Consider the following 55660-nt stretch of genomic DNA (forward strand, 5'->3'; position numbering starts at 1 on the left):
ACATCCTGGATCTGGATGTCCGGTTGCAGCGCCAGCTCAACGGCTTCAACCTTGAACATGTCGTCGTAGCGGCGGTATTTCATGGATCACCTCATCAATTGCAGAAACGAAGAGGTGTCCAATTCAGCCGGGCAAGGTCACCAGCGGAAAAGCCGGTCCGCGTTGAAGCTGTTGTTAGGAACATTCCCTATCCGGCCAAACTTTGTAGGCCCACAATGTTCTTCGTTGGATGTCACCCAATGTGTCGATACCTTCTTCTTCCGCTTCCCTGTCCGGTATCCACTTCGTCCCAACATACTTGGCATGGGTTGCATCAACCGGGCTCCACTCCCACGCGCCCAAGGAGCCCGACTTCGATTCACCCCACGGCCGCTCAAATGTGCCGTCGGGCCGCACTACGAGAAGGTCAATGTAGTCCAGGTGCAATGACGGCGCCGCTGCAACCTCCTCAAGTGCTCCAAGCTCGCCAAAAGCAAGAAAGTCCCAGTCGGACTCATCCCGAGCATTCCCGTTCGCCCGAGAGCCGATAATCCATAACTCCCGTACGCTAGGAGCAAGGAATGTGACCTTCTTCAGGTAGTCCTTAACTTCGGCTGTGAGCATGGATCATTCCTAACGATGAAGCTCAGCCGCGCCGCGTTCGCGGCGTCGGATGAAGCGCATTGTTGGGCGCGCTGTTGGCGATGCATAGCAATTAGCGCTTTGCCCTGAGTAGCTCTCGGAACTCGGCGGTGCTTTGGACGACTCGGTGGCCGTGCAGTATTTCGATCCAAGGCTCCACCTCTTTCCCTGACTCACGACTCTCTAGTCCAGCGAAGTGAGAAAGCCATCGCGCAGGGTCTGCCACACCTACGTCTCTCGTGTCCTCTTCCATAGCTGTTAACGCATTAATAATGCTCTCAAGCCGACACCCCTCCATGCCGGTCACTATCTGTCCGGCACGCCATATCTGTGTCCCCCGGCGATGAGGGTTCGGATTGGTGATCTGGACTGTGGAATGAGCCCGCTTCATTTATGCAACCTCTATCGTCTTCGCGCCTGCCGCCCAACGCATAACTAACCGGCGCGAGGTACGAGCGTCCGGTTGAGCGACATGTTGGAAGGGATCAATCATCTCGGATTATCGCCCTCACTGCCGATTCGGTAACCTGAATGCGATCTCCCCTTGACCACCCCTCGTACTCCGCTCGTGGATTCGGGCCGATGGCGACAACCTCACCCGCAAGCTGATCTCCCTCTACGGAGTGAACTTGAATGTAGAAATCAACCTCCTCTGTCACGCCGACGGTGACCGTATCACCTGCTCGGGGTGGCCCCATATCCGGCGGCTCCTTATCTACATACATGCGACCAAACCGAGGTGGGAGTGGATTTTCGAGAGTCTTATACATGTGCTTTGTCCTTCCAACAGTGATTAGGTAGCGCGCACGGATATTCAATAAACGTGCGCGCACGATATTGCAGGCTGCGGGCTTGCATTTTCCACTGTAACCCACTGATTTTATAGACCATCCGCCTCCGCGCCGCCAGGCCTGCCGCAATATCGTGCGCGCAGTTTGAGTCCGCGTCATTGATACTGTATATATATACAGTATTCAACATGGAGGTGATGTCATGGACTCGACACGCAAGCGCCGGCTGATAGATCAGGTCCGCCGGACGTTGCGGGTGTTCCTCGAATACCTGGCGGTGGAGCGCAAGGTGGCCGCGGCGACTGCGTCGGTGATAGCGGATTCGGGAGACACCCTCTCCCCCAGCCCCTCTCCCGTGAAGGGAGAGGGGTGAACGGTGGGTCGCGCCTTGCTGGGGCGGGCGGGTCGTTCGGCTGCCGGGTGAGTGCGTGCGGATTTCGGGGACGCCCGCTCCCCTGGCCTCTCTCCCTTGCAGGGAGAGGGGTGAACGGCGGATCGCGCTCTGGTGGGGCGGACGGGCTGATCGGCTGCCGGGCGGGTGCGTGCGGATTTCGGAGAGACCCTCTCCCCCGGCCCCTCTCCCTGAAGGGAGCGGTGAGCGGCTGCTCGGCAGTCTGTCCACCGGGGACTGGCGTCCCCGGGCTAGTTGTGCGCGCTGCCGTCCGTGGCTGATGTCCATTCCCTCATCCCCTCACCCCCTGGTGTGCCGGCGCACGCCCGGTTAGCTCAAGGCTGCCCCGGCCGGCATGGTGCTATCCAGTCGGCCGGGGCGATCCCGCGCGGGATCGTCACCCGCACTTGGAGTCACCGCAGTTGAGGCAGGTCAGGCAGCCGTCCATGACGACCATGGCCTTGGTGTGGCACTTGCCGCAGAGCTGGGCGCCCTCGGGGTAGGCGTCGGTGCTGTCGTCGCAGTCGGCGGCGGTCGGCTCCGGGGCGGCCTTGGCCTCGGCCTCGGCGCGCTTCTGCTCGATGAACGCCTTCTGGTGCTCGTCGAGGCCGTCCTGCTCCATCATGCCGATCTTCTTGAGGTGCTGGTCGATGACGTCGCCGATCTCGGCCACCAGCGAGGGCATGAACCGGCCGCCGCGCTTGAAGTAGCCGCCGCGGGGGTCGAACACGCTCTTGAGCTCCTCGACGAGGAAGGTGCAGTCGCCGCCCTTGCGGAACACGGCGGAGACGATGCGCGTGAGCGCGACGATCCACTGGAAGTGGTCCATGTTCTTGGAGTTGATGAAGATCTCGAACGGCCGCCGGATCTCGTGCTCCGTGCCCTGGTTGAGCACCACGTCGTTGATGGTGACGTAGAGTGCGTGCTCGGACAGCGGGGTCTTGATCTTGTAGGTCGACCCCTCGAGCATTTCCGGCCGCTCGATACGCTCGTGCATGTGCTGGATCGACGACTCCGCCGGCGCTTCGGACTGCTGCCCCTGAGTCTGGTTCGCCGCCTCGGGTTTCACCACCTCGTAGTCAACGATCTTGCTGCCGATGTGGATCGCCATGGTCTCTTCCCCGTCGGGCGCGTCCGCGCCGATGTTGTCCTGTCGTGCTGCCATCGTACTCGCTCGCTCGGTTGGCCCGCACCCGAGGGTGCGGACCGTGTGTGCGTCAGAAACGGCCGTAGTAGCCTTCCTTGAGGGCGTCGTAGAGGTTCGCCGCGGTATGGATCTCGCCGTCGTACTCCACCTCGTCACCGCCCTTGGCCTCGACGACGCTGCCGTCATCCAGAACGAAACGGTAGGTGGTGTTGGCGAGGTCGCTGTCCTTGACGAGCACGCCCTGGAACGCCTCCGGGTTGAAGCGGAAGGTGGTGCAGCCCTTCAGCCCCTGCTCGTAGGCGTAGCGGTAGATGTCCTTGAAGTCCTGGTACGGGTAGTCCGTGGGGACATTGGCCGTCTTGGAGATCGAGGAGTCGATCCAGCGCTGCGCGGCGGCCTGGATGTCGACGTGCTGCTTGGGCGTGACGTCGTCCGCGGTGATGAAGTAGTCCGGGAGATTGCGCGTCTCCGGATCGGTGCTCGGCAGCGCCTCCGGGTCGACGAAGTAGCGGTACGCGAGCAGCTCGAAGCTGTAGACGCCCACGCTCTCCTTGGACTTTTTGCCCTCGCGGATGACGTTGCGCGTGTAGTGATGCGCGAAGCTCGGCTCGATGCCGTTGGCGGCGTTATTCGCCAGCGACAGCGAGATCGTGCCCGTGGGCGCGATGGAGCTGTGGTGGGTGAAACGCGCGCCGCGCTCGGCGAGCTCGTCGACGAGCTCCGGCTCGGCCTCGGCCACGCGCTGCATGTAGCGGCTGTAGCGCGCCCACAGGACCTTGCCGGCGATGGTGTCGCCCGGGGCGTAGCCGTCCTTCTCCATCTCCGGGCGCTTGGCGAGCATTTCCCTGGTGACGGTGAACTCCTCGTCCATGAGCGGCGCCGCACCCTTCTCGTCCGCCAGCGACAGGCCGGTGCGCCAGCCCTCCAGCGCCATCTCCTTGGCGGCGCGCTCGGTGAACTCCAGCGAGGCCTCGTCGCCGTAGCGCATGCGCAGCATGGTCAGCGTCGAGCCCAGGCCGAGGAAGCCCATGCCGTGGCGGCGCTTGCGCATGATCTCCTCCTGCTGCCTGGGCAGCGGGAGGCCGTTGATCTCCACCACGTTGTCGAGCAGCCGCGTGAAGATGCTCACCACCCGGCGATACTCCTCCCAGTCGAAGTGCGCCTTCTCGGTGAAGGGCTCGCGCACGAACTTGGTGAGGTTGATCGAGCCAAGCAGGCAGGCGCCGTAGGGCGGCAGCGGCTGCTCGCCGCAGTTGTGGGCGTGCAGGCCGTTGGCATCGAAGGTGTTAATCCCCGGCACCTGGACGTCATAGACGTCCTCCACGCCGTCGTCCTCGACACCCGCGACGCGGGCAACGAAGCGCTCCCGGTTCAGCCGCCGCGAGTAACTGTCGAGCAGCGCGTCGAGGCGGCTCATCTTGTCGCTGTCAGCAAAACCGATCCGCTCGCGGAACCGGGCGATGCCCTCGCCGGCGAGGACCAGCTCATGCTGCGGCCGGATGGCGTAGTCCGCGTGGCCGCCACGGCCGTCGGGCATGCGCGCCGCGTTGGCACGGCGGCGGTCGCGGTAGATCGTCGCCGTAATGCCCAGGCGCAGGAGCATCCGCTGAACGGCCTCGAGGCGCGAGAGATCGGACTGGGCGAGCCGCACGCTCACACCCTTCGCCTGGGTGCCCTGCACGGAACCATCCGCGTCGAACAGGCCGCGCAGGAAACCGCGATAGCCATCGCTCGATGCCTGCTCGAGCGCCGGGGTGATCGCCTTGTCCCCGGGAGACATGCCGAGCGACTCCGCGAGCTGCTTGAGTGCACCAAGCGCAAGGCGATACTCGCCACGGCCGGCGACCTGCTGCCAGCCCGCGAAGTCCGCGCGGTGCGGGAGCGTCCCGGCGGCGCGCATGCCGGCGTCCATCACGGCACGGGCGCCGGCGCTCAGCCCGCCCTCATCGCCGTTGCCGACGGCGGCCGACTCCCACACGGAAAGCACGGCCTTGTCCGCCTTGAGCGTGCCGTCGCCCACGAGCAGGCCAAGGAGGTAACCCTCGTCCTCGTTGACGGCACCGCCCCACTCGGCATTGTCGCGGTGATCATTGAGCAGCACCCGGTCGCCGGCACGGAGCTCGCCGGCGGCGCACCATTCCGTCTCGGTGGTGTAGCGGGTGAAGCGGCTCACGCGGCGCACGCGGTGGTCCTCGGTGAGCCGAAGGCTGTAGCCCTCTGCGGTCTGCAGCCGCACGACCGGTTTGGTGGCCGTGCGGAAGAAGCCCTCCTCGCCGGAGGCATGTGCCTGTCCGTCGACCCGGGCGACGAACGAGCGGCCGATGAGATCGCGCACCTGGCGCGGCCCCTCATCGGTCTGCACCCAGGTATCCGCCGTCACGCACGGGTTGGTGGCGCGGATCTCCTCGCAGAACCAGTTGTTGTTCATCTCGTTGACGCGGTCGATGAGGATGAACCCGGGCTCGGCGTAGTCGTAGGTGGAGGTCATGATCATGTCCCAGATGCGCTGGGCCTTGATCCGCTTGTAGATCCGGCAGGCGACGAGGCCGTCCTCGCGGGTGATGTAGCCCTCGCGCCGCGGCCACTCGCGCCAGACCACCTCCTCGGTGTCATTGAGGTCGACGCCGTCCATCTCCGCCTCCTTGGGCGAGAGCGGGAAGGCGAGCGGCCACATCTCGCCGTTCTCCACGGCCTTCATGAAGCCGTCGGTGATCAGCAGCGAGAGATTGAACTGGCGCAGGCGCCCGTCCTCGCGCTTGGCGCGGATGAAGTCGAGCACGTCCGGGTGGCCGACGTCGAAGGTGGCCATCTGCGCGCCGCGGCGCCCGCCCGCGGAGGAGACGGTGAAGCACATGCGGTCGTAGATGTCCATGAACGACAGCGGCCCGGAGGTGTAAGCGCCGGCGCCGGAGACGTACGCCCCGCGCGGGCGCAGGGTGGAAAACTCGTAGCCGATGCCACAGCCGGCCTTCAGCGTCAGCCCCGCCTCGTGGACCTTGTCGAGGATGTCGTCCATCGAGTCGCCGATGGTCGAGGACACGGTGCAGTTGATCGTGGAGGTAGCGGGCTTGTGGTCCCAGGCGCCGGCGTTGGAGGTGATCCGCCCGGCGGGGATCGCACCGTGACGCAGCGCCCAGAGGAAGTTCTCGTACCACTCGTCCCGCTTCTCGGGCACCTCGACCTCGGCGATCGCGCGCGCGATGCGCTTGTAGGTGTCGTCCACGGTCTCGTCCAGGACGGTGCCGTCCTTGGTCTTGAGCCGATACTTCTTGTCCCAGATGTCCTGGGAGGCGGGCTGTATCGGGATCTCGTTAACGCTCTTGGGCAGCACGCGCACCTTCGCAGCGGAACTCATGTGGCCATTCCCCCTGAATCGGGTTGACAGATTCGAACAGTGGAGTAGTCAACGGCTTATGCCGTTTTTCCACAACATATAAACACGACCATCCCCAGTCGGCCCCATATGTTGTGGTTGGTACCGAAATGGTATACCAGAAATCGTCGCTGTCAACGCCGCGCCGGATGGCGGTGATGTGACGTTTGTGTACAGGTATTTGACAGGAATAAACAAACCCTATACGCTTTGTACAACCTTACGGACGGGGTTGCGTTCAGAACGGTTGTCTCTTCCCTTCCTCGACAACGACGAGGAGCCGCGCAAGCGGCGTGGCCGGGCCTTCGGACCCGGCCGTTTTTTTTGGTTCAGTGCAAAGCGGCGGGAGGCGCCGACCACGACCGGCGCCGCCATTCAGCCGGCAGGTTGTGCGCCGAAGGCATGCAACGTTTCGTGCTTTTCCAGAGGAACGCCGCATACGGCCTGGTGGCCGTGCCCGACCTCGCGGCACCGGGCAATGCGTACGGACCGGGGCGCTGCGGCAACCCGGCCCTGTCGGTTGCCAGGAGCAACCGATCTACCGGAACGAGACAGCGGGCATCACCGCACAGCCGTGACGTCGGGTAGGCCGGCTGCTCGAAGGCAACCGACAGCCAAGTGGCGGTATCGCCCGGTGTACCGTGGCGACACCCGCGCACGACCTCCGGCGTAACACCGCCCACGCGGCGTCATACCCCGAACAATGCCCACGGACCGGGGCGCTGCGGCAATCCGGTCCTGTCGGTTGCCAGGAGCAACCGACCAACCGGAACGAGACAGTGGGCATAACCGCACAGCCGTGACGTCGGGTAGGTTGGTTGCATTAAGTCAACCGACAGCCGAAGCGGCATATCGCCCGGCATACCGGCGCGGCAGCCCGTGCACGCCATCCCGGCGCGACACCCGCGGCCGCAGGCGTTACCCTTGCGCCTCAGCGAACTAGGGAGGGCGACGCCTTGGCAGGCACCACGCAGACCACGGCACACGAGCACTGGGGCTCCAGGCTGGCATTCGTTCTCGCCGCGGTGGGATCCGCGGTCGGACTCGGCAACGTCTGGAAATTCCCCTATATCACCGGCGAGAACGGCGGCGGCGCCTTCGTGGTGGTGTACCTGGCATGCATCGCGCTGATCGGCCTGCCCATCCTGATCGCCGAGATCCTGCTCGGGCGCCGCGGCCGCATGAGCCCGATCAACGCCGTGGCGGCGACCGCCCGCCGCGAGGGCCGCTCGCCGGCCTGGGCCGGGGTCGGCCTGCTCGGCATGGCCGGCTCGTTCGTCATCCTCTCGTTCTACAGCGTCATTGCCGGCTGGGCCCTCGCCTACGTCGGCCGCACGGCCACGGGCACCTTCGCCGGGGCCGACGCCGCGACGGTGAAGGCCGCCTTCGACGCGCTCAAGGCGAGCCCGTGGCAGCTCGTGCTCTGGCACACGGCGTTCATGGCGCTGACGGCGGTGGTGGTGGGCCGCGGGGTGCGCCACGGCCTGGAGCGCGCCGCCAAGATACTCATGCCCGGACTGGCGCTGCTGCTGGTGATCCTGATCGGCTACGCCGCCACCACGTCCGGCTTCAGCGCCGGCGTGGACTTCCTATTCACCCCGGACTTCTCGAAGCTCAGTACCCATTCCGTGCTGATCGCGCTGGGCCACGCCTTCTTCACCCTGAGCCTGGGCATGGGGATCATGATCGCCTACGGCTCCTACCTCGCTCCGGGGACCTCCATCGCCGGCACGGCGCTGTCCGTGGTGGTGCTCGACACGGTCATCGCGCTGATGGCGGGCACCGCGATCTTTCCGGTGGTGTTCGCCAACGGCCTGGAGCCCGCCGTAGGCCCGGGCCTGATCTTCCAGACCCTGCCCCTGGCCTTCGGGTCGATGCCCGGCGGTGCGCTGTTCGGGGCGCTGTTCTTCCTGCTGCTGACCTTCGCGGCGTGGACGTCCACGATCTCACTGCTGGAGCCCACGGTGGAGTGGCTGCAGGAGCGCGGCCAGGACCGCTGGCCGGCGACGATCAAGGCGGCGGTGACGATCTGGGCCCTGGGCGTGGCCTCGGCGCTGTCGTTCAACGTGTGGTCCGGCTACACGGTGTTCGGCCAGAACCTGTTTGGCGCGCTCGATTTCCTCACCGCGAACATCATGCTGCCCCTCACCGGGCTCGGCGTCGCGCTGTTCGTGGGCTGGGGCATGTCCACGGCCAGCGCCAGCGAGGAGCTGGGCCTGGGTGAGACCCTCGGCTTCCGGCTCTGGCACCTGGCGATCCGCTTCGTCGCGCCGGTCGCGGTGGTGGTGGTGTTCGTCTACAACCTGCTCTAACACCGTTCCGCCGGCGAGTGGGCGGCGGGGCGGACGACGTGATCGCCCCGGCCGGGACCGCACGCCCCCCGTGGGGCGGGCCCGCCCGCCGGGGCACCATGGATGCCGGGCGGCGCGTTGCCCGGTTTCCCCCGCCGTCGCTATAATCGCTAGCCGAGAATCGGAGGAAGCTGCGGCCCAGGGAAATGGGCTTCACCCGCCGTGCCCCCGGAAACGCGCTTTCCCGGAGGTCACGTCGGGCCTCGCAGGCTGTCCTTCCGTCCCCATCAGGGACTGATCTCTCCCGGCTCATAGAGCTGCAATGGACGCTGCAACGGGGAAACAATGACGTCAGTCCCTTCTTCGGGCCCATCGCTCACACGCCCGGCCTCTACCCAGCCGATACCGGAAACTGCGGGTGTCGCCGGCGACACCTCGACATGGGCCGCCGATCGCAATCCGTCGCCGTTACCGCCCACCGCCGGATTCAACCGGGCAATTCAGGATTTCGGGTCGCGCCTTCAGCGTATTATCCCGACGACCGCACATCGCGCGCCACGCATGGACACCCTGTCGGGCCCGCTCGCCGGTGTGGCGGGCCCGTGGCGCATTGACTCCCGTCGGGACCAGGGCAACGGACACCCCATTGCCCGTTTCGCGGGTCTCACCAACGCCGCTTAGCCGGCCCCTTTACCTGTTCCGGAGTTCTTCGTGTCTACCAGAACCATCGTGCTGTCCGTGCTCTCGGTCGCCGTGCTCATCGGCGTCGGCACCACCATCGTGGAGCTGTCCGCACCGGACGAGATCCGCTTCAGCCCCGCCGTCGGCGAGCAGCGCGACTACCGCATCGACGTGAGTGCGGTGATGCGGGAGGACGACAGCCAGTCTTCATCGTCGGACACGCAGGCGGTGACCATGCAGAGCATCATGCGCTACCGGGTCGACTCGGCCCGCCCGTCCCTGACGGTGCATCTCGACCCGCGTTTCATTCGGGCCCGGGAAGGCCGGCAAACCTTCTTCTCGAGTGCCCGCTCGGGTGGTCTGTTCCGCGGCCCCGTGCGCGACCTGATCACCGGGGGATTCGACCTGACCATGGAGCCCGACGGTGAAACACGGCTGACCGCCACCAACCGCGCCGCCTGGAACCTGATTACCAAACAGCTGACCGGCGCGCTGGGCAGGCAGCTGGAACAGCACATGCTCGCACCGTCGGTGCCGTTGAGCCTGCCGGCACGCGAGGGCGCGCAGGTCACGCTGGACGGATTCCAGGGCATGCCGGGGCTGCGTCTGACCGTCGCCGATATCGACGAGGACAGCGTGTTCGTCGACATCACCAGGGCCGAAGACGGGTCCACCAGGGTGGCCCCCCTGCGCATCATGGGTCACAACCTGTTCATACAGTTCACCAACGTGTCCGGACGCATGCGCCTGGAGCGCGACAGTGGTTGGATCCAGTCGCTGACACTGATCAGCGATCAACGGATCGACGGCTTCGGCACGGCGCTGAACGTTCACACGCAGCTCGCCATGAACGCCGACGATGACCCGACAACCGGCGCCTGGGCGGACAGCCTGGAATGGTTCACCTGGACGAGCGGACTGGCGGGCGTGAGCGATGGCTACTCGCTGTTCCTGCCGCAAACCGACGGCGAGGCCACCGACCTACCGCTGATCGAACCGGCGGAGGCCCCGCTCGCCGACGCCGGCACCACTTTCCGTATCGACGGCAAGGACAACGCGCTCGCGCTGACCATCGATCACGGCATCAACGGCGACGGGAAGCTCGGCCAACTGACCCTCCAGGAATTGACACTGCGAGACGCCGATGGACAGGCCCTCACGATTCCGCTGGTACTCGAGTCCATCGGCATCGACTACGGCGACGACGACCGGCAGAACACCGTCATCCGGCTACTCCCGCTCGGCTGGGCCGACCCGGGGCTGGAACGCATCGCCAGCGTCGATGCCACCGTTATCTATAGGCCGGCGGAGGAACCCGCGCATACACAACTCTCCCTGGCCGACGAACCGACGGAAATCCGCGACGGGTCGGTCTCCGCCCGGGCAGTGCCGGTCGACGGCCAGCCCGGTCACTGGCGCATCCTGTTCGCCGGCAAAGACAACCGTTACTACACCTACGACAGGACGCGGAACTACGCTGGTCTCTCCGGACGCCTCATCGACCAGGCCGTCGACGGCGGCCTGTCGGCCTCCGACCGGACGCTCATGCAGCGCGTGGACGATCCCGACCGCTGGTTTCAGCAGTACGCTGTCGAGGGGGACGGGGACACCTTCGGCCTGGCGCTGTTCACCGAAAGCACCGAGAGCAGCAGGCACATCCTCCATTTCACCAGCCGCGCCCTGCGGTTCTCCAATCGCGATATGCCGCCCCCTGAAACCCGTTACCTGGACCGGTCCACGACGCCGGGCAAGGCACCGCTGAACCTGGACGATCTCGCCGTCCGCGACGCAGACCGGAATCAGCTCCGCCTGACGCTGCCGCGCGGTATCGGTTCGGCCTGTGAGCTCACCGCCAGCGCGCCGCCGCTGGAGGGGCACGAACTGGTCTGGCAGCCCGCCTTTCAGCGCCACCCGGATTTCATCAGCGAGACCTGGACCCCGGACGGCGAGACCACGGACTGGCTGTTGATGACCGACGACGGCGTGCGCGTGTTCTTCTACGGGATCGAGGTGGACACCCGCCTGAGCTGCCCCGGCCAGCCGGCGTGGCACACGGAACCGGCCCCCACACCGCCGGACAGGCCCTGGCTGGTGGACATCGCCGCCGCCGTCGGCGATGACGTCGACCCCGAAACCCCGGCCGCGCTCTTCTTCCGCGGCACGCGTTTCCTTGACGCCAGCGGCCGGCCACTACGTCCCATGCCGCTGGATGCCTCCCCCGATGCCCCGTCCACCCCGTGGTCCAGGGAGCAGATGCAGACCACGCTTGCCGACTACCTGGCCGATGACGGCACGATCCGTTTCTGGGGGAAAGTGACGGCGGTTGAGACCATTACGTTCTCCGGCGAGCCCATCGAGCGGACCTGGCACAATCGGCTGGAAGGCCTGCAGGAATGACGTATCCCCGGTTCAGATTCCGACTGCTCGGCCCGCTGGCCGTCGTTGCGCTGTGCCACGGCGGCGTCGCGGTCGCCGCACAACGGCCCGCCGCCGAGGGGGCGGCCAACGCTAACCCGGCGGCGGCACCCACCGCCGGAACAGGGGCCGTTCACGACGCCGCGGCGCCGCGCTCGCGTATACGCACCGTCGGTACCGGCAGCGACCGCCGCGAGATCCACGAGGAGATCGACGGCTACGGCTACGTAAACGCGCGGCACACGGTCTTCCCCGGACTGGCGCGCGAGATCGACGTGCGCTTCGCGCCCAACGGGCGGGTCAGCCATCGCCGCGAGCGCCGCGACGGCCATCGGGTGGGCCTGTTCATCGAGACCGTTTCACCGGGGCACTACGTCCGCCGCCACTACGACGCGCAGGGTCGCCGCCATGGCACCGAGACCGAGGTCATCGACGGCCGCACGGTCACCTCGGTGACCTACGTCCACGGCAGTCCTGTCGGTCCGTTCCACCGGACCGACACCGAGGGGCGTCGCACTGAAGGCCACTACGTCGACGGTGAGCTGGATGGTGCCTACCGAATCACCAGGGACGGCCGCACCGTCGAGCGCAGTCACTATGACCACGGCGTCAAAGACGGCCCCCACGTGCGCTACGACAGCGAGGGCAACATCCTCGAGAAGGGCCGTTACGTCGACGGCGACCGGGAAGGCCCCTGGATCGAGCCCGCCCGGCTCGGCGATCACTGGCGGGGCGACTACCGCCACGGCAAGCGTCGCGGCCGCTGGCGGATCGTCGATGCCCGGGGCTATCCGGTGGAGGAAGGCGCATACGACGACGCCGGCCGACGCACCGGTCTGTGGGCCGTCTACCGCGACAACGGTGAACTCCGGGACTGCCCGCTATACCGCGACGACGAGCGGGTCGAACACCCCGACTACGATTACGATTCCGGGCAGACCGCCATCGAATACTGCAACGGTCAGCTCGAGGCCGCGCCGGAACGCTAGACCGCGGTAGCGCGGGGCAGGGCTACCAGAGGTCCGGCGGCACCGCGCCGCCGGGCCCGCGGCTGACGGCGGGCTCGTAGCCGAGGAAGCGCATGATCTCCGCCTCGCGCGCGAGTGCATCGCTGTAGCCCAGGCGAATGGCCGCACGGCAGAAGCCGGCCTCGAAGAGCAGGTAGCTCATCACCACCGACCCCGGGTCGTCCGCACCGCTGCCGCGGAGGTAGAAGCGCATCGCCCGCGGCAGCTCGGCGGCATGGGCGGCGGCCAGGCCGGTGAGCGAGGTGCTGGGCTGGATCACCAGCGTCTCCACCGGGCGCAGGCCGGTTTCGCCGTGGCGCCGCGCCCGGCCGGGCACCAGCGAGAGGGTGCGGTTGATGCGTTCCAGGCGCTCGACATCCGCCGCCAGTGAGTCCAGGAAGGCGCTGTCGAGCATGTGGCCGGCGATCTCCGCCACCGACGGCGGATGCGACGCCACCGTCTGTGCCGGCGCGGCCGCCTCGTTGTCCGCTACGCCCACGACCAGGATCCGGTCCGCGCCCAGGTGCAGTGCCGGGCTCAGCGGCGCGAGCTGACGCACCGCACCGTCGCCGTAGTACTGCGTGCCGATGCGCACCGGCGGGAAGATCGCGGGGATGGCGCTGGAGGCCATCAGGTGGGCGACGCCGATGTGCGCCGGCCGCCCCTCGCGCCGGGCCCGCCGCCAGCCCGCCAGGTCCGGCGCGCCCTGGAAGAAGGCCACGGACTCCCCGGTCGTGTACGACGAGCAGGTGATGCTGAGCGCGCGCAGATCGCCGCGGTCGATGGCCTCGCGCAGCCACGAGAACCGGATGGTCCGCGCCAGCAGCCCGCGCAGCGGGGCGTTGTCCAGCAGCGCGTCCGGGCGCTGCGTGCCCAGCCCGGAGAAGAACAGCGCCGCGAGCCAGCGCGCCGCGCTGCGGGTCAGCCGCATGCCGCCGGCCTCGTAGACCTGGCCCACACGGAAGTGCCGCCACACACGCTCCAGCCCCCGGGCACCGGTGGAGAAGCGCCGGGCGTGGGTGGCGATGGCGGCGGCATTGATCGCCCCGGCGGAGGTCCCGGAGATCACCGGGAACGGGGACGGCGCCCGCGGCGGAAGCATGTCCGCGATCGCACGCAGCACCCCCACCTGGTAGGCGGCGCGGGCACCACCCCCGGTGAGCACCAGCCCGGCGGTGGGGCGCTCCGTCGAGTGACGGCGGCCGATCACCGTCAGCGGCGGATGAACAGCAGCGCACCCGCGACGATGGCCAGCGCGCCCATGGCGAGGTCGTCGTAGCGGAACGTGAGGTGGATGATGTCGCGCAGGCCGTGAACGATCAGCCAGACGCCGAGGAGTATCGAGCCGAGATGTCGCATGTCATCCCCACGGTTGCGACGGGTTTGTGATTGTCTCCGTGGGGATTATACCGGTGTCGAACGCGCCTGCGGGGCTTCAGACGTGTTCGTGCAGGCCGCACTCGCGCTTGAGCCCGAAGAAGCGCGTCTGCTCCTCGGTGAGGTCATCGCTGAGCGGGCGGCTGGTGTGCCAGTCGCCGATGGACACGTACCCCTCGTGCCACAGCGGGTGGTACGGCAGCCCGTGGCGGCGGAGGTAGTAGTAGACGTCCCGGTCGCTCCAGTCGATGATCGGGTGGACCTTGTAGCGCCCGTTCTGCACCGCGACCACGTCCAGCTCCGCGCGGGAGCTCGCCTGCTGGCGGCGCAGGCCGGCGAGCCAGGCATCCGCGCCAAGCTCGCTGAGCGCGCGCTGCATGGGCTCGACCTTGTTCATGCGGTTATAGCGCTCTATGCCCTCGACCCCCTGCTCCCAGAGACGGCCGTATCGCGCCTCCTGCCAGGCCGCGCTCAGCGGGCTGCGGTAGACGTGCAGGTTGAGCGCCAGCCGCTCGGTGAGCTCGTCTACGAAACGGTAGGTCTCGGCAAAGAGATAACCCGTGTCGATGAGCACCACCGGGATGTCCGGGCGCTGGCGGGTGACCAGGTGCAGCATGACCGCCGCCTGGGCGCCGAAGCTCGACGAGAGCACCAGCCGGCCGGGGAAGTGCGCAAGGGCCCAGGCGACCCGCGCGGTGGCGTCCGCACCGGCGAGCTCCCGGTTGAGCGCCTCCAGCTCGTCCGCCCCGGGGGCGTCGTGGCGGGTGTGCGTATCGATGGCCGTTGCTGCCGTCATCCTGATCCTCCGCATCGCCTGAAGGGGCGGTTCGCGTGAGGGTCACGATAAGCAACGGCCCTTAATCGATAAAGGAATGAATACCTCTATATTCAAACTATATCGTTATAAACCTCACCGCACCGGCTTCACCGGCAACGCCCCCCAGGACTGGCTGACAGGCATGATCTCCATGCTGTTGATGTTCACGTGGGGCGGCAGGTGCACCACCCAGTGAATGATCTCGGCGAGGTCGTCGGCCACGATGGGGTCGTTGCCGCGGTACAGTGAGGCCGCGCGCTCGGCATCACCGCGGAAGCGCTGGATGGAGAACTCGGTCTCGCACAGCCCCGGCTCCAGGTTGGTCACCCGTACCCGCGTGCCCAGCAGGTCCGCGCGCAGGTTGCGCGAGAACTGTGCGACGAACGCCTTGGTCGCGCCGTAGACGTTGCCGCCGGGATAGGGCCAGCGCCCGGCGATGGAGCCGAGGTCGACGACATGGCCGCGATTGCGCTCCACCATGCCGGGCAGCACCGCACGGGTGGCGTACATCAGCCCCTTCACGTTGGTGTCGACCATCGCCTCCCACTCGTCCACATCGGACTCCCAGGCGGGCTCCAGTCCGCGCCCGATGCCGGCGTTGTTCACCAGCACGTCCGGCTCGTCGAAGGGCGCGGGCAGCGCGCCGAGGCGCTCCATCACCGCCTCGCGGTCACGCATGTCGAGCTCGACGGCGTGCACATGCTCGGGCCCGCCGAGCTCCTCGGTGAGCCGCGCCAGGCGCTCGCGCCGGCGGGCCGTGGCGACGACGCGCCAGCCCTCGGCGGCAAAGCGCCGGGCGGTGGCCTCGCCGAAACCGGACGACGCCCCGGTGATCAGAATGGTCCGTGTCATCCGCCTCTCCTCAGCATTCGATCTCGTCCTCGAGCACGGGCTGGAAGCGCGTGCCGTCGAGCTCCGGCTGCAGCACCACGATGTCGCCCTTGGCGAACACCCCGGGCCCGAGCCCCTGGCTGGCATGGGACAGGGCCTCGGCGGTGGCGCTCTCGTCCTCCACCCCGGGCGGCAGGACGATGAAGAACCCGACCACCTTGTCGTCCGCGCCGGCGAGGGCCCAGCGGGCCTCGCGGCGGGCACGGTCGACCTCGCGCTGGAGGTCGCGGTCGTCGGGGTGACGCATGGCGCCGGCCCGTAACGCGCGGATCAGCCGCTCGCCGAGCGCCCGGGCCTCGTCCCCGGCGTCCGGCCGGCCGGGGATCTGCACCCCGCCGGCGCCCACGAACGCCTGCGCAAACGCGAGCACGCCGCCCTCCGGGTCGGCGCGCACCGCGTCGCGCCCGGACGCGACGGCATCTCGGATCGTCGCGATCTGCCGGGCCCGGTAGTGGCCCGCGCCGGTATCACTCGAAATGGTCGTACTCGTTCATGTAGCTCGTGGAGTAGGCCTGCTGCACACGGATCTTGGCCGCGATGAAGTCGCGGTGCTGGACGTGCAGCAGCTCGGCGATCTTGCGCACGAGCTGTTCCTCGTAGCGGTTCATGTCCTCGTCGGCGAGGCACACGCGCCAGAGCAGCTCGACCACGCCGCACTTGCGCTCGTAGTCGAAGTTCTCGTTGATCAGGCGGGTGAACTCGAAATGATCCGTCGCCTCGTGGGCCTCGTGGTCGGCCAGCTCGATGAGGGCGGTGGTGTCCTCGTCGGACAGGCCGAACACCTCGCGGATGCCCTCGTGGATGGCCTGGAATTCCATGCTGTGCCGCTCGTTGTCCTCCTGCGCCATCTCGATGAGCAGCGCGGCGGTGGCGAGCTGCAGGCGGTGCTGAGGGTCGTTTTCGGGGTGGTCGTTGAGCTGGATCCGCTCCTGGTAGAAGCGCTTGATGGCCTCGAGCATGTCGGCTCCCGGTTTCCGTGCATGCACGGCCTGCCCCGTGTGCCACCACGGGCGGCAGGCCGCCGGGCCAGCTTTCTGGCCCTTCGCCCCCCGGCGGACCGGCCACCGGGGCCTGGGAGTCCGGGCAGCGGGACTCCTGACTCTAATATCGGACGCCGGTTTGCTCAGTGCAAGTCATGGAACCGCCCCGCCGGCGCAGAACCGGCGGGGCGGGAAGGGCGGACGGCCCGGGCGGGAGACCCGCGTGACGCCGTCGGCTCCCGCCGCGCGGCCTAGTAGTTACCGGCAACCCGCGTCGGCAGCGGGGCCTCGCGGACCACAAGCTCCTGGCCGGGCCGGATCAGGTCGGGATCGCCGATATCGTTGGTGGCGATCAGGTCGTCGACACCCATGTCGTAGCGCCGGGCGATGGCGGCCAGGGTGTCGCCGCTCTGCACGGTATAGACCGCGCCGCCCTCGTCCACCGAGAGCTTCGACAGCGGCTTCGGCGGCTTGCCGGCCATGGGTACGCGCAGGCGCTGGCCGATGCGGATGTGGTCGGGCCGGGTAATGCCGTTGACCGCCGCCAGCGCCAGGGTGGAGACGTCGTGCCGCGCGGCGATCGCCGACAGGCTCTCGCCGGAGCGCACGCGGTGGTGCTGATCCGGCCACTGCTCGGCGTAGCGCTGGTCCAGGGATACCCCGGCCAGGGCCTGGCGCACATCGCCGGGCTCGCGGGCGGGCACGCGCAGGGGATAGCCCTCGGGGACGAACTTCTCGCCGGCCCAGATCCCCCGGCCCAGGCCGAGGTTATAGCGGCGCAGGGTATCCTCGTCGATATCCAGGGCGCTGGCGATGGCCTTGGCGGGCATGAAGTCCGGCACCTTGACGATCACCGGCTCCCAGGCGGACTCCGGCTTCACGTCCGCGAAGTAGCGCCCGGGCGCCTGGGCGACGTCCACGGCGGCCAGGATCGCCGGATAGAAATTACGCGAGGCGAAGCCGAAATACGGGCCGTCGTACTGGTGGATGATGGCGCCGATATCACTGCTGCCGACCGTCTCCACCGCACGCTGCATGCCGTTGGCGCCGTGGTTGTAGGCGGTGACGGCCAGCGGCCAGCTGCCCAGGCGGGCATAGTTGTCGGCGAGCAGCCGGGCGGCCGCCTCGGAGGCGCTCCAGGGATCGAGGCGCTCGTCGATGACGCCGTCGATGCGCAGATACTGGCGGCCCGTGCCCCGGGTGAACTGCCACATGCCGGCGGCACCCGCGTGGGAGCGGGCCGCCGGGTTGAACGAGGACTCCACGTGGGGCATCGCCGCCAGCGCTTCGGGCACCCCGTGCTCGCGCAGGGTCCGGCGGATGTAGCCACGCCAGCGCCCGGAGCGGACCAGTCCCTCGCGGAAGCGGTCGCGCAGACCGCCCTGCACCCGGAGGCGGTCCGCGGCCTCGCGGAAATCATCGGCGACGGCATCGCGGGGGAAGACCGCCCGCACCCGCCGTTCCAGCGCCGAGTCCGGGGCATCCGGGTGCGCCGCCAGGCGTTCGAGCACGCCGCGGTATACCGACACCGCCGCCTTCACCGCATCACGCCGGGGCTCCGGCTCGCTGCGCGGCGGCAGATCGATAACGGCATAGATGCGCCCGAGCTCGCGCCGGTCGTGGATTATCGCCTGATCACCGGACACCTGGGTGTAGACGCGTTTCCAGAAGGCGATCTCCGGCGCGAGGTTGTCCGGCCGCGGCAGCTCCGTGGCCGACACCCGCAAAGCCAGCCCCATCAAGGCGGTCACCACCGCCGTCACAAGGACCCTTCTCATCGCCCCCTCCCCCAGGACGTGCACCATTTCGCAAGCATAACCGCGATTTAGCGCTACGCCTACAAGTTCTGTCATAGCTGTGACGCCGATCACGACAGCCCTGCGACCGGGCGCTGTGCTACCGTCGCGCCATGACCGAGACCGTCAGCCCTGGCCTTGCCGGCTGGCTGGTGATCATCGCCTCCGGGCTGATCGCCACCGCCGCCGCCCTGCACGCGCTGCTGCACAAGCGCGATCCGGCCGCCGCATTCGGGTGGGTGGCGGTGTGCCTGCTCTTCCCGCTGGCCGGGCCGGTGCTCTATTTCCTCTTCGGAGTCAACCGCATACGTACCCGGGCGCGGGTCCTGCGCGCCGAGCAGCTGCCGCCGGCAAGCGGCGTACCGGCGGACGAGCATCTCGCCGTGCATCCCGAGTTCACCCAGCAGGCGCGCATCTCCGGGGCGGTCACCGGCGTGCCGCTGACCGCGGGCAACGCAGTGACCGTCCTCCACGACGGCGAGGAGGCCTACCCCGCCATGCTCGAGGCCATCGAGCAGGCCCGCGATCGGATCTACCTCGCCACCTATATCTTTGAGAGCAACCGCACCGGCATACGCTTCGTCCGGGCACTGGCCCGGGCGGTCGAGCGCGGCGTGGACGTGCGCGTGCTGCTCGACGGCGCCGGGGAATGGTACTCCTGGCCGCGCATCCGTCACCGGCTGCGCCGCGAGGGGGTGCCGGTGGCGCGGTTCCTGCCACCCGGGCTGCTGCCGCCACGGCCGTTCGTGAACCTGCGCAATCACCGCAAGATACTGGTGGTGGACGGTGTGACCGCCTTTGTCGGCGGCATGAACATCGGCGACCGCCACCTGGCCCGCAGCCGCGGCGGCACCCGCGACGCCCACTTCCGCCTGCGCGGCGCGGTGGTGGAGCAGATCGAGACGGTGTTCCTGGACGACTGGCAGTTCACGACCGGTGACCGCCGGCGGCCCCCGCCGCGGCCCGCCGCCGAGGAAGGCGAGGCCATGTGCCGCACCCTCATCGACGGCCCCAACGAGGACCTGGACCGCCTGAGCATGGTGCTGGTGGGCGCCATCGCGGCCGCCCGCCAGCGCGTGCTGATCATGACGCCCTACTTCCTGCCGCCGCGGGAGCTCACCGCCGCGCTGCAGGCGGCCGCGATCCGCGGCGTGCACGTCGACATCGTGCTGCCCGGACACAACAACCTGCCGTTCATGCACTGGGCGACACGCAACGTGCTCTGGGAGCTGGTCAAGTGGGGCGTGCACGTGCACTACCAGCGCGGGCCGTTTGCGCACACCAAGCTGCTGGTCGTGGACGACCACTACGCCCAGATCGGCTCGGCGAACCTCGACCCGCGGAGCCTGCGGCTGAACTTCGAGCTGGTGGTGGAGGTGTTCGACGCCGCCTTCGCCCGGCGCATCGCCGCCCATATCAGGCACGCCGTGGAACACGGCCACAACATCACGCTCACGGAGCTCTCGGGACGGCCGTTCCTCGCCCGGGTGCGCGACGCCTTCTTCTGGCTGTTCACGCCCTACCTTTGAAAACCCTCGCCCCGCCCCCATCCCGGGGCAGGTCGATCATACAGCCAACGACTCAAGGAGGACTGCATGTCCCGTCACTTCGAGCAGGCCCCGGGACTGTGCGAGAGCCCGGACCCGGAGACGCAGCAGTACGTATTCAACCAGACCATGGTGCGCATCAAGTCGCCGGAGCGCTCACTGGACTTCTACACCCGGGTGCTGGGCATGCGCCTGGTCCGCAAGCTCGACTTCCCGGAGATGCGCTTCACGCTGTACTTCCTGGGCTACGTGGACGGCAACGACGCGGCCGGCGTGCCCGCCAACGACGACGCGCGCACCACCTGGACCTTCGGGCGCGAGGCGATGCTCGAGCTCACCCACAACTGGGGCACCGAGGACGACCCGGCGTTCAGCTACCACAACGGTAACGACGAACCCCAGGGGTACGGGCACATCGGCATTACCGTGCCGGACGTGTACGAGGCGGCCGAGCGGCTCGAGCGCCTGGACGTGCCATTCGTCAAGCGCCCGGACGACGGCCGGATGAAAGGCCTGGCGTTCATCAAGGACCCGGACGGCTACTGGATCGAGATCCTCCAGGCCGACATGATGGAGCGCCAGAAGCGCGGCGGCTGAACGGATCACCGGGTCCCCGGGCGGCAGGAGGGACGGAACCGCCCGGGGCACCCCGGTGCCCGGTTACCCATCGACCCGCGCAGGGCTCAGGCCGCCATGGCCGGGGGGCCGCCGGTCTCCCGGCGGGCGCGGTGACGCTCCCAGAGCTTCTCGTGGAAGAAGAACGCCACGGTATTGCACATCGGCTCGATCAGGCCCACCAGCCCGCCGACGGCGAGGCTGCCCGTCAGCATGTAGACGACGCTGACGGCGATACTGAAGTGCATCATGGCGAAGGTCAGCGTCTTGATCATGGCATTACCCTCCGGGACGGGTGTTCGATGCGTTCATTTAAATATTAGTGATTCGCATTTATATTTACAATCGAAGTTCCCTTCCCTTTCGATAGCCACCATCTATTCAACCCGGTTCGGGCCGCCCACTGCGCTCAGGCCAGCCCTATCCCGACCGCCCCCAGCATCAGCGAGACCACCGCGCCGGCGGTAAGGTGATCGCGCAGCCGGCGGAACCAGCCCGGGAAACCGTCATCACCCCAGCCAAGACGCTCCACCGCCCGCCAGCCCGCGAGGGCCGCGGCCAGTACCACCATCCCGGGGAGCGGCGGCAGGAGCACGCCCGGCCAGGCCAGCAACGCGGGGACCACGGAGAGCGCCATCCCCGGCGGCGACGGCGCCGGTGCGGCCACCGCCATGCCCCAGTGGACCGCGCCGACGAAGCTCAGGATCACCGCGGCGTAACCGAGCAGCGCCGCCGCCACCGTCGGCCCGCCCCCGGCGAGCAGCGCGATCGCCCCGGCCGCGAAGGGGATGAGGCCGCCGTAGCCGCACGCCGCGGCCACCGCCGGCATCCGCGTGTCCAGCGTACGCAGTCGCGCCGCCGCCTCGATGCCGCCGGCGAACCGCCGGTCCACGAACACCAGCGGCAGCGTGGGATGGTCCACCGCCTCGCGCAGGGCGCGGTAGCGGGCCCTCGCCGTCTCGTCGCCCATGCCCAGGACCACCTCCGCGCAGTCCGGCCCCAGCCGGGCGGCAGCGTCCCCCAGCGGGCCCAGGTCCGTTATCGGCGAGCGCACCACCACGACCCGGGCCCTGCCGGTGATCTCGTCCATCCACGCCGTGTCGTTCATCGTTCCGGCCTCGTCACTGCCCGATTACTGTCCTATCATACCTATACATTACCGATACAAATATGGAACACGCCATGCAGCGACGTGCCGCCCTCCTCGCCATCATCATGTCTGCGCTGCTCGTCACCGCCTGCGCCGGGCCGCAGCCGCGGGACTACGCCGACACCGGGCCCCGTTTCGACCTCGCCGCGTTCTTCACCGGCCCGGTGCGGGCCTGGGGGATCTTCCAGGGCCGCGACGGTGAGGTCCGCCGGCGCTTCACCGTGGACATCGAGGGCCGGATGGAAGGCGACACGCTGGTGCTCGACGAGCGCTTCCGCTACGCCGACGGCGAACGCCAGCAACGGGTGTGGCGCATCGAGCGCGTGGACGCGCACCACTGGCAGGGCGAGGCCGGGGACATCGTGGGCACCGCCGCGGGCTCGGAATACGGCTTCGCGCTCAACTGGCGCTACACCCTGAAGCTGGCGGTCGATGGCACGGAGTGGCAGCTCGCCTTCGACGACTGGATGTACCGCATCGACGAGGACACGGTCATCAACCGCGCGCAGGTGTCGAAATGGGGCATCAACGTGGGCGAGGTCACGCTGTTCTTCAGAAAAGGGGCGTCGTCGTGACGCGGCTCGCGGCGTTCTGCCTGGCGCTGGCGCTCGCCGTCCCGTTCGCCAACGCGGCGCCGGTGCTCGAGCACGGCGCGCGGTTCGAGCGCACGCAGCAGACCGAGGCGGGGCGGCTGCGCCTGGCGGGCACCGGCGTGGCGACCTACCGGGTGCTGTTCACCGTCTACGCGGCGGCGCTCTACGTCCCGCCGGGGACGCCGTCGTCACAGGTACTGGACGACGACACCCCGCGGCAGCTCGCCATCGAGTACTTCTACGACATCAGCACGGCCGACCTGGTGCGCGCGGCCAATACCGTGCTGGAGCGCCAGCTGGACGACGCCACCCGCCGCGAGCTGGCACCGGCGATCCGGCGTTTCCACGCCCTGTACAAACCGGTCAGGGAAGGCGACCGCTACACCATGACCTACCGCCCCGGGCACGGCACGCGCCTGGCGCTCAACGGCCGGACCCTCGGCAGCGTGCCGGGGGCGGCGTTCGCCCGGGTCTACTTCGGTATCTGGCTGGCCGACGGGGCGCTGTCGGCGTCACTGCGCGCGGACCTCACCTCACGCCTGCCGCCCTCCGGCTGAGACGGACACCGGGGGGCGGTCACCCCCGCCCGGAGGCGGCATCCCCGCTGTTGCCGGTGTCCTCCTCCCCGTCCCCGCCCTCGTCCTCTTCATCCGCACCCGCATCGGCCACCAGGTCCGCGTTGAGGCGCTTGCGGGGATTGAGGCCGAGGCGGCGGAGCTGCTCGACCTGGCGTACGAGGTTGCCGCGCCCGTCCACGAGGCGCCCGCGGGCGGTGTGATAGCTCTGCTCGGCGCGCTGCAGGTGGGTGCCGACCTCGTCCAGGGCCTCGACGAAACCCACGAACTTGTCGTGGAGCTGGCCGGCGCGCTCGATGATGCGCTCGACATTGCGGTTTTGGCGCTCGTACTGCCAGATCCGCTCGATGGTCTTGAGCACGGCGAGCAGCGTGGTCGCGCACACCGGGATGACCCGGCGCTCCATGGCCCGGTCCACCAGGCCGGGATCCGCCTCCATGGCCGCGAAGTACGCCGGCTCCACCGGCACCCACATGAGGATGTAGTCCAGGGTACGGTTCTCCGGCAGGCGCTCGTAGCCCTTGCCGGCGAGCTCATCGATGTGGCGGCGCACCGAGCTCACGTGGGCACGCAGCTGCTCCTCCCGCGTCGACTCGTCCTCCGCGTTCGCATAGCGCTCGTAGGCGGTCAGCGAGACCTTGGAGTCGATGATCACGTCGCGCTGCTCCGGCAGGTGGATGACCACGTCCGGGCGCAGGCGGCGACCGTCGCCGTCGGTGTACTGGGGCTGGATCTCGTACTCCTCGCCCCGGCGCAGTCCGGCGGTCTCCAGCAGCCGCTCCAGGACCAGCTCGCCCCAGTCGCCCTGGTACTTGGTGTCACCGCGCAGGGCGTTGGTGAGGGCGCTGGTCTCGCTGACGATGCGCGAGATCTCGTCGCGCAGGGTGTGGCGCTCCTTGCTGGCCTCGCGCACGTCCCGGTGCAGGCCCTCGATCTGCTCGCGGAACGGGCGTAGCAGGTGGGTGAGCTGCTCGCTGCTGGTCTGGCGGAAGGCCTCGCTCTTGTGCTCGAAGATGCGGTTGGCGAGGTTTTCGAACTGTTCGCTCAGGCGCTTCTCCGCGTCCGCCAGGCTGCGCTCGCGCTCGGCGAAGGCCCTCTGGCGCTCCTCCGCTTCGGTCTCCATGCGGCCGATGCGCTCGCGCAGCTCGCCGGCCTCGCGGGCGTGGCGGTCACGCTCGCGGACGGTCTCGTCGTAGCCCTCGCGCAGCTCGGCGACACGCTGCTCCAGCGCCTCGGCCCGGCTGGCCAGCGCCGCGTGCTCGCGCTGCAGGCGGTCGCGCTCTGCCACGTAGGGCTGCAGACGCTCGCACTCCCGCTCCAGGGCCTGGCGTTCACCCTCGCGGGCCGCGAGATCCTCCCGCAGGGCGTGCTCGCGGGCCTCCGCCTCGGCCAGCGCGCGGCGTGCCCGGCGCCCCCCGAGCAACGCGGCGGGCAGCACGAGCATCGCCGCGGCCACCGCGGCGGCGACGGCCGCCACCGTCCACTGCGCTGGCGTCCACGAGGCGATCCCGGCGAACAGGGCGTCGACGCTCATGCGTCGTCCCCGCGGTCAGCGGCGTCGCCGCTGTGTGCCTCGCCGGCCTCGGAGCACACCCGCCGGGGCTTGCCCCCCGGGCCGCGCCGGATCTCCTGGGGCGCCCCGCAGACCGGGCAGACCAGCGAATGCGAGCCACCACCGGCGACCCGGCCCGCACCGCGGCCGTGCCCGCCGCGGCGGTTGTAGACGGCCCCGCCGGCGGCGGCGATCAGCCAGAGCACCAGCCACACCGGGGCCAGGCGCGCCAGCACGCCCAGCACCGCACCGGCGTCGCCACCGGGGTCCGGCAGGCCCTCGTGACCGAAGACCAGGAAGAGGTAGCCGGCGACGCCGACGATCACGAAGGTGTACACCGGCAGGCGCACGCGTCGTTCGCTCATGTCATCCCGCTTTCAAGATTCATCCCGTAACATACTAACCGGTTCACGGGAGACGCCACCGTCAGGGCACCCGTGACCGCACGATACGCCCCACGCCCGCACCGGAGGAACGCAATGACCGCCACCACCACCGTCGACGCCCTGCTCGAGCGCTACGACGCGGTGCTGCTGGACGCCTACGGCGTGCTCGTCACCGGCGACGGCGCCCTGCCCGGCGCACCGGCCCTGGTCGGGCGGCTGACCCGCGAGGGTCGGCCGTGGTACGTGGTCACCAACGCCGCCTCCCACGTGCCTGAGCACCTGGCGGAGCGCTTCGCGCGCCTGGGCGTGCCGGTGCCCGCGGAACGGATCATCAGCTCCGGGGCGATGCTGGCGCACCACCTCGTGAGCAACGGCCTCGCGGGACGGCGCTGTGCGGTGCTCGGCCCCGCCGGGAGCGCGGATTACGTGCGCCGCGGCGGCGGCGACGTCGTCGCCCTGGAGGACGACTTCGACGTACTCTGCGTCTGCGACGAGGCCGGCGGCGACTTCCTCGCCGACGCGGAAGCCGCCCTGAGTGGGGTCTGCCGGGCCGTGGACACCGGGCGCGACGTCACCCTGCTGCTGACCAACCCGGACGTGATCTACCCCACCGCCCCCGGGCGTTTCGGCTTCACCGCCGGTGCCCTGGCGCTGCTCATCCAGCGCGGCCTGGAGCTGCGCTACGCCGCGCCGCCCCGGTTCACGCCCCTGGGCAAGCCGGAGCCGGTCATGTTCCGGCGTGCGCTGGAGCTCGCGGGCACGGCCAACGCCGTGATGATCGGCGACCAGCGCCATACCGACATCCTCGGCGCCCACCGCGCCGGTATCGACAATGCCCTGGTCGCCAGCGGCGTCGCCTCGGCGGACGCCCACGATGACCTGCCGGCACCGGACTGGCTGCTAGCCGGGCTCAGCTGAGCCCCGGCAGGCGCATCAGCACCAGCGCGATCACCACGGCACCGGCGAGCACCGGCAGCGACCAGGCATGAAAGCGCCACCACAGCCCGGGCGCTCGCGCGAGCCGCAGGGCAATGAGGTTGGCCATCGAGCCGACGGCCAGCCCGAACCCGCCGACGTTCGCGCCCCAGGCGAGCCGCCCCCAGTCGTCCGTGAACGCCGCCAGGAACAGCGTCGCCGGCACGTTGGACATCCCCTGGGAGGCGGCCACCGCAGCGGTGAACGCGCCGCCGGGCAGTCCGAGCAGCCAGCGCGCGGCGGCCGCCGCCCCCGGCAGGCGCGCCAGGAGCGCGAGGTCGAGGAACATGAGGACGAACACGGCCAGCGTCGCCCAGTCCACCCGCGCCAGCACCCCGGCCCGCGTCACCGCGATCACGGCAATCACCGCCAGCGCGGCGGCCAGCGCGAAGCCCGCATCCACCAGCACCAGGAACACCGGGTAGACGGCCAGCGCCACCGAGAGCAGCGTCCGGTCCACTCCGGCGGCCGGTGGCGTGTGCGCGCCAAGCGCGGCACGGGGAAACGCCAGAGGCACCAGCGCGAGCAGCATCGCGGTGAGCGCGAGCCCGAGCGGTAGCAGGGTGGCCGTGAAGGCGGTGAAGCCCGCGTCGGCGTGCTGCCAGAGGAAGAGGTTCTGCGGGTTGCCCACCGGGCTGGCGGCGGAGCCCGCGTTCACCGCGAGGGCCTCGAAGACCACCAGCCGCGCCACCGGCAGCGGCGTCATCAGGCCGGCGGCGAGGGTCAGCGGCACGACCACGAACAGCGCGATGTCGTTGGTGATCACCGCGGCGAGCAGCGCGGAGACGGCCACCAGCACCGCCGCCAGGCGGCGCTGGTCCCCCGCCCGGGCGAGCAGCCAGCCGCCGGCGCGGGCCAGGCTGCCGCTGTCCTCCAGCGCCCGGCTGAGGACCATGAGCCCGGCGAGCGCGGCAATGGTGTACCAGTCGACGAGCGCCGGGAGACGGGCCGCCGGTATCCCCGTCACGATAACCAGTGCCGGTGCCGCCACGGCGAGCGCCACCAGCAGGCGCTCACGGCGCAGCCACGCCCGGGCGCGGCTCATGCGGGGCTGGAGTCGCGCTCGTCGGTGTCCGCGGCCGCCTCGCCCATGGCGGCGAAGAACGCCTGGACCTGGCGGAAGCTCCGCGTCAGCGGCATCGGCGGGAGGCTGTCGAGGAACACCCGCCCGTAGCCCTTGGTCACGACGCGGTTGTCGCCGATCACCAACACCCCCTTGTCGGAGGCGTCACGGATGAGGCGGCCCACGCCCTGGCGCAGGGCGATCACCGCCTGGGGGAGCTGGAAGTGGGCGAAGGGGTTGCCCTCGCCGGAACGCAGCGCCTCGATGCGCGCCTGGGTGACCGGGTCGGAGGGCGAGGCGAAGGGCAGGCGGTCGATGATCACGCAGGACAGCGCCTCGCCGCGCACATCCACGCCCTCCCAGAAGCTCTGGGTGCCCAGCAGCACCGCATCGCCGGCCTCGCGGAAACGCTCCAGCAGCCGCGCCTGGGCCGCCTCGCCCTGGACCAGCAGCGGATGGTCGGTGCGCTCGCGCAGGTACTCGGCGGCCGCGCGCAGGGCCCGGTGGCTGGTGAACAGCACGAACGCCCGGCCCCGGCTCTCGCGCAGGGTCCACTCCACCATCACCAGGAAGCGCTCGAGGTAGTCCGGGGCGTTCGGCGGCGGCAGCTTGCCCGGCACGTAGAGCAGCGCGTTGTGCTCGTAGTCGAACGGACTCTCCAGTCGCAGGGTCTGCGGCTCGCCGAGCCCGAGCCGGGCGATGTAGTGCTCGAAGCGCCCGCCCACCGACAGCGTCGCCGAGGTGAACACCCAGCTCCCCGGGTGCTTGGCCATCTGCTTGCGGAACGTGCCGGCCACCTCCAGCGGCGTGAGCCGCAGGATGAACGACTGCTGGTGGGTCTCGAACCACTGCACCTGCTCGTCGTCGTCACCGCCTTCGAGGAAGCTCCCGAGGGCGTCCTGGAGCTCCGCGGCCCGGCGCCACACGCTCTCCACCCCCTTGCCGCGCTGGGCGTGGGGCGCGAGGTGCTCGTGGAGCCCGGCCAGGCGCTCGCGCACGGTGGCGACCGCGTCGGTGACCGTCTCCTCGCCGGCGATGCCCGCCCAGGGCTCACGCCGGCCGGCGCTGCCGAGGGTGAGGCGGAAGTCCAGCACCGCCTTCTGCAGCGCTTCGGCGGCATCGGCGATGTCCGTGGCCTCCTTCGCCTCGCGAACCTGCTCCACGCGGGCGTCACGGGCCAGCTCCACGAGCTGGCGGCTGCTCACGGACAGGCCGAAGAACTGGGCCGCGGTGTCCGGGAGCTGGTGCGCCTCGTCGAGGATCCAGGCGTCGGCGGCGGGGAGCACCTCGCCGAAGCCGCCGTCGCGGACCGCCCAGTCCGCCATCAGCAGGTGGTGGTTCACCACCACCACGTCCGCCTCCTGGGCCCGGCGGCGTGCCTCCATGAGGTGGCACTCGGCGTGGAACGGGCACTCCTGGCCGAGGCAGTTGTCCGGCGTGGAGGTCACCTTGCCGAGCAGTCCGCCCTCGATCCCGGCAACCGGCGCCTCGGCGAGATCGCCGCTGCGGGTCTGGCCGGCCCACTCGCGGATGCGTTGGAACCGCGAGGCCTCCTCGCGGGAGTCGAACCGTCCCTCGGCGGCGGCGGCCTCCATGCGGTAGAGGCAGAGATAGTTGCTGCGGCCCTTGAGCAGCGCGCGGCGCACCGGGTGCTCCAGCGCCCGCGAGACCAGCGGGAGGTCGCGGTGATAGAGCTGATCCTGCAGCGTCCGGGTGCCGGTGGAGACGATCACCTTCTGCCCGGAGAGCAACGCCGGGACGAGATAGGCGAAGGTCTTGCCGGTACCCGTGCCCGCCTCGGCCACGAGCACACCGCCCTCCTCGATCACCCCGCCCACGGCCTCCGCCATGGTCTGCTGCTCGCCGCGGGGCGAGAAGCCGTCGACGGCCCGGGCGAGCGCGCCGTCACCGCCAAGGGCGTCGCGGGCGTGCTCGCCGATCACTGCCCGCCCCCGAGCTCACGGGCCCGGGACTCGGCCTGGCTGGCGCCCTCGGCGTCGCCCTTCATGCGCCGGCAGGCGGCGATCAGCCGCCAGTTCTGGGCCTTCAGCTGACGGTCGCCGGTGAGATCGCTGGAGCGCTGGGCGAGCTGGATGGCCTGGTCGCAGCGGTCCTGGCGGTAGCGCACCACGGCAAGGTTCTGCCAGACGGCGGCATTGTCCGGCGCCAGCCGCACGGCGCGCTCCAGGGCGTCCGCGGCGCGGTCGTTCTCGCCGGCGGCGGAGGCGGACTCCGCCCGGGCCACCAGCCCGCGCACCGCCGGCGGCAGGGCCTGGCCGCCGCCGGCGGGCGGCTGCGCCGCACCGCCCTCGCCCGGCGACGGCGGCGCCGGCACGGTCTCGCCGGTGCCGGTGCCTCGGCCACCGCCGGGCGGCGCCGTCGAGCAGGCAGCGAGGAGGACGGCCAGGAGGCCGGTCGCGAGGAGCGCTCTTGCGGACATGTCGGGGTTCTCCCTGCTCGGCGGCGGCGTCAGTCGACCAGCCCGCGCAGCCATGCCCCGGCCCGTTCGACGACGTTGCCGCGGCGCGCGCACTCGGCACGCTCGTCGGGCTCGGCGCCGCGGGCATAGGGCAGCTGTACCGCGTCCGGGCAGTCGGCGTTGGCCAGCCGTCCGGTGTCGGGATCGATCCAGGCCGGCTCGACCCCGTCGGGCATGCGCGGGTTCAACGGCTTGTAGGGTAACGCAGCAAAGAGCTCGCCCCATACCGTAAGCGCGCCGGTGGCCCCGGTCAGCCCCGTCTGGCCGTTATCGTCCCGGCCCACCCAGACGACCCCCAGGCGGTCGGCGGAGAAGCCGGCGAACCAGCTGTCGCGCAGATCGTCGGTGGTCCCCGTCTTGCCCGCGACACCCGGACTGGTGCCGAGCCAGCGCTGCACGCCGCGCCCGGTACCCTCCCGGACCACGCGCTGCATGGCATTGCGCAGCAGGTACATGGGCACGCGCTCGACCGTGCGCTCGACGGTCAGGGAATAGCGGCTGAGCACCTCGCCGTCCCGCGTCATCACCGTACGCACCGCGCGCAGCGGCGTGTGGTAGCCGCCGGTGGCGATGGTCTCGTAGATCCCCGCCACCTCCAGCGGCGTATACGACACCGTACCAAGCAGCATCGAGGGGTAGACCGTGTCCGGCAGCGATCCGCCCAGGCGCGAGAGCGTATCCGCCACCGCGCGGAGGCCGAGGTCCAGCCCCAGGCGGACCGTGGGGACGTTGTAGGAATGCGCCAGCGCCGCCCACAGCGGGACGTCGCCGTGGCGCTCGCGGTCGTAGTTGCGCGGCGTCCAGGTCTGGCCGTCGGCGCCCTGCACGGTCACCGGGCGGTCGTGGATCACGCTGCCGAGGCCATACTGGCCCGGGCGCTCCAGCGCCGTGAGATAGACCGCCGGCTTGACCAGCGAGCCGATGGGCCGGGCGGCGTCGAGGGCGCGGTTGAACCCCGGGAAGCGGGGGTCGCGCCCACCGACCAGCGCCTCCACCTCGCCGGTGTCCACGCCGACCACGACGGCCGCCGCCTGGGTATCGTCCTTCCAGTTCCCGGTGCGCCGGACCACCGCCTGCTCCGCGGCGTGCTGCACCGAGGGCGCCATGGTGGTGAAGATGCGCAGGCCGTCGTTGTTGAGGTCCTCGCGGCGGTAGTCCCGGGAGAGGTCACGGCGGACCAGATCCATGAACGCCGGGTAGGCCGTGCGCGCCTCCGGCGGGCTCTCGTGGACACCGAGCGGTTGTTTGCGTGCCCGGGCGACGGCGTCGGCGTCGGCGAATCCGCCCTCGGCCATCACGTCCAGCACCAGGTCGCGGCGTTTGCGCGCGCGCTCCGGATGGCGCCGCGGGTCATACCACGACGGTCCCTTCACCATCGCCACGAGCAGCGCCTGCTCGGCGAGGTCGGTGCGCTCCAGCGGCTTGCCGAAGTAGAACCGGCTCGCCAGGCCGAAACCGTGGATGGCGCGGTCGCCGTCCTGACCCAGATAGACCTCGTTGAGGTAGGTCTCGAGGATGGTGCGCTTGTCGTAGTGCCACTCCAGCAGCACGGCCATGACGGCCTCGTTGGCCTTGCGCCAGAGGGTGCGCTCGTTGCTCAGGAACAGGTTCTTGACCAGCTGCTGGGTGAGCGTGCTGCCGCCCTGCACGATCTCGCCGGCACGGATATTGGCGACCGCCGCGCGCAGGATGGCCAGCGGCGACACGCCGAAGTGCTCGGTGAAGCGCCGGTCCTCCACGGCGATGAGGGCGGCGACCAGGCTGCGGGGCATGTCCGAGAGCGCCATCGGCTCGCGGTCGGCGTGCTGCCCCGGGTGGACGCTGCCGATGCGCGCCGGGTCCAGCCGGAACAGGTCCAGGGCCTTGCCGTCGGCGCCGCGCAGCCGGGCGACGCGACCGTTGTCGACGGTCACGCGAATGCGGCGCTCGCCCGTACGGCCGTCGGGGAAGCGGAAGGCCCGGCGGTGGATCTCGAAGGTCGCGCCGTTGCGGCTGTAGGAGCCCGGCGCCTTCGGGTCGCGCACACGCTGGTAGTCCGCAGCGGCCAGCTCGCGCGCGAAGGCATCGGTATCCAGCGTCAGCCCCTTGTAGAGCTCCAGCGGCCGGGCGTAGACGTCCGCCGGCAACGCCCACTGGCGGTTCTCGAACTCCGCCACCACCCGCTGGTTGAGCCACCAGGTCCATCCCGCACCGGCCACCACGGCCAGCACCAGGGCGAGCAGCAGCCCGCGCCGGAGGAACCGCGCAACCGGTCCGCGCTGCTGACGCCGCCGGCCTCCGCGGCGGCCGCCCTTGCTGCCCTTGCGCGCCGCCATGTCAGCGCCGGCGTGCCGGCCAGTTGACCAGTACGCCCCCGATCCCGGTCAGAACGAAGGCGACCAGCGTCCAGGCGGGGATGCTGACGCCGAGGATGCGATCCACCTCGGCGCACTCACCGGAGCCGGATAGCACCATCTGCAACGCCTGCATCGGCGGGAAGGTCTCGAGCATGTAATTCAGCCCCGGGCCGCAGGCCGGCACCTGGTCCGGCGGCAACGACTGCAGCCACAGGTGACGAAGCGCCAGCCCGACGCCCGCCGCAGCGATGATCAGTCCGAGCACCGCATAGACACGGCCGCCCCCTCGGCGCGGGGCGTGCAGGCCGGCGACGAGCAGCACCAGCCCCAGCGCGGCGAAGGTGACGCGCTGGAAGATGCACAGCGGACAGGGCTCCAGGCCCTGGACGTGCTCCAGGTAGACGGCAAAGGCGAGCAGTGCGGCACAGAACCCGAACCCAAGGAGGTTGAGGCCACGGCGGTGTTCGACGAGTGTGGTGGTCATGGACGGCAACGCGGACCTGGCAGTGTTGACGAGGTCTGCATGGTAGCAGACCGCCGCAGCGCATCGTTCCCCGACGGGCCACCATACGCTAGGGTATGGTCATGACGTCGCCCCCCGGCGACGATACCGACAGCACGGCAACGGAGGCGGGCATGATCCCGGTATTCTGGCTATTCGCGTTCCTCGCACTGGTCGGCACACTCGCGTACCGGCGTACCCGGCTGACGGCGGCGACAGCGGCCTTAGCCGCCTACCTGGCGCTGTTCACCCTGCTCGGCCGGCACGCGCCGGGCTGGGACATCCTCGCCTGGGCCGCCTTCGCCGCGGTCGCGGTGGTGCTGAACAACGTCCGGCTGCGCCGGCGGCTGCTCAGCGATCCGGCCTTCACCCGGGCCGCCACGGCGATGCCGGCAATCTCCGAGACCGAGCGTATTGCCCTGGACGCCGGAACCGTGTGGTGGGACGCGGAGCTGTTCACCGGCCGGCCGGACTGGGACAACCTGCTGGACTACCCGGCACCGTCGCTGAGCCCCGAGGAGCAGGCGTTCCTGGACGGCCCGTGCGAGACCCTGTGCGCGATGGTCGACGACTGGGCGGTGACCCACGAGCGCCTGGACCTGCCCCCGCAGGCATGGGAATACATCCGCGAGCAGGGCTTTTTCGGGCTCATCATCCCCGCCGCCTACGGCGGCAAGGGCTTCTCCGCCCAGGCCCACTCGGCGGTGGCGATGAAGCTCGCCAGCCGCAGCGGCGACCTGGGCTCCACGGTGATGGTGCCGAACTCCCTCGGTCCCGCCGAGCTGCTACTGCGCTACGGCACCGATACCCAGCGCGATTACTACCTGCCACGGCTCGCCCGTGGCGAGGAGATCCCCTGCTTCGCCCTCACCGGCCCGCTCGCCGGCTCCGACGCCGGCGCCATCCCCGATACCGGCGTGGTCTGCCACGGGGAGGTCAACGGCGAGCAGGTGCTCGGCCTGCGTCTCAACTGGGAGAAGCGCTACATCACGCTAGGCCCGGTAGCGACCCTGCTGGGACTCGCCTTCCGGGCACGCGACCCGGAGGGCCTGCTCGGCGGACCCGGCGAGCTCGGCATCACCCTGGCACTGATCCCCACGGACACCCCGGGGGTGGAGATCGGACGGCGCCACTTCCCGCTGAACGCCGCGTTCATGAACGGACCCAACCGCGGCCACGAAGTGTTCATCCCGCTGGAGCAGGTGATCGGCGGGCGCGAGGGCATCGGCGAGGGCTGGCGCATGCTGATGAACTGCCTCTCCGTGGGGCGCTCCATCAGTCTGCCGTCGGCGGGCACCGCGCAGGCGCGCATGGCCGCGTGGACCACCGGTGCCTATGCCCGGGTGCGCGAGCAGTTCGGTCTGCCCATCGGCGAGTTCGAGGGCGTCCAGGAGGCGCTCGCGCGTATCACCGGCAACGCTTACGTCACCGAGGCCGCCCGCGCCCTGACCGCCACCGCCGTGGACCAGGGCGAGGCGCCGGCGGTGCTCTCGGCAGTGGTGAAATACCACCTCACCGAGCGCGCCCGCGCCTCGATCACCGACGCCATGGACGTGCACGGCGGCAAGGGGATCTGCCTCGGGCCGAACAACTACCTCGGCCGCGCGTGGCAGACCGCGCCCATCCCCATCACCGTGGAGGGCAGCAACATCCTCACGCGCAACATGATGATATTCGGCCAGGGCGCGATCCGCTGCCATCCTCACGTCCTCGCCGAGATGCGCGCGCTGCAGGACGGCGATCGCGCGGCCTTCGACCGCGAGCTCTTCGCCCACGCCGGATTCACCCTCTCCAACGCCGCCCGCTCACTGATCCTCGGGCTCACGGGCGCCCGTGTCGCCGCCGCCCCGGAACGCGCCGACGCCACCCGGGACGAATTCCGCGCCCTGTCCCGCTACGCCGCGGCCTTCGCCCTGTGCGCGGACGCCGCGATGCTCTCGCTGGGCGGCGCGCTCAAACGCCGCGAACGGCTCTCGGCGCGGCTCGGCGACGTACTCTCGCTGCTTTACCTCGGTTCGGCGACCCTCAAGCGCTTCCACGACGACGGCTCCCCCCGCAGCGATCTGCCGGTGGTGCGCTGGGTCATGGCGGAGACACTGGCACTGATCGAGGCGCGCCTGGATGCGGTGATGGCGAACCTCCCCGCCCGGCCGCTCGCCTGGCTGCTGCGGGGGCTGATCTTCCCCCTGGGCCGGCGCCGGCGCGGGCCGGACGACGCCCTCGGGCGCACCGTGGCCGCCGTGCCGATGCAGCCCGGTAGCGCCCGGGACCGCCTGCTGCGCGGTATCTACCGCAGTGCCGATCCCGCCGAAGCCACCGGGGCGCTGGAGGATGCGCTGCAACGCACGGTGGCGGCCGCGCCGCTGGAGCGGCGACTGCACGACGCCCTGCGCGCCGGGACCCTCAGGGTCGACGCGGACGGCGACGACATCACCGCGGCACGGGCCGCGGAACTGGTGGACGACGCGGAGGCGGAGAAGCTGAGAACCGCCCGGCGGGCCCGCCGGACGGTGATCGACGTGGACGACTTCGATCCCGGGGCGTTAGGGAAACGCTGAACCGTTCCCGCGTGCCCGACGGCATCAGTCGGTGCAGGGGCGGCCGGCGGCCGCCCCTGCGGCTCACCAGCCGCCGTGCATCCCGCCCCAGGGCATCGGGGCCTCGCGCAGCTGCTCGCGCTGCTCGTCGGTGAGCAGGCCGGTGAGCTCGTTGCGCAGGCGCACCGCCTGGGCGATCTGCTCGCCCTGGAGATCGGCCATCTGGTCGTGGAGATCACGGATCCGGGCGGGATCGGGCTTGTCCCCGGCCATTGCGGCGCGGAACTCGTCCATCAGCGTGCCCATCTTCGCCATCCGCTCGTAGGCGGCCTCCCGGTAGGTACGGCGCAGCTCGAGCATACGCTCGCGCTGCTCGTCGCTGAGGTCCAGGGCCTGCAGCCAGTAGCCCATGCCACCGGCCATGCCGCCACCGCCCATCATCGGGCCGCCGTACATCATACCCATTCCGGCGCCGTAACCGCCCATCATCATGCCCGGGCCGCCGTGCATCATGCCCATGCCGGGGCCATAACCGCCATACGGGGCGGCACCGCCCATCATGCCGGGACCGTAGCCGGCACCCGGGGCGCCACGCCCGCCCATCATGGAGGGCATACCGCCGGCGCCGTTGTGCCACATGGGCATATCATCGTCAGAGCCGCCGTGGCCGGCGGCAACGCCGGCCACACCGAGGGCCGCGGCCATCGTCACAGCAAGCAGTGGTGTCTTGTATCTCATCGGTGTATTCCTCCTGAAAACCGAGCCATTCGATCAGCGTTGGCCATGGGTGGCGTACACCCGGGTACCACCCGCCCCGTCGAGCGCCAGTACCTGATAACGCTCGGAACGGCCGGGCACGTCCATCCCCGGGGCGCTGAGCGGCATCCCCGGGACGGTGAGACCGCGCACGCCGTCGGGCGCGTCCGCCAGGACCCGCCGCACGTCCCGCGCCGGCACGTGCCCCTCGATCACATAATCGTTGATAAACGCCGTATGGCAAGAGGCCGCCTCCCGGCCGATGCCGGCGGCCTGCTTGATCTCGTAGAGGCGGGCCTGGGTGACGTCTTTCGCCGCCACCTCGAAGCCCGATTCGCGCATGTGGGTTACCCACGCCTCGCAGCAGCCGCAGGTGGCGGTCTTGTAGACGGTGACGGGTGCGGCCACGGCGGCCGAGCTCCCCAGCACCGCGGTGACGAAGGCCATGGCAGACAGCATCCGGCGTGCACGCCCGCGCACCCGTACGATTCGATGATTCATGTTGAAGACTCCGTTTCGATTCGCTGAACGGCGACACCGGCACCTGGAACGGCGGCGACCGGGTCGGATAATCCGGGAGGAATCAGCCGCGGAGCGCGGGGGGACGGTAGTGGGGATCGGTCCAGGCCGCACGCAGCGCCGGGACCGGCGCCCGGACGGGCGCCACCGCCCGCGCGAACGCCCTCAGGGCGGAAACGGGGGAACGGGAGATGACCGCGGCCTGCGGGCACGTCGGGCATTGCTCCGGGGCAACGGTCATGCAGCCGCCGGTATCGGCGTCCGCAACGCTCCGTGCACAGGGCGCCTCGTTGGCGGGCACCCGCACCGACGCGACGCCGACGCCGCCGGAGGCAAGCGCCAGAACGAGCATCACGAGCAGTGAACGCAGCAGGACGGTCATGGCAGCAAGGTTACCACCGGGGACAGGGCGCGCCCATCCCCTCGGCAGCACGGCCGGCACCGGCCCGGCGGCCGGCCTGTCTATCCGTCACCCTCGCGCCTGGAGGGACACGGCGCACCACAGGGCGCGCAGGCGCTCTCATCGAGCTGGGAATAGCTGGTTTCCACCCCGCCCTGCCCGCTGTTGAGCGCGAACGTCGCCGAGTTGATATGGTCGGCAAGGATGAGCACGAGCAGCCCGAAGAGGACCGCGAGCACCCGCCACCGGCTGTAGTCGCGTCGCTGTGTCATTACCGCCCCCTCAGTTCTCGAGACCCATCCGGGGCCGCAGCCGGATACCCAACAGCGAACCCGCGAAGGCGCAGGCGAACCAGATCCAGCCGTGCAGGCTGGCCGAGGCGATGCCGCTGAACATCGCACCGATGTTGCAGCCAAAGCCGAGCCGTGCCCCGTAGCCCATCGCCAGACCGCCGAGCACCGCGGAGGCCACCGGCCCGGCGGACAACCGCCGCCGGCTGGCGCGGTTGAAGCGCCCGGCCATGCCGGCGGCGAGCATCGCGCCGAGAAGCAGCCCGAAGTCCATCACCGAGACGATGTTCACCAGCAGGCTGTCTTTCAGCGCCAGCGATGGGTAATCCCAGGTCCAGAATTCCCAGTGGGCCATATCCACGCCCACCGCCTGGAGGATCTTCGCCCCCCACAGGCCGAAGGCGAAGGTGATACCCCAGGGGTAGCCGGCGACCACCAGGGTCGCGAGGTTGAGCACCGCCAGCGCCACCGCGCCCCAGAGCAGCGGCCAGCCGCCCTTGAACAGGGTCGCCGCCCAGCCGTTCTCCGGCCGGCGCAGGATCACCCGGTCCACCGCGCCGTGATGACGGCGCTCGATGCGCGCGAACCACCACGCCAGCGCGGCCAGCACGGCAAGCTGCAACGCCACCGCGGGGACCACGCCCAGGCCGGTGACCAGGTTCACCGGGTCGAACCCGGGCTGGTCCAGCCACCAGGGCAGGTGCATGGTGCCGAGTACGGAGCCGGCGATGAACGCCGCCAGCGTGATCACCATGCGCACATTCCCCGCGCCCACCGTAAACAGCGTCCCGGAGCCGCAGCCGCCGCCGAGCTGCATGCCGAAACCGAACAGGAACGAGCCCACGACCAGCGACGTGCCCACCGGCGCGAGGGTGCCGCTGATACCGGCGAGCCCGAGCTCCCCGGCGAAGCCGAGCACCGGCACGATCAGCACGGTGGCGATGCCGAGCAGCAGCATCTGCGCACGCATGCCGCCGCTGCGGCGCTTGGTTACCAGGTTGCGCCAGCCGGCGGTGAAGCCGAAGGCCGCGTGGTAGAGCGCGACGCCCAGGCCGGCACCGATGAGCAGCAGCCAGAGCCGGTCGATCGGGGCCTCGAGCCAGATCAGCGCGCCGAGCAGTGCCAGGCCGGCGAGCGCGGTGGCAACGACGAAGCCATCCACCCGGCGGGCGCCGTCGACGGCGGCGGCCCCCGGTGAGGTGGTGGCGGAGGTTGGATTGACGCTGGCCATGGTCAGCCGCCGAAGAAGTCGAGGATCCGCGCCAGGCCCTGCTTGGCGACCTGCACCGGGTGCGACTCGTCAGCGGTCCACTCCACCATGGAACCGTCGTAGAGGCCGACGTTGTCTTCGCCGCGGACCTCGGAGAGCGCAAACCAGGTCGTCGACGCCCAGTGGCCGGTGTTGCAGAAGCTCACCGGGCGGCGGTCGCCATCCAGGGAGACGTCACCGAGCACCGCGTCCACGCGGTCCTGGTCGAAGCGCCAGACGTCGCCGCCGGAGAGGAAACGCTGGTGCTGGATGTTGACCGCGTCCGGGATGGTGCCGGCCACCCGTGCCTCGGGATGCTTCTTGTCACCCTTGAAGTAGTCCGACGGCCGCGCGTCCACGAGCTGGATTCCGCGGGTCTCCGCGTTCTCCACGTCCCGCGTGGACACGACCATGCCCTCGCGGAAATCCGCATCGAAATCACCCGGCTGGGGAGAGACGGTACCGGTCGCCACCTCGTTGCCCGCCGCGACCCAGCCGCGATAGCCGCCGTTGAGAATGGTCACGCGGTCGTGCCCGAGCACGCGGAAGGTCCAGTACACGCGGGCGGCGCTGCCGAAGTCCGTCGGGCCCGTGCCGGCAGGGACGATCACCACCGTATCGCCGTTGTCCACGCCCAGCCCCCCGACCAGGGACTCCAGCTCGCTGACGGGCGGCAGCTTGCCGACAACGCCGTCCTTCGTCACCCGCCAGGGATGGCTGGTGTAGCCGGCGTCCACCGAGCCCGGGATGTGGCCGTCGGCGAAGGCGACCTCGTCACCGCCGTCGATCGGGCTGCGCACGTCCAGCACCGCGACGTCCGCGTCGCCCCGGTGACCAGCGAGCCAGTCCGGACCGACCAGCGGCGGCACTGCCGCGGCCGCCACGCCGCCGGCGAGCAGTACGGCAAGGGCCACGCCGGCCCTGAACATGTTCCTGATCATTGCAGTGACTCCACGAAACCGGTATTTGGATGCGCGTATTCAAATATACTCAAAGGGATTAAGCAACCCCATTTTTATACCCAATACGCATTATCCGTGTCCGCGGGTCATGGGATGGCGCAATGCCCACCCCTCAAATTTTTCTTATGGTGCCGATAACATGTGCGTATAGGAATAGAACATACGCCGGGATCGGCGACACTGATGAGGAAGGGGACAGGCATGCGCTGGTTGCGTCGAAACGATGCGGCGGAAGCCGCGGAGGAACGCCCGGGAGAAGGCGGCGAGCAGGAGCTGATGCAAAGGATTGCCGAGCGGACCGGCCGTCTCGGCATCGAGCTGGTGGATATCGCCGGCTCGGTGGAGAGCGTCAGCGCCCATGTCGATCATGAGGCCGGGGAATTCTCGCGCCTGCGCGAGCTCGCCGACCGCCTCGCGGAGAACAATGAGACCGTGCGCACGGCCGCACACACCACGCAGGAGCTCGCCAGCAACGCAGCCTCCGAGATGGAGGATTCGCGGGCGACCATCGAGCGCTCCATCGATGACATTCAGGAGCTCGCAGGCACGGTCACGGAGACCAGCAGCGAGCTCTCCAGCCTCGACGAGGCCCTGAACCGGATCAGCGAGGTCGCCCGGGGGATAGCGGCCATCGCCAAGCAGACCAACCTGCTGGCGCTGAACGCCACCATCGAGGCGAGCCGCGCCGGGGAGGCCGGCCGCGGCTTCGCCGTGGTCGCCGAACAGGTCAAGCAGCTCGCGGACCAGACCGGCGATGCCACCGGCGAGATCGACCACACCCTCTCCGACCTGGGCGAACGGGTACGCAACCTCGTCGCCCGCGGTGAGGCGAGCCATACCCAGGCCGAGCGGGTGACCGAGGGCGCCCAGACCATCCGCCAGGTCATCAACACGATGACTGACACGGTAAGCAACGTCGATTCCCACGCGCGCGAGATCAGCACGGCGGTCGGAGCCATCGACGAACACTGCGGCGAGACCGTCTCCGGGCTCAACGCGCTGACCGACGAGGTCAACGGTTCCGCGGAGAACCTGCGCCAGACCAACGAGCGGGTCCAGCGGCTCCTCGGCATTACCGAGGAGATCGTCAATATCACCTGCGAGAGCGAGGCGGAGACCCCGGACCACCCCTACATCACCACGGCGCAGGAGACCGCCGACGCGGTGAGCCGCGCCTTCGAGGCGGCCGTCGCCGCGGGGGAGATCAGCGAGCGGGACCTCTTCGACCGGGACTACCGGCCTATCGACGGGACCGACCCGCAGCAGTACCTCAGCCGCTACACGGAGTTCACGGACCGGGTGCTGCCGCCGATCCAGGAACCGGTGCACAACGGCGACGAGCACATCAGCGCGTGCTGCACCACGGACGACCACGGCTACATCGCCACCCACGCGCTGCACGTCTCCCACGCGCAGCGCCCGGGCGAGCCCCAGTGGAACGCGGCCAATGCGCGGAACCGCCGGATCTTCAGCGACCGGGTCGGTCTCGCCGCGGCCCGCAACCGCAAGCCGTTCCTGCTGCAGGTCTACCGCCGGGACATGGGCGGCGGCGAGTTCCGGCTGGTGCGCGACGCCTCCGCGCCGGTGACGGTCAACGGCCGCCACTGGGGCGCGGTTCGCGTCATCTATCGCCTGTAGCGGCCGCCACCGTAGCTTCGCGGCTCACTCCTCCGCCGGGATGACCTCCAGCGGCGTGGTGGCGATGATCCGCCGGCCTTCGTGCTGGATATAGCGCAGCTCATAGGCGCCCGGCTCCGCCGGCGTGGACAGGGATAACGGGTTGCCATCACGGGTGTAGGTGTAGCTCTCGTAGTCCCGCGGCCCGTCGTCCGGGCGCGCCAGGGTGACGTAGTCGTCCCGGTAGTCCGGTCCCTGCCAGCGCACCTGGATCGACCCACCGGCGGCTGCCCTGGCCGGCGCGTCGAGGCTCGCCTCCACGGGCTCGACGGTGATCCGGCGCTGCGCGAGGACCTTCCGGCCCTCGTGCTGGATGTAGCGCAGCTCGTAGGTGCCCGCCTCCGGCGGCATGGTCAGCCTCAGCGGGTTGCCGTCGCGGGTGTAGGTATAGCCCTCGTAATCCCGCGCCCCGTCATCCGGGCGGGCAACGGTGACGTAGTCGTCCTGGTAGTCCGGACCCTGCCAGGTAACCAGGACGGGCTCCGCGGCCTTCGCCGTCTCCGGGGCATCCAGGCCGGCCTCTACCGCCTCGACGGTGATCTCTCGCCGCGCCAGAACCTTGCGGCCCTCGTGCTGGATGTAGCGCAGCTCGTAGGTCCCCGCCTCCGGTGGCATGGTCAGCCTCAGCGGGTTGCCGTCGCGGGTGTAGGTATAGCCCTCGTACTCCCGCGCCCCGTCATCCGGGCGGGCGACGGTGACGTAGTCGTCCTGGTAGTCCGGCCCCTCCCAGCGCACCTGCACCGGCTCGGCCGCCTTCGCCGTCTCGGGGGCATCCAGGCTCGCCCCCACCGCCTCGACGGTGATCTCTCGCCGCGCCAGGACCTTGCGGCCCTCGCGCTGGATGTAGCGCAGCTCGTAGGTCCCCGGATCGGCAGGCATGGTCAGGGTCAGCGGGTTGCCCTTCCGGGCATAGGTGTAACCCTCATAGTCCCGCGGCCCATCGTCCGGGCGGGCGACGGTGATGTAGTCGTCCTGGTAGTCCGGGCCCTCCCAGCGCACCTGCACCGGTTCGGCGGCCCGCGCCGTCTCGGGGGCATCCAGGCTCGCCCCCACCGCCTCGACGGTGATCTCTCGCCGCGCCAGGACCTTGCGGCCCTCGCTCTGGACGTAGCGCAGCTCGTAGGCGCCGGGCTCCGGCGGCATGGTAAGCATCGCCGGATCGCCCTTGCGGGTGTAGGCGTAACGGATGGAATCCCGGGCCGCCGCGTCGGGACGCGCCACGGCGACGTAATCATCCTTGCCGTCGGGGCCGTCCCAGCGGACCTGGACGCTTGAGGCCGCCGGGGCCGATGCCGGACCGTCAAGGCTCGCCGGGGGACGCAACGGCGGCAGCGCCACGGTCACGGTGCGCTGCCCGCCGTCTTCCTCGACGGTGAGGTCCTGCTCGGCACTGGCCTCGTCCTGGATACGGAGTACCTCCGCGTGATAATCGGCGGGCTCCAGGGCCATGTTCACCGCCGCCATGCCCTCGTTATCGAGGAGCCGCTCGCCGTCGCCCTTCCGGGTCAGGCTCCAGCGCAGACCGTGGCCGATCACCGGACCGCCCTCGCCGTCCACGGCCTCGATGCGGATGTCGACGGTGGCCGGTGCGGCACTGACCGTCTCCAGCGCGCGGGAGAGCTCGTTGGCGGTGTCGGCGGTGAGGTAACGCCCGCCGGTGGACTCGGCGAGACAGGCGAGCTGGTCACGTGTGTCGGCCTTCTCGATGCCGAAGCCGACCACGTGGGCGGTGAAGCCCACCCCGGTCTCCTCCAGCCGCCGCCCGACTTCGCAGGGATCGAGGTCGCAGGTCTCACGGCCGTCGGAGATCAGGATCACGCTGGCGCGGTCCTCGCGGTACTTGAGCGTCTCCGCCGCCTGCCGGACGGCCGCGCTGAGCGGCGTCTTGCCCTTGGGCGAGAGCCCGTCGACCGCCTTGCGGATGGCCGCCCCCGTCCCCTTCCCGGGCTCGACCAGCACCTCGATATCGCTGCAGTCGCCCTTGCGACGGTGGCCATAGGCAACGAGGCCGAGCACGTCCGCCGGATCGCGGGCCTCGATCAGGTCACCGAGGACACGCCGGGCGATGGCGATCTTGGGCTCGCCGTCGATCCGGCCCCACATGGACCCGGAGGCATCGAGAACGAACACGGTATTGGGCGCGGCCGACGGGCCCCCGTCAGCGGCCGGGGCCGCCGTGGAAGCGGCGAGCGTCACGACGGCCGCGCACGCCGCGCGGTGGCAGGTTCGCAGCAGGGACATGGCAAGAAGGCTCCCCTGTCGGGCATGTGCAGACGCGCATCGACGGCGGCTGCCATGCTGTTCTCGTGATTTTCCGACAGGATTGCCCAGGGCGCGGCGGGACTCAACCCCCACGCCGGGCGTCACGGAGGATCAGAAGAAGCCGAGCTGCAGCCGTGCGGCCTCGGACATGCGCGCCTGCGTCCATGCCGGCTCCCAGGTGAGCTCCACCTCGGCGGCCACCACGCCCTCCACCTGCTCCACCGCGGCCTTGACCATGCCGGGCATCTGCCCGGCCACCGGGCAGGACGGGGCGGTGAGGGTCATGATGACGTCCACGAAGCCGTCCGCGTCAGCACGGATCTCGTAGATCAGCCCGAGCTCGTAGATATCGACGGGGATCTCGGGGTCGAAGACGCAGCGCAGGGCCTCGACGATACCCCCGCACAGCCCCTCGGGCCCCTCGATGACGGTTGCCTGTTCGCTCATGGTTCTCCGTCGCTCGCTACGCGCGGGACGGCCCGCGGCCTCGTGCGCTCACTCCGCGGTGAACTCGCCCGCTTCCCGGATCGCCGCGTCGAAGGTGTGCCACGCCAGGGTGGCGCACTTCACGCGCATGGGGAACTCGCGCACACCGGCGAGCACGGCCACCTTGCCCATGGACGGGTCCACCTCGGCGTCGTCCTCGGTCACCAGGTGGCGAAAGCGCTCGAACAGCGCCTTCGCCTCCTCCACCGTGTGGCCCTTGAGCGCCTCGGTCATGATCGAGGCGGAGGCGGTGGAGATGGCACAGCCGTCGCCCTGGAACCCGATGGACTCGATCACCCCGTTGTCGTCGACCTGCAGCTCCAGGTGGACGCGGTCGCCGCACAGCGGGTTGTAGCCGTCCGCCTCGTGGGAGTGCGGATCCACCGGATGGAAGTTCCGGGGGTGCTTGTTGTGGTCGAGGATGACCTCCTGATACAGATCGCGCAGCTCAGACATTCAGCCGAAGAACTCCTTGACTCGATGGAGGGCGTTGACCAGCGCGTCAACGTCTTCCCGGCTATTGTACAGGCCGAAGGAGGCGCGCACCGTCGCCGGCACGCCGAAGCGGTCCATCACCGGCTGCGCGCAGTGGTGCCCCGCGCGCACGGCGACCCCCTCCTGGTCCAGGATGGTGCCGATATCGTGGGGATGCACGCCGTCGAGGACGAAGGAGATCACCCCCGCCTTGTGCGCGGCATTGCCGATGATGCGCAGCCCCTCGATGGCCTCCAGGTGCTCGGTGGCGTAGGCCAGCAGCGCCTGCTCGTGGGCGCCGATGCGCTCCAGCCCGATGCCGCGTACGTAGTCCACGGCCTCGCCCAGGGCAATGGCGCCGGCGATGTTCGGCGTACCCGCCTCGAAACGCTGCGGCGGCGGCGCGAAATCGGACTTCTCGAAGGTCACATAGCGGATCATCTCGCCGCCACCCTGGTAGGGGCGCATGCCCCGCAGCAGCTCGAAACGCCCCCACAGGGCACCGACGCCCGAGGGACCGTAGAGCTTGTGCCCCGAGAAGCAGTAGAAATCGCAACCCAGCGCCTGCACGTCCACCGCCATGTGGGGCACGCCCTGGGCGCCGTCCACCAGCGTCGGCACGTCGGCCTCGCGCGCGGCCGCGATCATCTCGGCGACGGGATTGATCGTGCCCAGGGCGTTGGAGACATGGGTGATGCTCGCGAACCGCGTCCGCGGGCCGAGCCGGCCGCGGAAGTCGTCGACGTCCACCTCGCCGGTGTCGGTCACCGGCGAGACCACGAGCTTCGCCCCGGTCTCCTCGCAGATGAGCTGCCACGGCACGATGTTGGAGTGGTGCTCCATGCCGGTGATCAGGATCTCGTCACCCGGCTGCAGCTGCGGGCGCACGAAGCTGTGGGCGACGAGGTTGATCGCCTCGGTCGTGCCCCGCACGAACGCAACCTCGCGGTGATCCGGGGCGTTGAGCAGCGCCGCCACGCGCTTGCGCGCCCCCTCGTAGGCGTCCGTCGAGCGCTGCGAGAGCTGGTAGACGCCACGGTGGATGTTGGCGTAGTACTCGCGATAGCAGCGGGCCTCGGCGTCGATCACGCACGCCGGCTTCTGCGCGCTCGCCGCGCTGTCGAGGAACGCCAGCGGCCGGCCGTTCATCGGCCGGGCGAGGATGGGGAAATCCTCGCGATGGGCCGACACCGGCGCCTGATGCTCCGTCACGGGCTCCACGGTGCTCATATCACGCTCCTCACCGTCTCGTCGCCGGGCAGCCACTCGAGCAGCCGTCCCCGCACGTGATCGTGAACCGTCTGCAGCCGGATGGGCTGCAGCATCTCGCTGGCGTAGGCCAGGGTCAGCATGGCCTGGGCGTCCGCCGGGCCGATGCCCCGGGAGCGCAGGTAGAACAGCGCCTCGTCGTCGAGCTCGCCCACCGTCGAGCCGTGGGCGCACTTGACGTCGTCGGCGTAGATCTCGAGCCGCGGATTGGAGTGCGCCAGCGCCAGCTTGTCGAGCAGCAGGTTGCGGTTCTGCTGCTGGGCGTCGGTCTTCTGGGCGCCCTCGGCCACCCGCACCACGCCGTCGAACACCGTCTCCGAGCGGCCCTGGAGCACGCCCTTGAACAGCTGGTGACTGGTGCCGTGCTCGGTGTTGTGGTTCACCCACGTGTGGAAGTCGCAGAACTGCCGGCCACGGGTGAGATACAGGCCGTTGAGGGTCACGTCGGCGCCCGCGTCGTTGATGTCCGCGTGGACGTCGGTGCGCGCCAGGCGCGCCCCGGTGGCGAAGGCGTGCAGCGCCACCTGCGCGTCGCGGGCAGCGGCGACGTGGACCGTGCCCACGTGGAGATCGCCGTCGCCGGCCTCCTGCAGGCGGTAGCCGGTGACGATGGCGCCGTCCTCGGCGATGACCTCGGTGACCGGCGCGGTCAGCGTGTTGGCGCCGTCGGCACCGATGAAGTGCTCGATGAACCGCACCTCCGCGGCCGACTCCGCGTGCACCAGCACGCGGGGGTAGACGGCGCGGCCGTCGGCCTCGCCGGTGTCCACGTGCACCACGACCACCGGCCGCTCCACCGCCTGGCCGCGGGCAACGTGTACGAACGCGCCGTCGCGGAAGAAGGCGGTATTGAGCGCCGCGAACGGCTGCTCGGCGATGGGCGCACCGCTGCCGATACGATCGGTGACCGCCGCCGGGGCGTCGTCGCCGTACTCGGACAGCGGCGCCACGGTGAGCCCGCGGCCGGGTTCGCCGAGGTTCGACAGCCCGGTGTCCAGGGTGCCGTCGACGAAGACCAGCAGGTGCGCCTCGCCGGCGAGCTCGCCGACACGCCGCGCCAGCTCCGGCGATACCGAACCACCGCCGTCGGCGACCGGGAAGCTCTGCCCGGTCAGCGGCGCCAGCGGCGTCTTCCGCCAGGGCTCCTGCTTGGGGCCGGGCAGGCCGCGGGCCTCGAAGGCCTCGATGGCACGCCGACGCAGCGGCGCGAGCCAGGCCGGGCGGCCGTCGTCACCGGCATCGAAGGCCTGCCGGTAGACGCTCTGGGTTTCAGCCACTGCTTCCATGGGACCCCCTTACGCCGCCTCGTCGTCGAACAGCGCGTAGCCGGAGCGCTCGAGCTCCTCGGCCAGCTCCTTACCGCCGGTCTGCACGATCCGGCCGTTGACCAGCACGTGCACGGTGTCCGGCACGATGTGCTCGAGCAGCCGCTGGTAGTGGGTGATCACCAGGAAGCCGCGTTCGTCGTCGCGCATGGCGTTGACGCCGTCGGCGACCGTGCGCAGCGCGTCGATGTCGAGCCCGGAGTCGGTCTCGTCGAGGATCGCGAGCATGGGCTCGAGCACGGCCAGCTGGAAGACCTCGTTGCGCTTCTTCTCGCCGCCGGAGAAGCCCTCGTTGACCGGGCGCTGGAGCAGCGACTCGTCGAGCTTCACGGTCTTGGCGCGCTCGCGGATGAGCTGCAGGAACTCCATCGCGTCGAGCTCCTCCTGGCCGCGGTACTTGCGGATCGCGTTGAGCGCGGCCTTGAGGAAGTAGGTGTTGGACACGCCGGGGATCTCCACCGGGTACTGGAAGCCGAGGAAGATACCCTCCCGGGCGCGCTCCTCCGGCGCGAGCTCCAGAAGGTTGCGGCCACGGTAGCGGATCTCGCCGGCGGTGACCTCGTAACGCTCGTCACCGGCGAGCACCTTGGAGAGCGTGCTCTTGCCCGAGCCGTTCGGGCCCATGATGGCGTGCACCTTCCCCGGCTCGATGTCGAGGTCGATGCCCTTGAGGATCTCGGTGCCGTCCACCGAGGCGTGCAGGTTCCTGATCTCCAGCAGTGCCATGTCTGGCCTCCAGCGAATTCTTGCGGGTCCGGTTCGGCGGCGCGCCCTCGTCGCGGGGCGCTGCCACGGTGTCTCGTGCGCGGTTCAGCCCACGCTGTCCTCGAGGGTGACCTCGAGGAGCTTCTGCGCCTCCACGGCGAACTCCATGGGCAGGGTGCGGAACACCTCCTTGCAGAAGCCGTTGACGATCAGCGAGACGGCGTCCTCGGTGTCGATACCGCGCTGGTTGCAGTAGAACACCTGGTCGTCGCTGATCTTCGAGGTCGTCGCCTCGTGCTCCACCTGCGCGGTGGGGTTCTGCACGTCGATGTACGGGAAGGTATGCGCCCCGCAGGTCGAGCTCATCAGCATGGAGTCGCACTGCGAGTAGTTGCGCGCGCCCTGCGCCTTGGGCGTGATCCGCACCAGGCCACGGTAGCTCTGCTGGCCGTGGCCGGCGGAGATGCCCTTGGAGACGATGGTGCTGCGGGTGTTCCGCCCCATGTGGATCATCTTGGTGCCCGTGTCCGCCTGCTGGCGGTGGCGGGTCACGGCCACGGAGTAGAACTCGCCCACCGAGTCGTCGCCGCGAAGCACGCAGCTCGGGTACTTCCAGGTCACCGAGGAGCCGGTCTCCACCTGGGTCCACGAGATCTTGGAGCGGTCGCCGGCGCACAGGCCGCGCTTGGTGACGAAGTTGTAGATCCCGCCCTTGCCGTTCTCGTCGCCCGGGTACCAGTTCTGGACCGTGGAGTACTTGATCTGGGCGTCGTCCAGCGCCACCAGCTCGACCACCGCGGCATGGAGCTGGTTCTCGTCGCGCATGGGCGCGGTGCAGCCCTCGAGGTAGGAGACCGACGCCCCCTCCTCGGCCACGATGAGCGTGCGCTCGAACTGCCCGGTGTGGCCGGCGTTCATGCGGAAGTACGTGGACAGCTCCATCGGGCACTTCACGCCCTTGGGGATGAACACGAACGACCCGTCCGAGAACACCGCCGAGTTCAGCGCGGCGAAGAAGTTGTCGCCCTGGGGCACGACGGTACCGAGGTACTTGCGCACCAGCTCCGGATGTTCACGGATCGCCTCGGACATCGAGCAGAACACGATGCCGTGCTCGGCGAGCTTGTCCTTGTAGGTGGTGGCCACGGACACCGAGTCGAATACCGCGTCCACCGCTACGCCGGCGAGCATCTCGCGCTCGTGCATGGGGATGCCGAGCTTCTCGTAGGTCTCGAGCAGCTTCGGGTCCACCTCGTCCAGGCTCTCCGGGCGCTCCTTCGGCGCGGCATAGTACGAGATCGCCTGGAAGTCGATCGGCTCGAAGTTGACCTTCGCCCAGTCCGGCTCCGGCATCTGCTGCCACTGCCGGTAGGCCTCCAGGCGCCACTCCAGCATCCACTCCGGCTCCTCCTTCTTGGCGGAGATGAAGCGGATGATCTCCTCGTTCAGGCCCGGCGGTGCCGACTCCTGCTCGATGTCAGTGATGAAGCCCGCCTCGTAGCCGCGGGTGGTCACTTCTTCCAGGGTCTTAGACGTCGCTGACATAGCGGACTCCGGAAAACTCAATGGGAAATTCGTCACGGGCACCCGGCCCGGCGGTGCCAGGCATGTCGGGCTCCGGGGCACTCATCTCGGCGAGGGTGATGCACGAGAGCGCCTCGTGCACCACCCGGTTGATTCGGGTCCAGTTGCCGCTGACCGTACAGTAGTTGCTGTACTGGCAGGCCTCGACCCCTTCCTCCACACACTCGGTGAGCGAAATGGGGCCTTCCAGCGCGGCAATGATCTCCGCCACCGTGATCTCCTCCGGGCGCCGGGCGAGGCCGTAGCCACCCTTGGCACCACGGTACGAGACCAGGATGCCGGCCCGTGCCAGGTGCTTGAGGATCTTGCTGACCATCGGCTGCGGCAGCCCACGCCGGTCCGCGAGCGTCGCCGCGGTCACCCGCGCGTCGTCATCGCGTGCCAGCATCGACAGGATGCCGATGCCGTAGTCGGTTTCACGGTTAATTCGTATCATCGCAGTCCGGATTCTAACTCAAAACGGACTCTTTTGGTACAGATTAAACCGATGACCGGTCCAGCGGCTGGGACAGCCGCGGCGGGCGGACCTGGAGAAGGGGGCGGGAATGGCGGGGACGCCCCCGGACGGGGCGCCCCCGCAACGACAAGGCGGGCGCCTCAGAGGGTCTCGAGGACCTCCCGACGCTTGCGGCTGTACTCCTCATCGGTAATCAGGCCGTCCTCGTGGAGGGACTTCAGCAGCTTCAGCCGGTCCCGCGCGGTGCGCGACGGCGCCGCCGCCGGGGTATCGGCCGCCGCCGGCGCCGGCTGCTCCGCCGGATCGGTCCCGGCCTTCGCCCCGGCCTCGGGGAGTGCCGGGAGCTCCCCCTCCGAGGTCTTCACCGGGAGCACGACCCAGTCGGCGCGCTCCATGCGCGACTCCCAGCCGCGGCTCCAGACGGTGCCGCCCTCGTTGATCACCGCTTCGCGGGTGCCCACGCGGGCATCGGCGACGAACGCGCGCACCTCGTCCTCGGGCAATGGCTCGGAGACCGTGCCGAAGAGCACGTTGAGCCGGCCGTCCTCGACGAAGACCCGCGCCGTGGTCAGCCGCACGGGATCGAAGAAGGTGAAGCCGCCGCGCCGCGAGGCGGTGGCGAAGGCGACCGCCTGGTCCGGACCGGCCTCGGCAAGCCCGCGCACCAGGGTCGGCACCAGGACGTCGAGCTGGGCGACGCGAAAGAGCCGGATGGCGCGCTCGTTGTCACCGTCGCGCTCGACGCGCAGCTTGATGTCGTAGAGCGCCTGGCGCAGCCACTGGGGATCGACGTGTACCGGCTGATCATAGCCGCCACCGCGGGGCTCGGCGGCCACGAGCTTCACCCAGCCCCGGTCCGCGTCCGACCAGATGGTCTTCTGGCCGACGACCTCACCCGGCTGCGCCTTCTCCTGCCCCGCGCCGGGCGGCGGCGCGGTGACGCCGCAGCCGGTAACCGCGGCCGCCAGCAGCAGGCCCGCGGCCACACCCGTGATTCCCTTGGTCAGCGTGCCCATGGTCACTCCGTGTTCCGTTGTTGGTTTGACAGTCGTGCGTGGACGAAGACTATCACCGCTGTCCCCGTGACGTCCCCATCGCGCCGTGACGGAAACGTTACACTCGGCAGACAGGGATAACGAGACACCAGGAAAGAGCGCCCATGACAACGACCCACGCCAGTCCACCCTGGCTGATCGCGGACATCGGCGGCACCGGGGCCCGGTTCGCGCTGGCCTCCCCCGGGGACGGCTCGGTCCACCACGTCCGCGAGCTGGCCACCGCCGACTTCGCCGACCTCGCCGCCGCCGCGGGCCACTATCTCGACGGCCTGCCCGACGGGCCGCGCCCCCGCCAGGCCCTGTGCGCCATCGCGGCCCCGATCGCCGGGGACCAGGTCGAGCTGACCAACGGCTCGTGGCGCTTTTCCACGACGCAGACCCGGGACCGGCTGGGACTGGAGCGGCTGGAGCTGGTCAACGACTTCGTCGCACAGGCGCTGGCGGTGCCGGGGCTGTCCCCCACGGAGTGCGTGCCGGTGAACCCGGGCGCCGCGGCGCCGGGGGCACCGATGGCCGTGCTGGGTCCGGGCACCGGGCTCGGCGTGTCGGTGCTCGTGCCCTGCCCCGGTGGCGGCCATCACGCCATCGGCGGCGAGGGCGGGCACGTCAGCTTCGCCCCCTGCGACGAGCGCGAGGAGGCCGTCGCCCGGGCGCTGCGGCAGCGCTTCGGCCACTGCAGTGCCGAACGCGTCGCCTCCGGGGTGGGGCTCACCGCGGTCCACGACTGCCTCGCCGAAATCGCCGGCGCCCCCACCGGGGGCCTGTCGCCGGCGGAGATCATCGCCGGGGCGGACGCCGGCGACGCCCGCGCTGCAGAGACGCTGGCACTGTTCACCCGCGGGCTGGCGACGGTGGCCGCCGGGCTCGCACTGACCGTCGGCGCCCGCGGCGGCGTCTACCTGGGCGGCGGCATCCTGCCGCGCCTGGGAAACCGCTTCGACCACGCCATGTTCATGACCCGGTTCACCGCCAAGGGCCGGATGCGCGACTATCTCGCGACGATCCCCGTGTGGCGCGTGGACGCACCGCTGCCCGCCCTCGCCGGCCTCGCCCACGCCGTGACCGAACGGGGCTGAAGCGGACCCATCGCACGCCAGCATGTTACGATCAGGCATTAATAGTAGAACGACGATGACTAGGCACGGTCCATGACCCGTTCCACACAGACCGACGACGCGGCGGATATCGACCACCTCGGGCTCATGCTCGCGGAGACCGCCCAGCAGTGGCGCCAGGCCCTGGACACGCGGCTGCGCCCGCTGGGCCTCAGCCAGGCCAAGTGGCGCACCCTCATGAACATCTCCCGGGGTGGCGAGGGGCTCACCCAGCGGGAGCTCGCGGCCCGCACCGGCATCGAACCGCCGACGGTGGTGCGGCTGCTCGACCGTCTCGCCACCGACGGCTGGATCGAGCGCCAGGCCTGCAGCGACGACCGCCGGCGCAACCGCATCTACCTCACCGAGCGCGCCCACCGGGCGCTCGATCACATCATGAGCGTCGCCGCGGCACTGCGCGACGAGATGGTCGAGGGCCTCGACGAGGCGGAGCTGGAGACCACCGTCGCCGTGCTCGAGCGGCTGCGCAAACGCGCCGCGACGATCACGGAATCCGAGCGCGAGCGCGACTGAGCCGCGCCCGCGGCGGCTCAGCCGTGGGTGAGCACCAGCTTGCCAAGGTGCTGACCGGACTCCATGATCCGGTGCGCCTCCGGCGCCTGCGCGAAGGCCACGGTGCGGTCCAGCACCGGCGCCAGCGTTCCGTCCGAGAACCGCGGCAGCATTTCCGCCTCGAAGGCACGCACCACCTGGATGCGACGCTCCAGCGGCAGGCTGCGCATGGTCATCGCCCGGAGCGTGAGCCGGCGCATGAGCACCGCCCCGAGGTTCAGCTCGGTGCGGCTGCCCCCCATCATCCCCACCAGCACCAGCGTGCCCTCCGCGCGCAGCGCCTTGAGCGCCGCGGGCAGGCCGTCGCCGCCCACCAGGTCCAGGATCACGTCCGCCCCCTCGCCCGCGTTCGCCCCGCGCACCGCGTCCGCGAGTGACGCCTCACCGTCGTCGACGAAGGTGGCGTCCATGCCGTGGGCGCGCACCGCGTCCAGCCGGGCGGCGTCCCGGCCGGTGCCGAGACTCCGGGCCCCCATGGCGCGGACCAGCTGCACCGCCGCCGTGCCGATACCGGAAGTGGCGGCACGGACCACGCAGAAACCGCCCGGGCGCAGACCGCCCTCCAGGGCGATGGCGCGCCATGCGGTCAGGAAGGCCTCGGGGATCGCCGCGGCCCGGGCATCGTCCATGCCGGCGGGCACCGGCAGGGTCTCGCGCTCGTGCACGAGCACGCGCTCGGCGTAGGCGCCGCCGCCGACCAGCCCCATCACGCGGTCACCGACACGGCGTGCCACGCAGCCTTCGCCAACGGCCTCGACCTCGCCCGCATACTCCAGCCCGGGCACGTCCGCGACCACCCCCGGCGGCGCCGGATAGTGACCGAGGCGCTGGAGCACGTCGGCGCGGTTGACGCCCGCGGCGCGCACGCGCACCACGAGCTGGCCGGGGCCGGGGACCGGGTCCGGGCGCTCGGCAAGGGTCAGCGCCTCGGGGCCACCGGGTTCGGGGATGTGCCAGACCTGCATCGGCTCGTCTCCTATGGCGGGTGAATGCGTATTCGCGGACGCGGGCTCAGCGCCCGGCCCAGGCCTTGGGGTGAAGGCTGGCGAAGGCCACCCGGCCGTCGGCCTGGCGGCCACGCACGTGGGCCACGCCGATGCCGTGCCCCCGGTGGCGGACCAGCACGTAGGGTGCCTCGGGGACCTCGGCACGGTCGAGATACAGCGGCCGCCGCGCGATGTAGTCGGCAAGGCCCGCGTCGTCCACGTCCAGGGTATTCGCCTGCGCCGCCGGCGCCCAGGCCAGCGCGAACGCCGTGGTCGGCTTCGGCGGCCGGGCCTGCGTACCGAGCACCGGCAGACCGGTGGTCTGCGTCGCGAGCCCCGGCGGCAGGCGGTGGTCCGCGCTCACCGCGCTGAGGTAACGGCCGCCGCCACGGTGGGTGGTGACGCCGGCAAAGGCGTCCTCATCGAGCCCGTAGGTCGCGCCGAGCTCGTCGAGCACGGCGTCGTCCGCGCCCGCCGGGTGGACCAGCGCGCCGTCGGGTTCGGGACCGTCCACCTTCTCCAGCACCGCCGCGAAGAACCCGCCGGTGTCGTTCTGGTGCGGCCATACCCGCGCGGCCCCGGCGAGCGACGGATCGAAACCCGCACCCGCCCACTCGGTGATCCCCGGCGCGCAGTCGAAGCCGGACAGCCGGGCCGGGCGCACCGCGAGCTGGCCGGGAAAGGCGCGCAGCACCGCGTCCACCACCGCCTCGTTCTCCTCGGGCGCCACCGTGCAGGTGGAGTAGACGATGCGCCCCCCGACCCGCGCGAGCCGGACCGCCCGGGCGAGCAGCCGCCGCTGGCGCGCCGCCAGGCGCTCGCGCATCGCGGCATCGGCGACCTGGAAGTGCTTCATCGCGCGCTCGCCGACGACCTTGCGCCAGATCCCCTCGCCGCTGCACGGCGCGTCCACCAGGACGCGGTCGAAGGGGCCGTTGGAGAGCGCCAGGTCCTCGCCGGGGCGCAGGGTGATGCTGACGTTGAGCAGCCCCAGCCGGCGGATCGTACCCTGCAGCGGCGACAGGCGCCCGCGCTGGACCTCGTTGGCATGAACGGTGCCGCGATTGCCCATGGCCAGGGCGATCTGGGCGGTCTTGTTCCCCGGCGCCGCGCACATGTCCAGGACGCGCTCGCCGGGCAAAGGGTCGAGCAGCATCACGGGCACCGTCGCGACCGCCTCCTGGGACTGGTAGAGCCCCGCGAAGTAGCCCCAGTGGCCACCCGCCCCGAACCCTTCTGGCAGGCGCAGGGCACTCGGGTGCCAGGACAGCGGCGTGCTCCCGACCCCCGCCTCCGCGAGCAGGCGCCGCAACCCATCGCGGTCAATGCGCGTGGGATGCGGCCATACCGTGGGCGCCAACGGGCGGGCGAGGCTGTCCAGGAAGGCGTCCCAGTCGGGGACGATGGCGCGGTAGCGGCCGAAGACCTGCTCCGCCGTGGCATTCGGGGCGTCGTCGCTCATGGCACCATCGCGGCTGGTGGGGCGCGACAGTATGCCAGCCGACACGCCGCGCTTCACGGCTCAGATGACGTCGTGGCCGGCGGCGAAGTCGCGCAGCAGCGCGCCGAAACGGGCATGGTCGTCGTGCTGATCGAGACTGGCCCGCGCCCGGCGCTCCACCTCGGCACCGGCCTTCTCTCCGGCCCGGGGCAGCAACGCCGTGAAGAAATCGCGGTCGAATTCCGGATGACCCTGGACGGTGAGCACGCCCGGCGCCGCGCTCGCATAGTGCGGGCAGAACGCCCCCGCGGCGATGCCCTCGAGCCCGGGCGCGGGCTCGAGCACCTGGTCCTGGTGCACCGACAGCAGCGCCAGGGCCTCGCCCGCCGCCCAGGGGCCGAACGCGCGGGTGGCGGCGACCGGATAGATGCCCAGTCCCCAGCCCTGCGGCGAGCGCGCCACCCGCCCGCCCAGGGCGGCATGGACGATCTGGTGACCGAAACACACCCCGAGCAGGCGCTGCCCGGCGTCGCGGGCCGCGGCCACGAATTCCCGAAGCTCGCCCACCCAGCCGGTGTGCGCCCAGGCGTCCGCGCGCGAGCCGCTGATCACCCAGCAGTCGGCCTCGGTGACGCTCTCCGGCCGCTCACCGGCGTGGAAACGCCACGAGCGCACCGGGCCGGCGTCGCCGAGCATCGCCCCGAACAGCGCGCCGTAGCTCGGCCACGCCGTATCGAGACCCTCGTGGAGGTCATCGCAGAGCAGTACGCCGATACGCGGCGTGCTCATGCCCGCGCCTGCATCCGCCGCCGCAACCGCGCGAACCAGCCATGATGGGCCGGCGCCTGGGGTACCGCCGGGGTCTCGCGGGCGGCCTGCTCCGCTGCCCGCGCCGCCTCGGCGGCGAGACGCATCTCGTTACGCAGGAAATGGTTCATCGCCCCGCGGTTACCCATCGACTCCACGAACTCGAGATAGACATTGCGCACGAGTTTGAGATCCCGCCGCGCCGAGCCGGTCACCCCCCGGCGTTCGAGATGCATATCCAGCCGCGCACTCATGCCGAAGAGTTCGGCAAACTCCTCCAGCTTGGCGATCTGGCTGTTGATGTCCCAGCCAAGCTCTTCGGCCACCCGCAGAAACTGCTCATCCACAAACATCGCAACGACCCCCGCAACGGGCGGCGGGGCAAACACCCCGCCGCG

51 protein-coding genes are annotated in these 55660 nt (G+C 70.1%); 13 read left to right on the plus strand and 38 right to left on the minus strand.

The features are described 5' to 3' along the window. Positions 1–174 precede the first annotated feature (174 nt). Positions 175–603, minus strand: coding sequence for a hypothetical protein (locus ACEZHJ_RS09340; RefSeq protein WP_375036462.1), 429 nt, complete (start codon positions 601–603; stop codon positions 175–177). A gap of 1011 nt (positions 604–1614) precedes the next feature. On the opposite strand from ACEZHJ_RS09340, the gene ACEZHJ_RS09345 reads away from it, so the two are divergent. Next, a complete protein-coding gene (locus ACEZHJ_RS09345; protein ID WP_163138908.1) occupies positions 1615–1785 on the plus strand; it encodes a hypothetical protein in 171 nt (56 codons plus the stop codon). A gap of 415 nt (positions 1786–2200) precedes the next feature. On the opposite strand, the gene ACEZHJ_RS09350 is transcribed toward ACEZHJ_RS09345, so the two are convergent. Together ACEZHJ_RS09350 and ACEZHJ_RS09355 are read right to left on the minus strand one after the other, a co-directional pair. Then, positions 2201–2914, minus strand: coding sequence for an NrdJb (locus ACEZHJ_RS09350; RefSeq protein ID WP_026321073.1), 714 nt, complete (start codon positions 2912–2914; stop codon positions 2201–2203). Positions 2915–3020: 106 nt separating this feature from the next. Continuing rightward, the gene (locus ACEZHJ_RS09355; protein ID WP_375036463.1) at positions 3021–6305 is read right to left on the minus strand and encodes an LAGLIDADG family homing endonuclease; all 3285 of its coding nucleotides are present in this window, start codon (positions 6303–6305) and stop codon (positions 3021–3023) included. 974 nt (positions 6306–7279) lie between these two features. Between ACEZHJ_RS09355 and ACEZHJ_RS09360 the strand changes: the two genes are divergently transcribed. The 3 genes from ACEZHJ_RS09360 (at position 7280) to ACEZHJ_RS09370 (ending at position 12699) form a co-directional block, all read left to right on the plus strand. After that, the gene (locus ACEZHJ_RS09360) at positions 7280–8635 is read left to right on the plus strand and encodes a sodium-dependent transporter (protein WP_375036464.1); all 1356 of its coding nucleotides are present in this window, start codon (positions 7280–7282) and stop codon (positions 8633–8635) included. A gap of 690 nt (positions 8636–9325) precedes the next feature. Continuing rightward, entirely contained in the window at positions 9326–11692 is a 2367-nt protein-coding gene (locus ACEZHJ_RS09365) for a hypothetical protein (RefSeq protein WP_375036465.1), read from the plus strand. Beyond that, a complete protein-coding gene (locus ACEZHJ_RS09370) occupies positions 11689–12699 on the plus strand; it encodes a toxin-antitoxin system YwqK family antitoxin (protein WP_259199463.1) in 1011 nt (336 codons plus the stop codon). The genes ACEZHJ_RS09365 and ACEZHJ_RS09370 overlap by 4 nt, the downstream gene beginning before the upstream one ends. 22 nt (positions 12700–12721) lie before the next feature. Here the strand turns inward: ACEZHJ_RS09370 and ACEZHJ_RS09375 are convergent, their stop codons facing one another. The 7 genes from ACEZHJ_RS09375 to ACEZHJ_RS09405 form a co-directional block, all read right to left on the minus strand. Next, complete coding sequence (locus ACEZHJ_RS09375; RefSeq protein WP_018718135.1) at positions 12722–13927, minus strand: patatin-like phospholipase family protein; 1206 nt, start codon at positions 13925–13927, stop codon at positions 12722–12724. A gap of 2 nt (positions 13928–13929) precedes the next feature. Beyond that, on the minus strand, positions 13930–14076 hold the full coding sequence (locus ACEZHJ_RS09380; RefSeq protein WP_018718136.1) for a hypothetical protein: 147 nt from the start codon (positions 14074–14076) through the stop codon (positions 13930–13932). Between the two features lie 76 nt (positions 14077–14152). Then, a complete protein-coding gene (locus ACEZHJ_RS09385; RefSeq protein WP_018718137.1) occupies positions 14153–14890 on the minus strand; it encodes a phosphoadenylyl-sulfate reductase in 738 nt (245 codons plus the stop codon). Between the two features lie 114 nt (positions 14891–15004). Then, on the minus strand, positions 15005–15763 hold the full coding sequence (locus ACEZHJ_RS09390) for an SDR family NAD(P)-dependent oxidoreductase (protein WP_163138903.1): 759 nt from the start codon (positions 15761–15763) through the stop codon (positions 15005–15007). 10 nt (positions 15764–15773) lie between these two features. Beyond that, positions 15774–16172 carry a hypothetical protein gene (locus ACEZHJ_RS09395; RefSeq protein ID WP_240466078.1) on the minus strand — a complete coding sequence of 133 codons (399 nt, stop codon included), beginning with the start codon at positions 16170–16172 and terminating at the stop codon, positions 15774–15776. A gap of 97 nt (positions 16173–16269) precedes the next feature. Next, the gene (locus ACEZHJ_RS09400) at positions 16270–16761 is read right to left on the minus strand and encodes a TerB family tellurite resistance protein (protein ID WP_018718140.1); all 492 of its coding nucleotides are present in this window, start codon (positions 16759–16761) and stop codon (positions 16270–16272) included. A 272-nt stretch (positions 16762–17033) separates the two neighbouring features. Beyond that, complete coding sequence (locus ACEZHJ_RS09405) at positions 17034–18560, minus strand: lytic transglycosylase domain-containing protein (protein ID WP_169509140.1); 1527 nt, start codon at positions 18558–18560, stop codon at positions 17034–17036. Positions 18561–18691: 131 nt separating this feature from the next. On the opposite strand from ACEZHJ_RS09405, the gene ACEZHJ_RS09410 reads away from it, so the two are divergent. Both ACEZHJ_RS09410 and gloA read left to right on the plus strand, forming a co-directional pair. Next, positions 18692–20107: a phospholipase D-like domain-containing protein gene (locus ACEZHJ_RS09410; protein ID WP_018718142.1), complete on the plus strand. Its 1416-nt coding sequence runs from the start codon at positions 18692–18694 to the stop codon at positions 20105–20107. A gap of 66 nt (positions 20108–20173) precedes the next feature. After that, a complete protein-coding gene (gene gloA / locus ACEZHJ_RS09415) occupies positions 20174–20722 on the plus strand; it encodes a lactoylglutathione lyase (RefSeq protein ID WP_163138900.1) in 549 nt (182 codons plus the stop codon). An 86-nt stretch (positions 20723–20808) separates the two neighbouring features. On the opposite strand, the gene ACEZHJ_RS09420 is transcribed toward gloA, so the two are convergent. Beyond that, positions 20809–21015, minus strand: a complete 207-nt coding sequence (locus ACEZHJ_RS09420; protein WP_163138899.1) for a DUF2061 domain-containing protein — start codon at positions 21013–21015, stop codon at positions 20809–20811. Between the two features lie 134 nt (positions 21016–21149). Next, positions 21150–21848 carry a DUF3429 domain-containing protein gene (locus tag ACEZHJ_RS09425; RefSeq protein WP_163138898.1) on the minus strand — a complete coding sequence of 233 codons (699 nt, stop codon included), beginning with the start codon at positions 21846–21848 and terminating at the stop codon, positions 21150–21152. Between the two features lie 74 nt (positions 21849–21922). Here ACEZHJ_RS09425 and ACEZHJ_RS09430 point away from each other — a divergent pair, with 74 nt between their 5' ends. Both ACEZHJ_RS09430 and ACEZHJ_RS09435 read left to right on the plus strand, forming a co-directional pair. Beyond that, on the plus strand, positions 21923–22465 hold the full coding sequence (locus ACEZHJ_RS09430) for a DUF3833 domain-containing protein (RefSeq protein WP_163138897.1): 543 nt from the start codon (positions 21923–21925) through the stop codon (positions 22463–22465). Continuing rightward, positions 22462–23040: a chalcone isomerase family protein gene (locus ACEZHJ_RS09435; protein WP_018718147.1), complete on the plus strand. Its 579-nt coding sequence runs from the start codon at positions 22462–22464 to the stop codon at positions 23038–23040. Before ACEZHJ_RS09430 ends, ACEZHJ_RS09435 begins: the two co-directional genes overlap by 4 nt. 19 nt (positions 23041–23059) lie before the next feature. Here the strand turns inward: ACEZHJ_RS09435 and rmuC are convergent, their stop codons facing one another. Together rmuC and ACEZHJ_RS09445 are read right to left on the minus strand one after the other, a co-directional pair. Next, complete coding sequence (gene rmuC / locus ACEZHJ_RS09440; protein ID WP_163138895.1) at positions 23060–24592, minus strand: DNA recombination protein RmuC; 1533 nt, start codon at positions 24590–24592, stop codon at positions 23060–23062. Further along, on the minus strand, positions 24589–24975 hold the full coding sequence (locus tag ACEZHJ_RS09445) for a hypothetical protein (protein ID WP_163138894.1): 387 nt from the start codon (positions 24973–24975) through the stop codon (positions 24589–24591). The genes rmuC and ACEZHJ_RS09445 overlap by 4 nt, the downstream gene beginning before the upstream one ends. Positions 24976–25089: 114 nt before the next feature. On the opposite strand from ACEZHJ_RS09445, the gene ACEZHJ_RS09450 reads away from it, so the two are divergent. Then, positions 25090–25914 (plus strand): HAD-IIA family hydrolase, encoded by an 825-nt coding sequence (locus ACEZHJ_RS09450; protein ID WP_018718150.1) that lies wholly within the window; start codon positions 25090–25092, stop codon positions 25912–25914. Here ACEZHJ_RS09450 and ACEZHJ_RS09455 read toward each other — a convergent pair. The 5 genes from ACEZHJ_RS09455 to ACEZHJ_RS09475 are packed head-to-tail and all read right to left on the minus strand — an operon-like array spanning position 25907 to position 32333. Further along, positions 25907–27016, minus strand: a complete 1110-nt coding sequence (locus tag ACEZHJ_RS09455; protein ID WP_163138893.1) for an SLC13 family permease — start codon at positions 27014–27016, stop codon at positions 25907–25909. The two genes, ACEZHJ_RS09450 and ACEZHJ_RS09455, sit on opposite strands and share 8 nt — an antisense overlap. Next, positions 27013–28977 carry an ATP-dependent DNA helicase gene (locus ACEZHJ_RS09460; protein ID WP_163138892.1) on the minus strand — a complete coding sequence of 655 codons (1965 nt, stop codon included), beginning with the start codon at positions 28975–28977 and terminating at the stop codon, positions 27013–27015. Before ACEZHJ_RS09460 ends, ACEZHJ_RS09455 begins: the two co-directional genes overlap by 4 nt. Then, entirely contained in the window at positions 28974–29474 is a 501-nt protein-coding gene (locus ACEZHJ_RS09465; protein ID WP_163138891.1) for a tetratricopeptide repeat protein, read from the minus strand. The genes ACEZHJ_RS09460 and ACEZHJ_RS09465 overlap by 4 nt, the downstream gene beginning before the upstream one ends. Before the next feature lie 29 nt (positions 29475–29503). Next, entirely contained in the window at positions 29504–31828 is a 2325-nt protein-coding gene (gene mrcB / locus ACEZHJ_RS09470; RefSeq protein ID WP_163138890.1) for a penicillin-binding protein 1B, read from the minus strand. Between the two features lies 1 nt (position 31829). Next, positions 31830–32333, minus strand: coding sequence for a disulfide bond formation protein B (locus ACEZHJ_RS09475; protein WP_163138889.1), 504 nt, complete (start codon positions 32331–32333; stop codon positions 31830–31832). Positions 32334–32434: 101 nt separating this feature from the next. Here ACEZHJ_RS09475 and ACEZHJ_RS09480 point away from each other — a divergent pair, with 101 nt between their 5' ends. Next, positions 32435–34909: an acyl-CoA dehydrogenase gene (locus ACEZHJ_RS09480; RefSeq protein WP_375036466.1), complete on the plus strand. Its 2475-nt coding sequence runs from the start codon at positions 32435–32437 to the stop codon at positions 34907–34909. A gap of 63 nt (positions 34910–34972) precedes the next feature. Here the strand turns inward: ACEZHJ_RS09480 and ACEZHJ_RS09485 are convergent, their stop codons facing one another. The 6 genes from ACEZHJ_RS09485 to ACEZHJ_RS09510 all read right to left on the minus strand — a co-directional run bounded on the left by ACEZHJ_RS09485 (position 34973) and on the right by ACEZHJ_RS09510 (position 39043). Then, the gene (locus ACEZHJ_RS09485) at positions 34973–35626 is read right to left on the minus strand and encodes a Spy/CpxP family protein refolding chaperone (RefSeq protein WP_084594159.1); all 654 of its coding nucleotides are present in this window, start codon (positions 35624–35626) and stop codon (positions 34973–34975) included. 33 nt (positions 35627–35659) lie between these two features. Further along, entirely contained in the window at positions 35660–36145 is a 486-nt protein-coding gene (locus ACEZHJ_RS09490) for a DUF411 domain-containing protein (RefSeq protein WP_018718158.1), read from the minus strand. An 82-nt stretch (positions 36146–36227) separates the two neighbouring features. Further along, positions 36228–36545 (minus strand): hypothetical protein, encoded by a 318-nt coding sequence (locus ACEZHJ_RS09495; protein ID WP_163138888.1) that lies wholly within the window; start codon positions 36543–36545, stop codon positions 36228–36230. A gap of 80 nt (positions 36546–36625) precedes the next feature. Then, entirely contained in the window at positions 36626–36835 is a 210-nt protein-coding gene (locus tag ACEZHJ_RS09500) for a hypothetical protein (RefSeq protein WP_018718160.1), read from the minus strand. A gap of 10 nt (positions 36836–36845) precedes the next feature. After that, positions 36846–38084 (minus strand): YeeE/YedE family protein, encoded by a 1239-nt coding sequence (locus tag ACEZHJ_RS09505; RefSeq protein ID WP_205599714.1) that lies wholly within the window; start codon positions 38082–38084, stop codon positions 36846–36848. Positions 38085–38086: 2 nt separating this feature from the next. Next, positions 38087–39043 carry a sulfurtransferase gene (locus ACEZHJ_RS09510; RefSeq protein WP_163138887.1) on the minus strand — a complete coding sequence of 319 codons (957 nt, stop codon included), beginning with the start codon at positions 39041–39043 and terminating at the stop codon, positions 38087–38089. A 204-nt stretch (positions 39044–39247) separates the two neighbouring features. On the opposite strand from ACEZHJ_RS09510, the gene ACEZHJ_RS09515 reads away from it, so the two are divergent. After that, positions 39248–40702 carry a methyl-accepting chemotaxis protein gene (locus ACEZHJ_RS09515; protein WP_240466077.1) on the plus strand — a complete coding sequence of 485 codons (1455 nt, stop codon included), beginning with the start codon at positions 39248–39250 and terminating at the stop codon, positions 40700–40702. A 24-nt stretch (positions 40703–40726) separates the two neighbouring features. On the opposite strand, the gene ACEZHJ_RS09520 is transcribed toward ACEZHJ_RS09515, so the two are convergent. The 9 genes from ACEZHJ_RS09520 to ACEZHJ_RS09560 all read right to left on the minus strand — a co-directional run bounded on the left by ACEZHJ_RS09520 (position 40727) and on the right by ACEZHJ_RS09560 (position 50319). After that, complete coding sequence (locus ACEZHJ_RS09520; protein ID WP_375036467.1) at positions 40727–42982, minus strand: VWA domain-containing protein; 2256 nt, start codon at positions 42980–42982, stop codon at positions 40727–40729. 132 nt (positions 42983–43114) lie between these two features. Next, the gene (locus ACEZHJ_RS09525) at positions 43115–43450 is read right to left on the minus strand and encodes a DUF59 domain-containing protein (RefSeq protein WP_163138886.1); all 336 of its coding nucleotides are present in this window, start codon (positions 43448–43450) and stop codon (positions 43115–43117) included. A 48-nt stretch (positions 43451–43498) separates the two neighbouring features. Continuing rightward, on the minus strand, positions 43499–43945 hold the full coding sequence (sufU, locus tag ACEZHJ_RS09530; protein WP_018718166.1) for a Fe-S cluster assembly sulfur transfer protein SufU: 447 nt from the start codon (positions 43943–43945) through the stop codon (positions 43499–43501). Then, the gene (locus ACEZHJ_RS09535; RefSeq protein WP_163138885.1) at positions 43946–45193 is read right to left on the minus strand and encodes an aminotransferase class V-fold PLP-dependent enzyme; all 1248 of its coding nucleotides are present in this window, start codon (positions 45191–45193) and stop codon (positions 43946–43948) included. Further along, positions 45190–46518, minus strand: a complete 1329-nt coding sequence (gene sufD, locus ACEZHJ_RS09540; protein WP_375036468.1) for a SufD family Fe-S cluster assembly protein — start codon at positions 46516–46518, stop codon at positions 45190–45192. The genes ACEZHJ_RS09535 and sufD overlap by 4 nt, the downstream gene beginning before the upstream one ends. Positions 46519–46527: 9 nt before the next feature. Then, positions 46528–47283: a Fe-S cluster assembly ATPase SufC gene (gene sufC, locus ACEZHJ_RS09545; protein WP_018718169.1), complete on the minus strand. Its 756-nt coding sequence runs from the start codon at positions 47281–47283 to the stop codon at positions 46528–46530. Positions 47284–47367: 84 nt separating this feature from the next. Further along, positions 47368–48807: a Fe-S cluster assembly protein SufB gene (sufB, locus tag ACEZHJ_RS09550; protein ID WP_026321080.1), complete on the minus strand. Its 1440-nt coding sequence runs from the start codon at positions 48805–48807 to the stop codon at positions 47368–47370. Then, a complete protein-coding gene (locus tag ACEZHJ_RS09555) occupies positions 48791–49282 on the minus strand; it encodes an SUF system Fe-S cluster assembly regulator (RefSeq protein WP_163138883.1) in 492 nt (163 codons plus the stop codon). The genes sufB and ACEZHJ_RS09555 overlap by 17 nt, the downstream gene beginning before the upstream one ends. A gap of 161 nt (positions 49283–49443) precedes the next feature. Then, positions 49444–50319, minus strand: a complete 876-nt coding sequence (locus ACEZHJ_RS09560) for an SHOCT domain-containing protein (protein ID WP_375036469.1) — start codon at positions 50317–50319, stop codon at positions 49444–49446. Positions 50320–50462: 143 nt separating this feature from the next. On the opposite strand from ACEZHJ_RS09560, the gene glk reads away from it, so the two are divergent. Both glk and ACEZHJ_RS09570 read left to right on the plus strand, forming a co-directional pair. Continuing rightward, positions 50463–51437, plus strand: coding sequence for a glucokinase (glk, locus tag ACEZHJ_RS09565; RefSeq protein ID WP_163141925.1), 975 nt, complete (start codon positions 50463–50465; stop codon positions 51435–51437). Between the two features lie 72 nt (positions 51438–51509). Next, positions 51510–51989: a MarR family transcriptional regulator gene (locus ACEZHJ_RS09570; protein ID WP_163141928.1), complete on the plus strand. Its 480-nt coding sequence runs from the start codon at positions 51510–51512 to the stop codon at positions 51987–51989. A 17-nt stretch (positions 51990–52006) separates the two neighbouring features. On the opposite strand, the gene ACEZHJ_RS09575 is transcribed toward ACEZHJ_RS09570, so the two are convergent. Genes ACEZHJ_RS09575 through ACEZHJ_RS09590 form a run of 4 tightly spaced genes read right to left on the minus strand, consistent with a single transcriptional unit; the run spans position 52007 to position 55615 of the window. Further along, positions 52007–52993 carry an NAD(P)H-quinone oxidoreductase gene (locus ACEZHJ_RS09575; protein WP_163141931.1) on the minus strand — a complete coding sequence of 329 codons (987 nt, stop codon included), beginning with the start codon at positions 52991–52993 and terminating at the stop codon, positions 52007–52009. Between the two features lie 46 nt (positions 52994–53039). Further along, entirely contained in the window at positions 53040–54476 is a 1437-nt protein-coding gene (locus tag ACEZHJ_RS09580) for an RsmB/NOP family class I SAM-dependent RNA methyltransferase (protein ID WP_163141934.1), read from the minus strand. A 60-nt stretch (positions 54477–54536) separates the two neighbouring features. Continuing rightward, positions 54537–55244, minus strand: coding sequence for a hypothetical protein (locus ACEZHJ_RS09585; protein WP_163138655.1), 708 nt, complete (start codon positions 55242–55244; stop codon positions 54537–54539). Further along, positions 55241–55615, minus strand: coding sequence for a hypothetical protein (locus tag ACEZHJ_RS09590; protein ID WP_163138654.1), 375 nt, complete (start codon positions 55613–55615; stop codon positions 55241–55243). The genes ACEZHJ_RS09585 and ACEZHJ_RS09590 overlap by 4 nt, the downstream gene beginning before the upstream one ends. Between the last annotated feature and the right edge of the window lie 45 nt (positions 55616–55660).

The sequence above is a fragment of the Arhodomonas sp. KWT2 genome, assembly GCF_041949875.1.
Lineage (GTDB): Bacteria > Pseudomonadota > Gammaproteobacteria > Nitrococcales > Nitrococcaceae > Arhodomonas > Arhodomonas aquaeolei.

Excerpts from the sequence above, each read along its gene's own strand:
- mrcB (WP_163138890.1), bottom strand. The coding sequence starts at position 31,828 with ATGGCGGCGCGCAAGGGCAGCAAGGGCGGCCGCCGCGGAGGCCGGCGG.
- ACEZHJ_RS09480 (WP_375036466.1), top strand. The coding sequence starts at position 32,435 with ATGACGTCGCCCCCCGGCGACGATACCGACAGCACGGCAACGGAGGCG.
- ACEZHJ_RS09405 (WP_169509140.1), bottom strand. The coding sequence starts at position 18,560 with ATGAGAAGGGTCCTTGTGACGGCGGTGGTGACCGCCTTGATGGGGCTG.
- ACEZHJ_RS09340 (WP_375036462.1), bottom strand. The coding sequence starts at position 603 with ATGCTCACAGCCGAAGTTAAGGACTACCTGAAGAAGGTCACATTCCTT.
- rmuC (WP_163138895.1), bottom strand. The coding sequence starts at position 24,592 with ATGAGCGTCGACGCCCTGTTCGCCGGGATCGCCTCGTGGACGCCAGCG.
- ACEZHJ_RS09580 (WP_163141934.1), bottom strand. The coding sequence starts at position 54,476 with ATGAGCGACGACGCCCCGAATGCCACGGCGGAGCAGGTCTTCGGCCGC.
- ACEZHJ_RS09520 (WP_375036467.1), bottom strand. The coding sequence starts at position 42,982 with ATGTCCCTGCTGCGAACCTGCCACCGCGCGGCGTGCGCGGCCGTCGTG.
- ACEZHJ_RS09590 (WP_163138654.1), bottom strand. The coding sequence starts at position 55,615 with ATGTTTGTGGATGAGCAGTTTCTGCGGGTGGCCGAAGAGCTTGGCTGG.
- ACEZHJ_RS09355 (WP_375036463.1), bottom strand. The coding sequence starts at position 6,305 with ATGAGTTCCGCTGCGAAGGTGCGCGTGCTGCCCAAGAGCGTTAACGAG.
- ACEZHJ_RS09560 (WP_375036469.1), bottom strand. The coding sequence starts at position 50,319 with ATGGGCACGCTGACCAAGGGAATCACGGGTGTGGCCGCGGGCCTGCTG.
- ACEZHJ_RS09400 (WP_018718140.1), bottom strand. The coding sequence starts at position 16,761 with ATGCTCGAGGCCATCAAGCGCTTCTACCAGGAGCGGATCCAGCTCAAC.
- ACEZHJ_RS09425 (WP_163138898.1), bottom strand. The coding sequence starts at position 21,848 with ATGAACGACACGGCGTGGATGGACGAGATCACCGGCAGGGCCCGGGTC.
- ACEZHJ_RS09515 (WP_240466077.1), top strand. The coding sequence starts at position 39,248 with ATGAGGAAGGGGACAGGCATGCGCTGGTTGCGTCGAAACGATGCGGCG.
- ACEZHJ_RS09390 (WP_163138903.1), bottom strand. The coding sequence starts at position 15,763 with ATGACACGGACCATTCTGATCACCGGGGCGTCGTCCGGTTTCGGCGAG.
- ACEZHJ_RS09345 (WP_163138908.1), top strand. The coding sequence starts at position 1,615 with ATGGACTCGACACGCAAGCGCCGGCTGATAGATCAGGTCCGCCGGACG.
- ACEZHJ_RS09430 (WP_163138897.1), top strand. The coding sequence starts at position 21,923 with ATGCAGCGACGTGCCGCCCTCCTCGCCATCATCATGTCTGCGCTGCTC.
- ACEZHJ_RS09350 (WP_026321073.1), bottom strand. The coding sequence starts at position 2,914 with ATGGCGATCCACATCGGCAGCAAGATCGTTGACTACGAGGTGGTGAAA.
- ACEZHJ_RS09575 (WP_163141931.1), bottom strand. The coding sequence starts at position 52,993 with ATGCAGGTCTGGCACATCCCCGAACCCGGTGGCCCCGAGGCGCTGACC.
- ACEZHJ_RS09465 (WP_163138891.1), bottom strand. The coding sequence starts at position 29,474 with ATGTCCGCAAGAGCGCTCCTCGCGACCGGCCTCCTGGCCGTCCTCCTC.
- sufB (WP_026321080.1), bottom strand. The coding sequence starts at position 48,807 with ATGTCAGCGACGTCTAAGACCCTGGAAGAAGTGACCACCCGCGGCTAC.
- ACEZHJ_RS09475 (WP_163138889.1), bottom strand. The coding sequence starts at position 32,333 with ATGACCACCACACTCGTCGAACACCGCCGTGGCCTCAACCTCCTTGGG.
- ACEZHJ_RS09535 (WP_163138885.1), bottom strand. The coding sequence starts at position 45,193 with ATGAGCACCGTGGAGCCCGTGACGGAGCATCAGGCGCCGGTGTCGGCC.
- ACEZHJ_RS09485 (WP_084594159.1), bottom strand. The coding sequence starts at position 35,626 with ATGAGATACAAGACACCACTGCTTGCTGTGACGATGGCCGCGGCCCTC.
- ACEZHJ_RS09500 (WP_018718160.1), bottom strand. The coding sequence starts at position 36,835 with ATGACACAGCGACGCGACTACAGCCGGTGGCGGGTGCTCGCGGTCCTC.
- gloA (WP_163138900.1), top strand. The coding sequence starts at position 20,174 with ATGTCCCGTCACTTCGAGCAGGCCCCGGGACTGTGCGAGAGCCCGGAC.
- ACEZHJ_RS09380 (WP_018718136.1), bottom strand. The coding sequence starts at position 14,076 with ATGCGACATCTCGGCTCGATACTCCTCGGCGTCTGGCTGATCGTTCAC.
- ACEZHJ_RS09525 (WP_163138886.1), bottom strand. The coding sequence starts at position 43,450 with ATGAGCGAACAGGCAACCGTCATCGAGGGGCCCGAGGGGCTGTGCGGG.
- ACEZHJ_RS09585 (WP_163138655.1), bottom strand. The coding sequence starts at position 55,244 with ATGAGCACGCCGCGTATCGGCGTACTGCTCTGCGATGACCTCCACGAG.
- ACEZHJ_RS09495 (WP_163138888.1), bottom strand. The coding sequence starts at position 36,545 with ATGACCGTCCTGCTGCGTTCACTGCTCGTGATGCTCGTTCTGGCGCTT.
- glk (WP_163141925.1), top strand. The coding sequence starts at position 50,463 with ATGACAACGACCCACGCCAGTCCACCCTGGCTGATCGCGGACATCGGC.
- ACEZHJ_RS09420 (WP_163138899.1), bottom strand. The coding sequence starts at position 21,015 with ATGATCAAGACGCTGACCTTCGCCATGATGCACTTCAGTATCGCCGTC.
- ACEZHJ_RS09490 (WP_018718158.1), bottom strand. The coding sequence starts at position 36,145 with ATGAATCATCGAATCGTACGGGTGCGCGGGCGTGCACGCCGGATGCTG.
- ACEZHJ_RS09445 (WP_163138894.1), bottom strand. The coding sequence starts at position 24,975 with ATGAGCGAACGACGCGTGCGCCTGCCGGTGTACACCTTCGTGATCGTC.
- ACEZHJ_RS09455 (WP_163138893.1), bottom strand. The coding sequence starts at position 27,016 with ATGAGCCGCGCCCGGGCGTGGCTGCGCCGTGAGCGCCTGCTGGTGGCG.
- sufD (WP_375036468.1), bottom strand. The coding sequence starts at position 46,518 with ATGGAAGCAGTGGCTGAAACCCAGAGCGTCTACCGGCAGGCCTTCGAT.
- ACEZHJ_RS09570 (WP_163141928.1), top strand. The coding sequence starts at position 51,510 with ATGACCCGTTCCACACAGACCGACGACGCGGCGGATATCGACCACCTC.
- ACEZHJ_RS09410 (WP_018718142.1), top strand. The coding sequence starts at position 18,692 with ATGACCGAGACCGTCAGCCCTGGCCTTGCCGGCTGGCTGGTGATCATC.
- ACEZHJ_RS09385 (WP_018718137.1), bottom strand. The coding sequence starts at position 14,890 with ATGACGGCAGCAACGGCCATCGATACGCACACCCGCCACGACGCCCCC.
- ACEZHJ_RS09450 (WP_018718150.1), top strand. The coding sequence starts at position 25,090 with ATGACCGCCACCACCACCGTCGACGCCCTGCTCGAGCGCTACGACGCG.
- sufC (WP_018718169.1), bottom strand. The coding sequence starts at position 47,283 with ATGGCACTGCTGGAGATCAGGAACCTGCACGCCTCGGTGGACGGCACC.
- ACEZHJ_RS09505 (WP_205599714.1), bottom strand. The coding sequence starts at position 38,084 with ATGGCCAGCGTCAATCCAACCTCCGCCACCACCTCACCGGGGGCCGCC.
- sufU (WP_018718166.1), bottom strand. The coding sequence starts at position 43,945 with ATGTCTGAGCTGCGCGATCTGTATCAGGAGGTCATCCTCGACCACAAC.
- ACEZHJ_RS09510 (WP_163138887.1), bottom strand. The coding sequence starts at position 39,043 with ATGATCAGGAACATGTTCAGGGCCGGCGTGGCCCTTGCCGTACTGCTC.
- ACEZHJ_RS09370 (WP_259199463.1), top strand. The coding sequence starts at position 11,689 with ATGACGTATCCCCGGTTCAGATTCCGACTGCTCGGCCCGCTGGCCGTC.
- ACEZHJ_RS09555 (WP_163138883.1), bottom strand. The coding sequence starts at position 49,282 with ATGATACGAATTAACCGTGAAACCGACTACGGCATCGGCATCCTGTCG.